The organism is Prochlorococcus sp. MIT 1307 (assembly GCF_034092395.1).
In the GTDB taxonomy this organism is placed as follows: domain Bacteria; phylum Cyanobacteriota; class Cyanobacteriia; order PCC-6307; family Cyanobiaceae; genus AG-363-K07.
This window is the reverse complement of the sequence record NZ_CP139301.1, coordinates 1,206,739-1,264,409: the sequence shown is the minus strand read 5'-3', so window position 1 is coordinate 1,264,409 and position 57,671 is coordinate 1,206,739. Positions and strand designations below refer to the sequence as shown.

Annotated in this window: 50 protein-coding genes and 1 tRNA gene (2 of these 51 only partly in view); 24 read left to right on the top strand and 27 right to left on the bottom strand. The window is 37.1% G+C overall.

The genetic code is table 11. The features are described from left to right. Positions 1-1,435, bottom strand: partial view of a biosynthetic arginine decarboxylase gene (gene speA, locus SOI82_RS06525; RefSeq protein WP_320666649.1) — the 5' portion only. 512 nt of this gene lie to the left of the window's left edge; the window shows 1,435 of its 1,947 coding nt (coding positions 1-1,435); its start codon is at positions 1,433-1,435; its stop codon lies off the left edge, out of view. Between the two features lie 147 nt (positions 1,436-1,582). Here speA and ndk point away from each other — a divergent pair, with 147 nt between their 5' ends. Beyond that, the gene (gene ndk, locus SOI82_RS06520; RefSeq protein WP_320668366.1) at positions 1,583-2,041 is read left to right on the top strand and encodes a nucleoside-diphosphate kinase; all 459 of its coding nucleotides are present in this window, start codon (positions 1,583-1,585) and stop codon (positions 2,039-2,041) included. A 63-nt stretch (positions 2,042-2,104) separates the two neighbouring features. On the opposite strand, the gene thiO is transcribed toward ndk, so the two are convergent. Continuing rightward, on the bottom strand, positions 2,105-3,217 hold the full coding sequence (gene thiO / locus SOI82_RS06515) for a glycine oxidase ThiO (protein WP_320666648.1): 1,113 nt from the start codon (positions 3,215-3,217) through the stop codon (positions 2,105-2,107). 90 nt (positions 3,218-3,307) lie between these two features. On the opposite strand from thiO, the gene gatB reads away from it, so the two are divergent. Further along, positions 3,308-4,783 (top strand): Asp-tRNA(Asn)/Glu-tRNA(Gln) amidotransferase subunit GatB, encoded by a 1,476-nt coding sequence (gatB, locus tag SOI82_RS06510; RefSeq protein WP_320666647.1) that lies wholly within the window; start codon positions 3,308-3,310, stop codon positions 4,781-4,783. A 6-nt stretch (positions 4,784-4,789) separates the two neighbouring features. Here gatB and coaE read toward each other — a convergent pair whose 3' ends face one another. After that, positions 4,790-5,476: a dephospho-CoA kinase gene (gene coaE, locus SOI82_RS06505; protein ID WP_320666646.1), complete on the bottom strand. Its 687-nt coding sequence runs from the start codon at positions 5,474-5,476 to the stop codon at positions 4,790-4,792. Here coaE and argJ point away from each other — a divergent pair. From argJ to SOI82_RS06490, 3 genes are all read left to right on the top strand, one after another. Further along, positions 5,447-6,709 carry a bifunctional glutamate N-acetyltransferase/amino-acid acetyltransferase ArgJ gene (gene argJ / locus SOI82_RS06500; RefSeq protein WP_414153527.1) on the top strand — a complete coding sequence of 421 codons (1,263 nt, stop codon included), beginning with the start codon at positions 5,447-5,449 and terminating at the stop codon, positions 6,707-6,709. The genes coaE and argJ overlap by 30 nt on opposite strands. A 140-nt stretch (positions 6,710-6,849) precedes the next feature. Then, positions 6,850-7,242, top strand: a complete 393-nt coding sequence (locus SOI82_RS06495) for a hypothetical protein (protein ID WP_320666644.1) — start codon at positions 6,850-6,852, stop codon at positions 7,240-7,242. A 546-nt stretch (positions 7,243-7,788) separates the two neighbouring features. Next, positions 7,789-8,061 (top strand): hypothetical protein, encoded by a 273-nt coding sequence (locus tag SOI82_RS06490; protein ID WP_320666643.1) that lies wholly within the window; start codon positions 7,789-7,791, stop codon positions 8,059-8,061. 293 nt (positions 8,062-8,354) lie between these two features. Here the strand turns inward: SOI82_RS06490 and SOI82_RS06485 are convergent, their stop codons facing one another. Then, positions 8,355-9,056, bottom strand: a complete 702-nt coding sequence (locus tag SOI82_RS06485; protein ID WP_320666642.1) for an outer membrane beta-barrel protein — start codon at positions 9,054-9,056, stop codon at positions 8,355-8,357. Between the two features lie 678 nt (positions 9,057-9,734). On the opposite strand from SOI82_RS06485, the gene SOI82_RS06480 reads away from it, so the two are divergent. Continuing rightward, positions 9,735-10,409, top strand: coding sequence for an outer membrane beta-barrel protein (locus tag SOI82_RS06480; protein WP_320666641.1), 675 nt, complete (start codon positions 9,735-9,737; stop codon positions 10,407-10,409). Between the two features lie 330 nt (positions 10,410-10,739). Continuing rightward, the gene (locus SOI82_RS06475) at positions 10,740-10,991 is read left to right on the top strand and encodes a hypothetical protein (RefSeq protein ID WP_320666640.1); all 252 of its coding nucleotides are present in this window, start codon (positions 10,740-10,742) and stop codon (positions 10,989-10,991) included. 127 nt (positions 10,992-11,118) lie between these two features. Here SOI82_RS06475 and SOI82_RS06470 read toward each other — a convergent pair whose 3' ends face one another. The 3 genes from SOI82_RS06470 to SOI82_RS06460 all read right to left on the bottom strand — a co-directional run bounded on the left by SOI82_RS06470 (position 11,119) and on the right by SOI82_RS06460 (position 15,038). Further along, the gene (locus tag SOI82_RS06470) at positions 11,119-11,982 is read right to left on the bottom strand and encodes a hypothetical protein (protein WP_320666639.1); all 864 of its coding nucleotides are present in this window, start codon (positions 11,980-11,982) and stop codon (positions 11,119-11,121) included. A 68-nt stretch (positions 11,983-12,050) separates the two neighbouring features. Further along, entirely contained in the window at positions 12,051-12,914 is an 864-nt protein-coding gene (locus SOI82_RS06465) for a methyltransferase domain-containing protein (RefSeq protein WP_320666638.1), read from the bottom strand. 1,866 nt (positions 12,915-14,780) lie between these two features. Next, complete coding sequence (locus SOI82_RS06460; RefSeq protein ID WP_320666637.1) at positions 14,781-15,038, bottom strand: hypothetical protein; 258 nt, start codon at positions 15,036-15,038, stop codon at positions 14,781-14,783. A 227-nt stretch (positions 15,039-15,265) separates the two neighbouring features. Between SOI82_RS06460 and SOI82_RS06455 the strand changes: the two genes are divergently transcribed. Beyond that, entirely contained in the window at positions 15,266-15,592 is a 327-nt protein-coding gene (locus SOI82_RS06455) for a hypothetical protein (RefSeq protein WP_320666636.1), read from the top strand. 135 nt (positions 15,593-15,727) lie between these two features. After that, positions 15,728-16,093, top strand: a complete 366-nt coding sequence (locus SOI82_RS06450) for a 2Fe-2S iron-sulfur cluster-binding protein (RefSeq protein WP_320666635.1) — start codon at positions 15,728-15,730, stop codon at positions 16,091-16,093. 100 nt (positions 16,094-16,193) lie between these two features. Here SOI82_RS06450 and acsF read toward each other — a convergent pair whose 3' ends face one another. Beyond that, the gene (gene acsF, locus SOI82_RS06445) at positions 16,194-17,249 is read right to left on the bottom strand and encodes a magnesium-protoporphyrin IX monomethyl ester (oxidative) cyclase (RefSeq protein WP_320666634.1); all 1,056 of its coding nucleotides are present in this window, start codon (positions 17,247-17,249) and stop codon (positions 16,194-16,196) included. A 796-nt stretch (positions 17,250-18,045) separates the two neighbouring features. Next, the gene (locus tag SOI82_RS06440) at positions 18,046-19,818 is read right to left on the bottom strand and encodes an ABC transporter ATP-binding protein (RefSeq protein WP_320666633.1); all 1,773 of its coding nucleotides are present in this window, start codon (positions 19,816-19,818) and stop codon (positions 18,046-18,048) included. A 414-nt stretch (positions 19,819-20,232) separates the two neighbouring features. Here SOI82_RS06440 and SOI82_RS06435 point away from each other — a divergent pair, with 414 nt between their 5' ends. Beyond that, positions 20,233-21,339, top strand: a complete 1,107-nt coding sequence (locus tag SOI82_RS06435; protein ID WP_320666632.1) for a glycosyl transferase family 90 — start codon at positions 20,233-20,235, stop codon at positions 21,337-21,339. A gap of 17 nt (positions 21,340-21,356) precedes the next feature. On the opposite strand, the gene SOI82_RS06430 is transcribed toward SOI82_RS06435, so the two are convergent. Further along, on the bottom strand, positions 21,357-22,046 hold the full coding sequence (locus tag SOI82_RS06430) for an acylneuraminate cytidylyltransferase family protein (RefSeq protein ID WP_320666631.1): 690 nt from the start codon (positions 22,044-22,046) through the stop codon (positions 21,357-21,359). A gap of 240 nt (positions 22,047-22,286) precedes the next feature. Next, on the bottom strand, positions 22,287-24,623 hold the full coding sequence (locus SOI82_RS06425; RefSeq protein ID WP_320666630.1) for an N-acetylneuraminate synthase family protein: 2,337 nt from the start codon (positions 24,621-24,623) through the stop codon (positions 22,287-22,289). A gap of 470 nt (positions 24,624-25,093) precedes the next feature. On the opposite strand from SOI82_RS06425, the gene SOI82_RS06420 reads away from it, so the two are divergent. Next, complete coding sequence (locus tag SOI82_RS06420; RefSeq protein WP_320666629.1) at positions 25,094-26,524, top strand: hypothetical protein; 1,431 nt, start codon at positions 25,094-25,096, stop codon at positions 26,522-26,524. Between the two features lie 158 nt (positions 26,525-26,682). On the opposite strand, the gene SOI82_RS06415 is transcribed toward SOI82_RS06420, so the two are convergent. Further along, on the bottom strand, positions 26,683-28,107 hold the full coding sequence (locus SOI82_RS06415) for a DUF2079 domain-containing protein (protein ID WP_320666628.1): 1,425 nt from the start codon (positions 28,105-28,107) through the stop codon (positions 26,683-26,685). A gap of 410 nt (positions 28,108-28,517) precedes the next feature. Between SOI82_RS06415 and SOI82_RS06410 the strand changes: the two genes are divergently transcribed. Further along, positions 28,518-29,882, top strand: a complete 1,365-nt coding sequence (locus SOI82_RS06410; RefSeq protein ID WP_320666627.1) for a hypothetical protein — start codon at positions 28,518-28,520, stop codon at positions 29,880-29,882. Between the two features lie 163 nt (positions 29,883-30,045). Further along, positions 30,046-31,026, top strand: a complete 981-nt coding sequence (locus SOI82_RS06405) for a glycosyltransferase family 2 protein (protein WP_320666626.1) — start codon at positions 30,046-30,048, stop codon at positions 31,024-31,026. A 9-nt stretch (positions 31,027-31,035) separates the two neighbouring features. Here the strand turns inward: SOI82_RS06405 and SOI82_RS06400 are convergent, their stop codons facing one another. Further along, positions 31,036-32,310: a ChbG/HpnK family deacetylase gene (locus SOI82_RS06400; protein ID WP_320666625.1), complete on the bottom strand. Its 1,275-nt coding sequence runs from the start codon at positions 32,308-32,310 to the stop codon at positions 31,036-31,038. Between the two features lie 213 nt (positions 32,311-32,523). On the opposite strand from SOI82_RS06400, the gene SOI82_RS06395 reads away from it, so the two are divergent. Further along, complete coding sequence (locus tag SOI82_RS06395; protein ID WP_320666624.1) at positions 32,524-34,050, top strand: hypothetical protein; 1,527 nt, start codon at positions 32,524-32,526, stop codon at positions 34,048-34,050. 482 nt (positions 34,051-34,532) lie between these two features. Further along, positions 34,533-35,657, top strand: coding sequence for a THUMP domain-containing class I SAM-dependent RNA methyltransferase (locus tag SOI82_RS06390; RefSeq protein WP_320666623.1), 1,125 nt, complete (start codon positions 34,533-34,535; stop codon positions 35,655-35,657). Positions 35,658-35,659: 2 nt separating this feature from the next. On the opposite strand, the gene SOI82_RS06385 is transcribed toward SOI82_RS06390, so the two are convergent. Together SOI82_RS06385 and SOI82_RS06380 are read right to left on the bottom strand one after the other, a co-directional pair. Continuing rightward, positions 35,660-36,046, bottom strand: a complete 387-nt coding sequence (locus SOI82_RS06385) for a phage holin family protein (protein WP_320666622.1) — start codon at positions 36,044-36,046, stop codon at positions 35,660-35,662. Then, positions 36,046-36,510 carry a glycine zipper domain-containing protein gene (locus SOI82_RS06380; protein ID WP_320666621.1) on the bottom strand — a complete coding sequence of 155 codons (465 nt, stop codon included), beginning with the start codon at positions 36,508-36,510 and terminating at the stop codon, positions 36,046-36,048. Before SOI82_RS06380 ends, SOI82_RS06385 begins: the two co-directional genes overlap by 1 nt. A gap of 483 nt (positions 36,511-36,993) precedes the next feature. Between SOI82_RS06380 and SOI82_RS06375 the strand changes: the two genes are divergently transcribed. From SOI82_RS06375 to SOI82_RS06365, 3 genes are all read left to right on the top strand, one after another. Beyond that, positions 36,994-37,380, top strand: coding sequence for a hypothetical protein (locus SOI82_RS06375; protein ID WP_320666620.1), 387 nt, complete (start codon positions 36,994-36,996; stop codon positions 37,378-37,380). 65 nt (positions 37,381-37,445) lie between these two features. Continuing rightward, entirely contained in the window at positions 37,446-41,054 is a 3,609-nt protein-coding gene (gene smc, locus SOI82_RS06370) for a chromosome segregation protein SMC (protein ID WP_320666619.1), read from the top strand. A 44-nt stretch (positions 41,055-41,098) separates the two neighbouring features. Next, positions 41,099-42,169, top strand: coding sequence for a PRC-barrel domain-containing protein (locus SOI82_RS06365; protein WP_414153493.1), 1,071 nt, complete (start codon positions 41,099-41,101; stop codon positions 42,167-42,169). 12 nt (positions 42,170-42,181) lie between these two features. On the opposite strand, the gene msrB is transcribed toward SOI82_RS06365, so the two are convergent. The 3 genes from msrB to SOI82_RS06350 all read right to left on the bottom strand — a co-directional run bounded on the left by msrB (position 42,182) and on the right by SOI82_RS06350 (position 44,064). Continuing rightward, a complete protein-coding gene (gene msrB / locus SOI82_RS06360; RefSeq protein WP_320666618.1) occupies positions 42,182-42,622 on the bottom strand; it encodes a peptide-methionine (R)-S-oxide reductase MsrB in 441 nt (146 codons plus the stop codon). Between the two features lie 45 nt (positions 42,623-42,667). After that, positions 42,668-43,945 (bottom strand): glycosyl transferase, encoded by a 1,278-nt coding sequence (locus SOI82_RS06355; RefSeq protein WP_320666617.1) that lies wholly within the window; start codon positions 43,943-43,945, stop codon positions 42,668-42,670. 37 nt (positions 43,946-43,982) lie between these two features. Continuing rightward, positions 43,983-44,064, bottom strand: a tRNA-Leu gene (locus tag SOI82_RS06350). Positions 44,065-44,187: 123 nt separating this feature from the next. On the opposite strand from SOI82_RS06350, the gene accC reads away from it, so the two are divergent. Further along, positions 44,188-45,534, top strand: a complete 1,347-nt coding sequence (gene accC, locus SOI82_RS06345; protein ID WP_320666616.1) for an acetyl-CoA carboxylase biotin carboxylase subunit — start codon at positions 44,188-44,190, stop codon at positions 45,532-45,534. Positions 45,535-45,562: 28 nt separating this feature from the next. Here accC and SOI82_RS06340 read toward each other — a convergent pair whose 3' ends face one another. After that, positions 45,563-45,883: a YggT family protein gene (locus tag SOI82_RS06340; RefSeq protein WP_320666615.1), complete on the bottom strand. Its 321-nt coding sequence runs from the start codon at positions 45,881-45,883 to the stop codon at positions 45,563-45,565. Between the two features lie 87 nt (positions 45,884-45,970). Here SOI82_RS06340 and psbX point away from each other — a divergent pair, with 87 nt between their 5' ends. The 4 genes from psbX (at position 45,971) to SOI82_RS06320 (ending at position 48,193) form a co-directional block, all read left to right on the top strand. After that, complete coding sequence (gene psbX / locus SOI82_RS06335; protein WP_320666614.1) at positions 45,971-46,093, top strand: photosystem II reaction center X protein; 123 nt, start codon at positions 45,971-45,973, stop codon at positions 46,091-46,093. Between the two features lie 82 nt (positions 46,094-46,175). Beyond that, the gene (locus SOI82_RS06330; RefSeq protein WP_320666613.1) at positions 46,176-47,144 is read left to right on the top strand and encodes a Ycf66 family protein; all 969 of its coding nucleotides are present in this window, start codon (positions 46,176-46,178) and stop codon (positions 47,142-47,144) included. 18 nt (positions 47,145-47,162) lie between these two features. Continuing rightward, positions 47,163-47,690 (top strand): hypothetical protein, encoded by a 528-nt coding sequence (locus tag SOI82_RS06325; protein ID WP_414153492.1) that lies wholly within the window; start codon positions 47,163-47,165, stop codon positions 47,688-47,690. Beyond that, a complete protein-coding gene (locus SOI82_RS06320) occupies positions 47,687-48,193 on the top strand; it encodes a hypothetical protein (protein ID WP_414153491.1) in 507 nt (168 codons plus the stop codon). The genes SOI82_RS06325 and SOI82_RS06320 overlap by 4 nt, the downstream gene beginning before the upstream one ends. A gap of 14 nt (positions 48,194-48,207) precedes the next feature. Here SOI82_RS06320 and SOI82_RS06315 read toward each other — a convergent pair whose 3' ends face one another. From SOI82_RS06315 to def, 5 genes are all read right to left on the bottom strand, one after another. Beyond that, positions 48,208-48,456 (bottom strand): chlorophyll a/b-binding protein, encoded by a 249-nt coding sequence (locus tag SOI82_RS06315; protein WP_320666612.1) that lies wholly within the window; start codon positions 48,454-48,456, stop codon positions 48,208-48,210. Between the two features lie 9 nt (positions 48,457-48,465). Beyond that, the gene (locus SOI82_RS06310; RefSeq protein WP_320666611.1) at positions 48,466-50,454 is read right to left on the bottom strand and encodes an ABC transporter ATP-binding protein/permease; all 1,989 of its coding nucleotides are present in this window, start codon (positions 50,452-50,454) and stop codon (positions 48,466-48,468) included. Positions 50,455-50,824: 370 nt separating this feature from the next. After that, a complete protein-coding gene (locus SOI82_RS06305; RefSeq protein ID WP_320666610.1) occupies positions 50,825-51,133 on the bottom strand; it encodes a hypothetical protein in 309 nt (102 codons plus the stop codon). Between the two features lie 144 nt (positions 51,134-51,277). After that, the gene (locus tag SOI82_RS06300; protein WP_320666609.1) at positions 51,278-51,619 is read right to left on the bottom strand and encodes a histidine triad nucleotide-binding protein; all 342 of its coding nucleotides are present in this window, start codon (positions 51,617-51,619) and stop codon (positions 51,278-51,280) included. 281 nt (positions 51,620-51,900) lie between these two features. Beyond that, on the bottom strand, positions 51,901-52,503 hold the full coding sequence (def, locus tag SOI82_RS06295) for a peptide deformylase (RefSeq protein ID WP_320666608.1): 603 nt from the start codon (positions 52,501-52,503) through the stop codon (positions 51,901-51,903). Between the two features lie 65 nt (positions 52,504-52,568). On the opposite strand from def, the gene SOI82_RS06290 reads away from it, so the two are divergent. Beyond that, a complete protein-coding gene (locus SOI82_RS06290; protein ID WP_320666607.1) occupies positions 52,569-54,530 on the top strand; it encodes a S9 family peptidase in 1,962 nt (653 codons plus the stop codon). On the opposite strand, the gene SOI82_RS06285 is transcribed toward SOI82_RS06290, so the two are convergent. The 3 genes in view from SOI82_RS06285 to sufC are tightly spaced (at most 2 nt apart) and all read right to left on the bottom strand, a layout consistent with a single transcriptional unit that may run on beyond the window. Continuing rightward, positions 54,527-55,783, bottom strand: a complete 1,257-nt coding sequence (locus tag SOI82_RS06285; RefSeq protein ID WP_320666606.1) for a SufS family cysteine desulfurase — start codon at positions 55,781-55,783, stop codon at positions 54,527-54,529. The genes SOI82_RS06290 and SOI82_RS06285 overlap by 4 nt on opposite strands. Then, a complete protein-coding gene (sufD, locus tag SOI82_RS06280) occupies positions 55,783-57,015 on the bottom strand; it encodes a Fe-S cluster assembly protein SufD (protein WP_320666605.1) in 1,233 nt (410 codons plus the stop codon). Before sufD ends, SOI82_RS06285 begins: the two co-directional genes overlap by 1 nt. Positions 57,016-57,017: 2 nt before the next feature. Further along, positions 57,018-57,671: the 3' portion of a Fe-S cluster assembly ATPase SufC gene (gene sufC, locus SOI82_RS06275; protein WP_320666604.1), read on the bottom strand. The gene runs 141 nt beyond the window's last position; the window shows 654 of its 795 coding nt (coding positions 142-795); the start codon falls outside the window, past its right edge — the gene reads right to left on this strand; its stop codon occupies positions 57,018-57,020.

The window sequence follows — 57,671 nt, the reverse complement described above, 5'->3', positions numbered from 1 at the left end:
ATATTGATAGATTTGCGTAGTAGGTTGCTGATAGTGCATAGCGAAGCGTTTTGAGCTCTTCGGGAATCAAATCACATTGAGGTAGGCGTTCAACTAGGGCTTTTGCACAAGCCCAGGTAAGTTGTTCAGCAATCGCTCTTTCAGGTAGTCCTAGATACCCGAGTCGAAAAGCAGTTAGTGCATCATCTTTGAATTTAATTGCGTCATTCCATGCTTCTTGAAGCTTTGAACTATCTACGTCAGAAGTTTTGGGTATTTTTTGAATATATTTTAATGTGCCACGCAAGTTCTGAACTATTAATGCTTCGTCATGCTTCGGGGGAGGATCCTCTGCGGGAACTGAGCCTGTACCCAGCACGTTGAAGAGCAAAACTGAAAAGTGACTTGCGATAGCACGCCCACTTTCACTTATTAATGTGGGCATTGGGGTGTTCTTACCTTCACAGCATTCTTTGATTGTTGCTACTACATCATTTGCATAGTTTTGAAGAGAATAATTAGTAGAGGCTTCAGTAGCTGTTTGACTTCCATCGTAGTCGATTCCTAATCCACCACCAACATCAAGGTATCCCATGGGAGCACCAAGACGGTTTAATTCGATGTAAATTTGCCCAGCTTCTTGTAAAGCATCTTTTAGCACTGCAATATCGTTTATCTGACTTCCTACATGGAAGTGGAGTAGTCGGACCTCATGAAGGAGGTTGGAGCTGCGTAATTGTTTGATTGATGTAAGTATTTCTGGAACTGATAGACCAAATTTGGCTTTTTCTCCAATGGAACTACCCCAGTGCCCGCTACTACGACTGGAAAGTTTTGCTCTGATGCCAATAAGTGGTGCTGCGCCAAGTTTTTGGCTGGCTGCAATGATTCGCTCAACCTCATCTGCTTGTTCAATAACTACTATTGGTTGACGACCTAGTTGACGTGCAAGAATAGTTGTCTCTATATATCGCTTGTCTTTATAACCGTTGCAAATTAGTAATGCTTCTGGATCGCTAAGAAGTGAAAGGGCGATTAGCAGCTCTGCTTTACTGCCCGTTTCCAATCCAAAATGCCATCGGCGTCCACATGCTATTAATTCTTCAACTACGTACCTTTGTTGATTGCATTTGACGGGAAAAACCCCTTGGTATCGCCCTTTGTAATGGTATTGAGCAATAGCTTTCTCAAAGGCTCCATGCAATCGAGTCAGTCTATCTTCAAGAATATCGTCAAATCTGATGAGTAGAGGTAGTTTCAAATTTCGGCTTTCTAGTTCTTTGACTAGCTCCATGAGGTCCAGTGCCCTACTTTGCTGACCGTTTGGATTTACTGTTATATGGCCAAGTTCGTTGATGGAAAAATAATTATTTCCCCAACGATCAAGTCCATAGAGGCCAGAGCTGTCTGTGACAGTCCAATTGTTTTGATTGTTCGCGAGGTTGTCTGTCGTCAAGACCTAGAGCGGAGGGTAAGTATTGAAAATTTGTTGGACTTTAGGCGAAATAGATAAAAGCCAAGGATTTTGACAAGTCAAACTTTTGATGACTTGCCAAGTGGGCCACTTCCAGATGACGATGGCTTTATTATTATGTTTTATTTGATGGCTGCCGAACGCACTTTCATCGCGATCAAGCCCGACGGGGTACAACGAGGCTTGATAGGTGAGATTTTGGGAAGATTTGAGCGTAAAGGATTCAAGTTAATTGCTTTGAAACAATTGATTCCAAGTCGTGAATTAGCAGAAAGGCATTATGGAGTGCATCGAGAACGTCCTTTCTTTTCAGGTTTAGTGGATTTCATTACTAGTGGGCCTGTGGTGGCAATGGTATGGGAAGGTGATGGAGTGATTGCGAGTGCAAGGAATCTAATTGGAGCAACAAAACCTTTAGAAGCCAATCCAGGAACTATTCGTGGGGATTTGGCTGTAAATATTGGTCGCAATGTTATTCATGGATCAGATGGCTTGGAAACGGCGGCTTTTGAGATAGGTCTTTGGTTCGATTCTTCAGAACTTCATGATTGGGTTCCTTCTGATCAAAGCTGGCGTGTTGAGAGTTAACTCTGCTGACTGTTCTTTATAGGTTGCGGTTGGCTTGGTATGTATTGACTATGGTTTTGGTTTTTATTTTTGTTCAAATCTATTCCATCTAAATTGAGTAATTAGCTCGTTTTCCTTGCGGCTGAGTTTGATTTTGCAGATACTTTTTGCAAGCAGTTCAGCTGTTATACCAGCAAGAAGTACACCATTGCGGTGATGGCCTGTTGCAAGCCATAAGCCTTTTAAAACAGATGATCCTAATAATGGACCTTCATCTGGACTGCAGGGTCGGAATCCCCACCACCGTTCCATTTGAGGCCATTGATTTGCAGCAGGTAGTAGAGCTGTGATGCCTTGATGGAGCTGCAGCTGTCCGGAAGGCGTTAGGCCTTCTTGAAAACCCGCCTTTTTTTCACTTGTAGCTCCAATTACGATTAATCCGTCTTCTCTTGGCACTAAGTAGGTGCCTGGTCCAAACAGAATTCGTTTCAGAGCATTTTTGGGCCCTTGTAGGGATAACATTTGGCCTTTTACAGGGACAATTGGTATTGCCTTAAAGATTTGCTTACTCCATGCTCCGCTGCAGAGAACGGCTTCTTTCGCTGGTAGTAATTGCAATTTACCTTCTGCGTTTCGGACCTTTACCCCTTTAAATTCTTTTTCGTTCTGCAACACATCAAGAACTTCAACACCTTCTTGAAAATGCACTCCTAGCCCAACGCATGCTTTCTCTAGAGCTCGCATTAGTCGACGACGATTGTCGATTTGTCCATCTTGATTGAAGAGCAGACCTGTTTGCCATTGAGGTGCAATGCCAGGAACTTCAATTTCTAACTCTTGCCGATTCAAATTGTTCCCAAAAGTGGCAGTGGGATGTGCATCTCTTGCCTCTGGGGTGCAAAAAGGTACAACTATTCCACAATGCTTGAGGCCGCAATTAATTCCACTATCTTGTTCTATGTTTATAACCCATTGTGGTATTCGATCGAGACTCAACTGTCCTAGCTTGAGTAAATTTCCTGTAAGGCCTTCAGCATGCGGAGCGAGCATCCCTGCTGCAACGAATCCGGCAGCTTCACTTCTCCTGCGGCTAAGGATTTCGACACAACGTCCTCTTTTGGCTAATTCATAAGCAACTGCTAGCCCAATGAGTCCCCCACCAATTATTAGTAATGGCTCTTTGGCCCTGGAAGCCATCTTTTTGGTTCTTATAATGCCTTTTAGTCCAGCTTATCGATTGTGGCTGGCAAGTTATTCCATAGGATTCATTAATCTATTTGTATTGTGATGTCAGGATCTAAGAAAGCTTGGGAACCTGTAATTGGACTGGAGACCCACGTACAACTTGGTACTGATAGCAAGATTTTCACATCAGCTTCTACCATCTTCGGTGATGACCCCAACACCCATATTGACCCTATCGTTTGTGGGCTTCCCGGTACTCTTCCAGTACTAAACGCAAAGGTACTGGAATTTGCGGTTAAGGCTGCTATGGCATTGAATTTGCACATTGCAGAACACAGCAAATTTGATAGAAAGCAATATTTTTACCCTGATTTACCAAAGAATTATCAAATTTCACAATTTGATGAACCTATTGCAGAAGATGGGTGGATTGAAGTAGAGGTTGCAGAAAAGGGTAAGGAGACCTATTTAAAGCGTATAGGCATTGAGCGTTTGCATATGGAAGAAGATGCAGGAAAATTGGTTCATGCAGGAAGTGATCGTCTTGCAGGTTCTACTTATTCGTTAGTTGATTACAATCGAGCTGGCGTTGCATTGGCTGAGATTGTTAGCAAACCTGATTTGCGATCAGGTAGGGAAGCTGCGGAGTACGCTTCAGAAGTACGTCGAATTATGCGTTATTTAGGAGTATCCGATGGCAACATGCAGGAGGGTTCCCTTCGTTGTGATGTCAACATTTCAGTTAGACCAGGTCCTAATGCACCCTTTGGGACAAAAGTAGAGATTAAGAATATGAATTCATTCTCTGCGATACAGAAGGCTTGTGAGTATGAAATACAACGTCAAATCAAGGCCTATGAGGCTGGTGAATCTATTAAGCAGGAAACTCGCCTTTGGGATGAAAGTAAGCAACTTACTAAGAGTATGCGTTCAAAAGAAGGCAGTAGCGATTATAGATATTTTCCAGATCCCGATTTAGGACCTATTGAAGTGAGCAAGGAACTGCGTGACAGTTGGTATGCAGAATTGCCAGAGCTGCCAGCGGCGAAACGACATCGTTATGCAAATGAGCTAGGCCTGTCGCCTTATGATGCTCGAGTGTTGACGGATGAACTGTCAATGGCAACTTATTTTGAGAGTGTTGTAGCAAAAGGTGTGGAGGCTAAAGCAGCATCTAATTGGATTACAGGAGATATAGCCGCTCATGTAAATGCAAACCGATTGAGTTATTCACAGTTGCCGTTCCAACCAGAACAGCTAGCTGAAATGCTGCAGATGATTCAGGATGGAAAAATTAGTGGAAAGATAGCGAAGGAGATTTTGCCGCAATTGCTTAAACAAGGGGGTTCACCAAATGCAATTGTTGATGAACTAGGATTGGGAATGATTAGTGATATTGAAACTCTAAGTGGGATAGTCGATAAGGTGCTTTCTGCTCACCCTGATGAAGTACTAGCTTTTCGTGGTGGGAAGAAAAAACTCCAGGGCTTTTTTGTTGGTCAATTGATGAAAGAAACAGGAGGAAAGGCAGACCCTAAATTGGCAAATCAAATCCTTAGTAAGAAGCTTCAGGCTTAATCATTGCTAACAGAGTTGGTTTACCTTTGCTATCCATTTTTGGAAATCTCCTTGGTTGTCAATGACCACATCAGCTAGGCCTATCTTTTCTTGTAAAGGCCATTGACTTTGAACTCTTTTTAGGGCTTCATCACTACTAATTCCCTCTCGTTTCTGCAGCCTTAAGCATTGTTGATCGGTTGTGCAATTGATGACCCAAACTTCACTGCAAAGATTATTAAATCCTGCTTCAAATAATAGTGGAACTATTAAGACAATAACAGGAGAGTTTTTCATTCTTTCTAGTTCTTTAGTAAAGTGCATATGTACTATTGGATGTATTAGCTCTTCAATCCAAAGACGTTCATTTGGATCGCTAAAAATAATTTTGCTTAACGCTGAACGATTAATGCTTGGTTGATGGTTTTGTATTTGACCTGCTACTGCATTGCCATACCGCTCTAAGATCACCCTGGTCGGGGTTTTCCCAGGGGCTAGGGCATTGTGTGCATATAAATCTGCATCAAGAATTGGAAAGCCTTTTATTTCTTTGAGATATTTTCCAACACTGCTTTTTCCGCTTGCGATACCTCCTGTGATTCCGATGCGCCGCTGTGGCCCATTCCATCGATGTAGAGATTTTTGATTGTGAATTTCGCCGATCATGGCGCAGGATAAGGAAGGATTCAGTTGCTTTTGGAAAATTTGAGCCATTCCACCACTTCTTTATGGTCTCCCATCTCCGGTGGAATAACTACTCCCAGTGGTTTTAAAGCGTCTGGTATTAAAGCAGGCTTGAAAACTTCAGGCAAACCAGATTTGGCTTTATTGCTTGCTCCTGAGGGTGCTGTTTGTGCAGGAACTTTTACCAAGTCTTTTGTGCGAGCTGCTTGCATTGATCTATGTATTGATCGTTTGAAGGCAAATCTTGGACATGCACGAGCCGTTTTAATTAATTCAGGGCAAGCAAATGCTTGTACTGGCAAACGTGGCTTGATAGATAGTGTGCGTGCAACCGATGCTCTTGCTGAGCTGCTTGGGGTGACGTCAGAAGAGGTTTTGATTTGCTCGACTGGTGTCATAGGTGAATCAATACCTCTTGAGACCTTACTTTTAGGCCTAGAGAGGCTTGTGCAAGAGCTGAGTGATCTTGGGGGCTCTGCCGCTGCTAATGCCATATTGACTACTGATTTAGTAGAGAAGCAAATTGCTTATGAAGCCTATTTAGATGGTCGATGTGTACGAATTGGGGGTATGGCTAAAGGATCTGGCATGATTCATCCCAATATGGCGACAATGCTCGGTTACCTTAGTTGTGATGTAGGGATCTCTTCAGATTTGTGGTCGGCAATGATAGAAAGAGTGGTCGACCGGTCCTTTAATTCGATAACTGTTGATGGAGACACTAGTACTAATGATGCTTTCCTTGCTTTTGCGGCTGGCTCTCCATTGCCTCGTGAGCATTTAGAGACTTTGGAAGTTGGATTAACATTAACATCACAATATTTAGCTAGGGCAATTGCGAGAGATGGTGAAGGAGCTAATTGTTTATTAGAGGTCAAAATCCTTGGTACTGAGACTGATTCTGAGGCTCGCATAATTGCTCGTACTATTTGTAGCTCTGCTTTAGTTAAGACAGCTATTCATGGTAGTGATCCAAATTGGGGCCGGATAGTTGCAGCAGCAGGTAGAGCGGGAGTCTATTTTCCTCAAAAGGCACTTTCTTTGTGGATTGGTTCCTATCAGTTAATTCAAGATGGAGAGCCTTTGGCATTTGATCGAACTGCAGCATCTGCTTATATGAAAGAACGTAAGGAGGGAGCGTATTTGAGGGATGATTCAATATCAATTTGTTTAAAAGTAGGAAATGGCCTTGGAGTTGCGACGGTGTGGGGGTGTGATTTATCAGAGGAATATGTACACATCAATGCCGATTATACAACGTAACCCCAGATCCCCTGTGCTGAAAGGGTTTTGAAGGATTAATGTTTTCAATATACCACTTTTATACCGATTTTGTTGCTTGTGCTTTTTTAGGTAGATTTCTTTATTGGACGCATTAAAATAAAAAAATAGCGAGTGAGAATTTGACTGATCAAAAACAAAACCCTGTCATGACAGTTTGTTGGACGTTGTTTGTCATCGCTTTATTATGGCGCTTGTTTCCATCAGAAAAGTCTTACCAACCCTCGCCTCGAGTACAAGTAACTCCTAAAGTTGTCCTACCATCTCCAGGTCCAGGGTTTAAGAGTTTCCAAGAAGTACTCAATATGGAAATAAATAATATAAGAAATAGTCCTACTGCAATAAATGCTATGTGCTATAGAGCAAAACAATCTAATCAAACTTTAGGTAGAAGTTATATGGATTATTTGAATCAAAAAATTCAAGAGAATCTAAATAATAAAAATATAGACATGGTTGTTCGGTATACAGCAGATAAGCAACTTTTCCCTACTTACTGCCCAGGTACATATTAAAGATTGATCAAATATCAACAAAGGTCTCGAATTCTCTTTATGGTAATTTGTTCTTGTTTCTATTTTGATTGCTTCAAATAATTGTGTTTCTTTATTGATGTTTATCTAAGAGAAATATCCTTTCTTAATTGTTATCTACATGAGTTGCTCATATACCACTTTTATACCGGTAGTTCTTCTATGACTGGGTTTTCAGCGACTGAGAAGACGATATACCACCAATATACCGGTAATTCACTTCCTGAGATCCATTGCTGTCACTGGGTTTTAGTGTCTATATCAACATCAATGCCGACTACACTACTTAAAGTGTGATTGTCTAAGTTCCTTTTATATGCAGTGGTTTTGGAGGGTGTGTAATACGCATCTAGAAAGAGTGCGACCATTTTGTGATTTTTCTTCTTTCCAGAGCGTGATTTATATATTTCTATAGGGGTGAATACATATTCACCCCTATAGAAATTTTTGATTAATTGGAATTCTATTCCTCATTGGAATCACCAATTGATACCTAGAACTATAAGAAGGTGTAATTAAGTTAATTCCATGACTCCCTTTAAATTATTTTTTGCATCAAGCATTTCTATTGTTGGAATTATGGGCATAATTCCTTCTGCTTATGCAGGGTATACATGTTCTCATAATGACTTTCTAGGAACAACATCTTGTTCTGGATCAATCAATGGACAGAGCGTAAATACAACTACTACTCATAATGAGTTTCTTGGCACGACTACAACAACAGGTACTGTTGGTGGAAGTTCTTATTCTGAGACATGTTCTCACAATGAATTTCTAGGAACAACATCTTGTTATTAATTCTTTTGTGAAAACGAAGCATCTCAAAAAGTTTATGTGATTATTTTTTGACTCAGTGTGATTATTATGTGATTATTTCCTATTGTCTCTACTCGAGTAGTGGCAAGGGGTTTAAAGGATGTTGTATATCAAAAAAGCGAATGTTGTATATAAATGCCGATTACACAACCTAATAGTGTGACAACCCAAATCCACTGGCAGGACTAAATAGTTGTTTATTTTTTATACGCACCTTTAGTAAATGTGACAACTATGTGATATTAATGCTCACCTTTTTATAACCCAGAATGCTTTTAAAAACGATATCTTATGCCTAAATTAACTCCGATATCTGTCAAAGGATCGTAAGAATTTGAGGCATACTTGAATTCATCTGTTCGTGTAATTACACCCTCAAGAAAAATATCAGTTTTTTCGTTTGCGAGATAAGAAGCACCAATTTTGCCGTGATAAGCAAAAACATCAACATCATCATCAGCAGTAGTGAGTGTTCCGCTAGATGTTGTTTCAGTAATGTCTCTGATCACAAGATTACCAAACCCCAAACCGCCGCCAAAATAAGGTTTAATACGAGAGGAGGTTTTGAGGTCGTAATAAGCACTGAGCAGATATAAATGAGCATCAACAGAACCACTTGCTGATGTTGTGCTTCCGAGGTTGCCTAGATAAGCGCTTTTTAATTCATTGTCGATTAATTTGTAAGTTAGTTCTGTTCTAATGTTTCCAAAATCATAACCAAGACCAGTTTCTATTCCATAACCTCCATCAAACTGATCGATTATTGTTTCACCCTCAGTTACTGAACTATCCGGACCTGCTTTTGCTTTTTCGTTCTGAAGATGATGATAACCGACACCGACAGTTAAATAAAAACCTTTATCATCATCTTTGTTAGCACTTCCATTAGACGGCAGGACATCTGCGAGTGTTGGACTTGCAGTTGTGGTTAGAAATATTCCTGTGCACAAAGAGACAACTTTGCTTGTAATTGACATCTCTAAAATTTACTAACAATCGATTGTCTCCTAGATGCTTTAGATATTCTAGTGGTCAATGATTGAACTGGTTTTCTAATGCAATGTATGGTTCGTCTCATTCCGCAAGTGTGACAACACTGAATGCCCACTGTGACAACTGTGTGATAAATATCCCTTGTTTTCTGTGCTCCCAATGACTTGGTATGACTGACTTCTAAAAAAGGTTTGTATTACACATCCAAAAGATCTGTATAAATGCCGACTATACAACTTGATTGAAATCCCTTGTCCTGCAAGGGGTTTGAGGCTTATTTATTTATAATATACCGCGCTCACACAACTGGATTCGAACATATTATTTTCTCAATAATATTTGATCATCTTAACACAAATTGATCTAGCTGCTTTTAATATTTCGACTCTGGAAAGTGTCGCCCATGATTCTGTAATGCTTTTAGGCCTTCTAAAAATAAACTTTAACTTTTGAGTTTAATTTTATATATGAGCAGTTCTCTAATTTCACGAAATAAATTAGTTGCATAAGCTTGAAGCTTAATTAAATGGATAATTAGTAGGCTCTTTAAAGCTAAAATTTTTTAATATTAATCCGAAGGGACGCTGAGATTAGTGGCCTTCGAATTCTTTCCATTCCTTAAGCCTTGTGTAAATTGATACTTGAAATTGTTGAAATTGTAAGTGAAAAATCAGGCTAGTCGTTTCATTTGCGCTGGTATTATCTCTTGTACTTGCATTGTGAATCCTGCATTAGCTGAGGAGAGTAATACCAGAAAAGGTTTTTACTTGTCTTCTGGTATAGGCAAGGCTCATTATCAATCAAGTGAAATCAATTTTGATTCTTCTGATGTCTTTGGTAATTGGGAATATGAAAGCAATGATTGGCAGTTTAAATTTGGAGTTGGTTATGACTTTGGAAATATAAGAACCGAATTTGAATATGGGAAAGACACTTTTGAATATGAAGACTATAGTCAAAACGGAGCAGATTCAACGGCTACTGGAGATTTAGACTTAACTACAAAGTCAATTCGTGCTTTTTACGACTTTAATTCCAACTCTAAACTTTCACCTTATGTTGGATATGGCTATGGAAAATCTACATATAAAAATAAAGGAGGTACAGCTGCTGGGGATACAACAAAAATCCACACAACCGATATGGATAGTCAACAGTTAATAATTGGAGCAACATATGAATTAAATCAGAGATCTGAAATTTATACTGAATTAAGCTATGAAGTTACTGATAACTTTAGAATAGGACAGAACGTACATACAGCTAACCACAATAGTTATAAACAGGATGGCTTTGAAAAAATTGCAATGTTTACAGGCCTTAGATATCGCTTTTAGTTTTATTCTTAATCGTTTTATACCGCTTTTATACCGCGGTATTGCAATAACTGGGTTTTGAGCTCCCAGAAAATATTTATACCGCGAAATACCGCCTGTCAATCAATTGATAACCCAGTAATAGCCTTGATTTTGCTCTTATGTACACATAAATGCCGACTATACAACTTGATGGAAATCCCTTGTTCTGCAAGGGGTTTGAGGCTTATTTATTTGTAATAAACCGCTTTTATACTACTTGTTTTAACATATTCATGTATTTCTTTTCCTGAGTAAGGTTAACGAGGAGATGTATGAGAAACTTATAGTCATTATTTAATAGACTTTCAGATGAATCCTTTGATTCGAATACTTTTAGGAATAGGGGCAATTGGATGTGGAGTATTTAGTGGAACGAATTTTTATGAAGCATCCAAAAGTGATGTCTCTAATCGTTGTTGGTATGACAATAAAGATGGAGAGATAAGGAAACCTGCTTGTTCTTTACCGATGCAACAAGGAACAGTAGGAACAGTGGCTTGTCTGGTTCTTCTTTGTGGATCAACGTGGGATCTTAATAAAGAAAAGTCAGAGAATAACTAAGGTCTATAAATAAGCAGTTTCGCATTTAGTTGTATTGATTACATAATAAATTTATTTTTTGATTATTAGCTATTGAATATTTTTAGATTATTTATGTCATATGAACTTCTTTACATAAAAAGAATCTTTATTTTGAAGCTTCTATATAGAGACTAAAACATGGAAGCTTCGCATCAAATAATGGTATATCTCTCATCGCAGGACTTTTGGACTGTCCGAACCTACTTTTGTAGACTGTTGAGAAGCCAGCGTTGCTTAAATAATCATATAGCTTGGTATAGTTAAGCCAATTCATATTACTTGTTGAACTTTTGACTTGAGAACTAATTAAATCAATCAAAAAATCAAAAAATCTTTCCTTATTCATTTCTTTATACGCTTTCCTAATTGTGCTTCCTGTCTTCGAATCAATCTTTAAATTATTGGGTTTATTTCCTGAAATAAATGAAGTAATCATTATTTCAAAAAAATATTCATTCTTTTCGAATGAATATTTTCTAGGTGAGATAATTTCAAAGAAATCTATTCTCTTTTCCTTATATGCTTCATAGGCAAGATCTGCATCTGGTACAACTACCCTAAAAATTCCTTGGCTGGATAATGCCTCATAAATATGACCTAAAAGTGACTCTAATAATGCATGAGGAATTAATTGAAGAAAATGAGAAGAATATGCCAATTTATAGGTATTTGGAAATTCTTGTATGTTTGAGAAATTATATTCTAAATAACTAGATAGAAATTTATGCCTCTTATCAGAATAAGGCACTAGACAGTCCCATTTGGGATGATAAAAATTATTATCTGGAGCTATATTTATATAATGATCCTTACTTTTATAGAGTTTATACCTATCAGACTCATTTCTATAAATCCAGCGATCTATAGAAAATTTGCGCAAACGCTTGTATGGCATTATCTTATCAAAGAAAAAATTAGCTAGTATCTTTGCTTTTCTTTTAATTAATTCTCTGCTTAGAATATTTAACATTTTGGCTTTATTTTTATTAATTTTAACATGTTACTTGATTGATCTGTTAGGTGAAATTCAACTTTAGTTTATTTTACTGCCTCTATATAAAGAGTCATACATGGTATAAACTCATCGAACAAAGGAACATCTCTCATTGCTGGACTTTTAGATTGGCCATATGCACTTCTATAAACTTTAGAAAAACCTTTATCTATAAGTAATTTCTCCAGCTTAGTATAATTAAACCAGTTGACATGGTCTTGCCCATCCTCAACATTACTATTTATTCCTGAAATCAACAAATCAAGAAACTCACTTTTGCTCAAGATTTTGTGAGCTTTACGAATGCTTTTAGCAAGAGCAGGAGTGAACTCCCATGTTTTAGATGTAGCAAAACAATGTAAGAGAAGAAATTCAAAATAATATTCTTTATCAACATTAATACCACTTTTAGCAATCTTATTTTCCCAAATTTGTAGAACATCATATCTTCCTTCAGAGTAAGCTTCGTAGCCTAAGTCAGCATCTGGTAGAGTCATTCTCAAGATACCTCCTGGCTGCATTGAATTAAATATATTATCTATAAACTTTTCACTTGACTGTTTGGGTATATGTTCAAATACATGAGAACAATATACAAGCTTATATAAACCTGGAAGAGGTTTTTCAAGTGTAAAGTCCCATGGAATATAATTCGGGAAGATTTTGTTCATTCCATTTTTATAGAAATCTAAGCAAGTCCATCTTGGATGATAGAAAGTTGAACCAGCTCCTAAATTTATAAACTTATCTTTAGAAGAGTAATTGCGATATCTTAGTTTGTCATCATTGTAAAATGCGTTATCGATAGATGATTTCTTATATGTCTTCCATGGATAATATATATTGGAAAAGTAATAATTGACCTTTACTTTAGTTTCTAAAGCTAATCTTAGTAAACTATTGAGCATATTTATAAACTCTTTAAAATGAAATTATACCATCTCTTTGATTCTTCATTAATTAGCGCGCTTAAAATATGATTGATGAGTTTCAAATATTAATTAAACTTCCTATGCCAGTTGCTTTTTTTAAATATGAGACTATCATGTTAGTGATTTTTCTCTTTCTTAATGTAGACATTGTGATACTAAGTTGTGTATAGCAAGGTTAATAATATTTTGCAAGCCCATATCTTTTATTTACTTATAGACAAAAATTTTAATTTCTTAGATTTATAATTACTGTTGATACAGCCCTTGAACATTGCTAATTTTATATCTTAATGTTTTTATTGATCTACTCATCCCGCTAATGTGTTATATTGCTATTATATTTTAATCCATAGCTTTACAATTTTATTAATTTCTTAGATGTTATTTTCGTTCCGATTGCGTATTAATCATATTTAAAAAGATGAATAATCCATTAAAAGATCCGCAAAAGAATCCATTGAAAAAATTCTACGAGAATTTCTGGGTCCCTGTATTTGGTCGTATATTATTTTTCTTCTCATCTTTTATTGAAGGAGAATTACCACAGGAGAAACAGACCTTTGATTTACGTGATAAGCCAAGGAAGTAATTTTTTCTTGCCTTTACCAAGATTAAAGACATTCGCTGATCAATTGATATTGCTAAACTTTACTAATTAGTTCATTAGAGAATTGTCTTTGATAAGCATTTTCTTTTGCTTATGCCTCTTTGAGCTCGAATTTTTCTGGTAATGAAGCACTTTTATTTTTAGTTTGTATCTTTTAATAGTTGCCTCGAAAAATAATTTTGCCACTACACCTTGCTTTATATGTAAATTGCGTAAAAATTAAGGAATCTAGACCATGTTTAATCATGGAGTTAAATAAACTTTTGGACAGTCTTCAATTTTTGGAGGGACTCTTAGATCCTATATCAGTAAAATTCAAACAGGAATTTGTCCGTTTTGGAAAATCTAATTCTTGGCCATATCTTTTTCTTGCTTTTTTGATCCTCTCAACAAATTCAGCTTATGCTCAGATTAAGCCATCAGAAAATAATTCCATTAAGACTACAGCTAGACAAACATTTTCAGTCGAATTAAGGGAATTTAATAAGCAATTAAGTCTCCTTGAGAAGACTATTTTGAAAAATAAAAGTTAGCATATAGCTAAGCATCACCATAATTATTGTGCACTCAAATTTAATGGGATTTATATTCTCTTGTTCTTGTTTAAAACAATAAAATATCCGAGCAGGATTAAAGCAAATAGTGGGAGGAGAAAAATTGTTGCCATGATACCCATCATTGTAAGCCAGAGTGCAAAAATAATAGTTACCCCTAAACCTATAAGTTTTAACAAATTCAAGATCTGCTTAGACCAATACTTTCCAGTTAATTTATCTAATTTTATTTGGAGAGTCCTTCTTTCTTGGTATAGGTGCAATATCTTTTCTCTATGCCACGAGGCTGAATTTTGAATATTTGACCAGTAAGCTTTCTTTTGCAATTGATCAATCCAATTGTTATTTCTAGATAGAGCGATTTTGATGCCTATTGTTTGAGCGCGTATAAGTTCAGATGTTGCGTTTGATAGTGATGCATCTACTTTTTCTATTTCTATTTTAAGCTTATTTATTAGCTCCTCTTTATTAGTAAAAGTCTCTAGCTTTTGTAAAGAGTAGACATTTGAATTTTTTTTGAGAAACCAGTTCTTCATAAAAGATAGTATTAATAGACATTTAAATCAGATTTTATAGAGGTAATCAGCACATTTGGTTCAAGACTTTTATCTACCGTGGGAGTCCGTATAGGAGAAATTGAAGATTAACAATATAGGTTAATTTGTTAAGGCTCCATTGATTTTATTTTGCTTTAGTAGCAGTTGGATCTGGCAGGATGAAGGGTGGACAATCATTCAAAGATGATTTTCCGTAAACTGCATATTCTTTATAACCACCCATTTTGCCATTGGTTTTCATTAGGGCACTCGTAAATACCATAATTAAAAATACTGTTGGTGCACCAATAATTAACGCTCCACCAAAGAGGTACCCAATTAAAAATTCTGCGAAACTATGATTTCCAAGAAATTCATGAGTTCCAAGAAGAAAGTTAATCATGTTCAGTTCGCATCCTTTTCTTAATCATAGTTCATGGTCCCTGATGCATCGCTCGGCAGAAGACGGCGCTTTCATCTTCGGCAATATAGATCCTTTCTTTAGATGGTGTCTAAAGCCTTTTGATGGGTCTAATGAAGGTGAGTAAACCAGACAATTTTGTGCTGAAGTATATAGTTGGAGTCTTTTCACCTTGGCGAACTAAGATTCAAACATATTAAAATTTTTTTATGTCAGAGGCCAAAGCTCTTCATGTCCTCATAGCCCCTGTTGGTCAGTTGAGTGCCAATGGTCAATTACGTGAAACAGTTAAGGAACGGCGGAAAAAACGTGGGCCTAATGTTCCTTTTTGGTACCTTTCTCCAGAACTCGTAAAAAAATTTGACTTACCTGGCACTGGAGTTGAAGCAGTCGTCGCAGAAGATCTGACGGCTATTAATTGGCTGAAGTTAAGATTTGGTGGTGAGAGTTCTATAGTACAAATTGATTTAGATTTGTTGCGCGAATATGCAACAGACTTACCCCCATTACCAACCCATAGAGATATAAGTGAGTAAATAGATACTGCTTGACTGACTAGTACCCAGTCAAAAGAATGATTTGCTTATAAAGAAGGTAATTTTTGATATTAATGTCTTTATCCAGGTAGATTTGCTTGAAAAGCACATTTAAATCAAGTAAATCCCTTTCTCATGAAGTCTCTACATAAAGTCACTATCCACTATAAAAAAGCTGGTCGAACTATTATTTTTGATGTTCCAGAGGGAGAATATATTCTACGCAGCTTCGAATCGCATGGAGAGCAATTGCCCTTTTCTTGTAGAAATGGCTGTTGTACAACATGTGCAGTAAGAGTTTTATCAGGAGAAATTGATCAAACTGATGGAATTGGCCTTTCAACAGAAATGATTTCTAAAGGCTATGCGCTCCTTTGCATTGCAAAAGCTATTGGACCTGTTGAGGTTGAGACTCAAGATGAAGATGAGGTTTATCAACTACAATTCGGTAAGCATGTGGGAAATCTAGATAGTCACATAGGTAGCCCATTTGATATATAGTTTAATTTCCAAACAGGATTAATCTCAATAAATTATTGTAATTGAAATTTTGAAGCAGTAAGAATATAAAACTTTATTCATTAGGTTCTTACTCTAGTTATTATCCATACCTAACTGCATTTGTTTTTTCCATAGGTAATGCAAACTGACGAATAATTAATGAAACAAATTTGGAGAGAGCTACTGGCTTTGCTAGTCCAGAGCTATTTCTCCAATTGCGGAATGCATTTAAAATTTGAACACGCATCTTGAGGAACTTTCCATCCTCAAACTTATATACCCAAGGAAATGCGTTACGCGTAGTGTTGTTGGTTTGGATTATGACCTCTTCATCAAAGAGAACAGGATCAATGCCTAAAAGCTCGTAGAAATCTCCTCGTTCGCAAACAGTGAGAGTGTGAGTTAGAAAAACACTCCACAGGAAAAAACGGCTTAATAATTTGCCTCGAAACCCTTTGGTCATACCTGGCCAGCAGCGCATCATTAGATTGATGCAGTCACCATGTCGGTTTTCGTCTTGGCACCAAGGCTCAAAGAAGTCAAACAAAGGAGCACAAGCTTTATCTGGATTAGCCTCGAGGTGCCTGTTGATCAAGATGTAGCGCCAATATCCAATTTTTTCTGACAGATATAAGGAGTAGAGCACCCAGCTGAGTGGGAAAAATGTAGCAGCTCGCTTATTTCCTAAGTTTGGGAGGTCTACATTGATTCCTTCTGCTTTTAGGGCTCGGCCAAGAAAACCAGCATGTCGTGCTTCATCTCTAGATAAAAATTGAAAAAACTCACCTAACTCTTTTCTCCCTGCCTTTTTAAATCGATTTGATATCTCTTTAAAAAGCAAGAAACCAGAGAATTCAGATACTACAGAACGGACCAAGTAGCTCTCATATACAGCCTTATCAGAGGGTGACAGTTCATTCAAGCGATCGAGTGATGCCTTGCGATCGAAATGCTTGAGGTTATAGTCGGCCTCCATTTCTTTGAACATTGCTTCAAAATCTTCTCTGGCAATGTCCAGATCTGTTTTGGCTGCCTTTTCGAATTCGGTTGTATAAAAACGTGGTGTTAGGAGATTCTCATTGAGATGAGGGGGAAGATCATTTTTCCCAGGAGTAGTATTGTTAGTAGCTGGGGCAGCAGAAGCAGTTGCTGTCATTGCCTTTATCTAAACCAGTAGCTGATTCTACGCTTGACCTAGTGGAATTTGATGGTTTTGCTAAGGAGAATGAAGTTTTGAAAGCATTTTTTACTTAATTCATTCAAAATTTGGAATATATGGATTAGTAGATATCTTGTTTGCCAGAAAATGCCTATATTGCGTGGAATGTGCTTTTATTTATACTCAAGAGAGCTAAAGTAAATTTTTTTCTTGGAATAAATTAAATTTATTGATCACTATGATATAAATTTGTGTATGCACGTCATACTTGCACGCCTGCTTGATGTTCCTTCCTTTAATTTCGAAATCTTAGATTGGCTTTAAAGTGCTATAAACCTATATAAAAAGGCTTTTATGAAGATAATAGATAATTAGTTTGGGCTTATGTGGCTCGTCTTTTTAGAGAATAAGTTAGACTAAAGGCATATTTAATTAACAATCAATCCTAGCATTGATACTGCATAGAAAGAGAAGAGTTTATGTGTTTAAACTTTAAATGTAAAAAAATATTTTTTTGATCTGCGGCTCACTATTGCTATAAATCAATTCATTATTGGCTAAAATTATTTGCTTAAAGCCTAACCTTGTTGAAAGAATTTTTATGAATTGTGCCCTGGCTGGCATCTCTTGGCAGTAAAATATATAAAAAAATATAATAATTATTGCATTAGTAGGTGCTTGGGCTTTAGCGTAAGCATACGATTGAGTCTGCTATGTAACTGCTAGAAAGTCAACTTATAGGATTTGAATTTAATCAAGAAAGTATGGCTTGCCTCATAGGAAAATGTAGTGGTCAACTTTCAAGGAAGTGTTCAATATCGTCTTCTCTTAATTTTGTTTTAGCGATATTTATCATTTCTTTGAAACTTTGGGATTTTTCTAAAAGTTCCTGATAATTACCAGCTGCTTTGACAGTTCCATGATCAAACTCATAAATATAATCTGATCGCATAATGGTGGATAATCTATGTGCAATTACTACAATCGTGCAACGCCTTCCGATTAGTTCAATTGCATCCATTACTTCTGCTTCAGTTTGGTTATCTAATGCACTTGTAGCTTCATCAAGTATTAATAACTTTGATTTTCTATAAAATGCTCTTGCTAAAGCAAGTCTTTGACGCTGACCTCCTGAGAGCCGTATTCCATTGTCGCCTATTTCAGTATAAAGGCCCATAGGTAACTCTGAAACAAGGTCAGCAATTTGTGCTGCTTCTAATGACTCCCAAACTCTATCAAGTTCAATATCATCAGCCTCTAGCCCGTAGGCAACATTTTCTACAACATTACTATTTAAAAGGTTGATGGATTGTGGAACATATGCACAATTTGATTGCCATGCTGAAACTTCTGATTCACTAACATTTATTCCATCAACTTGTAATGATCCAGAGGTTGGCTGCAAGAGACAAAGTAGCTGATTTGCAGTTGTTGTCTTTCCACTACCTGTTTTACCTACAAAAGCAACTCGTGATCCTACTGGTATAGTTATATTAATATCATCTAGTACTAGCTTATTGCTAGTTGGATATTTATATTTAACATGATTTAACTTAATATAATTACGTGGCTCAATACCTTTTGACGAGACGGTCTTTTCATTATCTAATAATTTTCGCTTGTGATATGGAAGCTCAATTAATTTCAATGCTACTTCTAAGTCTGGTATGCCAGCTCTTAATCTAGTAAAAGCGCCGAAGGCTTGTTGAAGTGGAGCTGTTAATTTTAAGGCTGAAACAGCAATTGTCGCTAAAAAAGGTACTATTTCGATCAGGTTTCTTGGTTGATTCCCAGACAGATAAGGTAGCAACCCTATAGTAAAAATTAAAGTAATCCCAAAAGGTTCTATTAAAGCTCTTGGCAGATCTGGCAGTACCCTACTTTTCCAAAAAAAAGGAAAGGACTCAGAGCTAATATCGGAATATTTTTTAGCAAAATATGATTCAGAATTTGTTAAGTGAACATCTATAATTGTTCTAACTGATTCTTGAAGTATATTTGATTTTTCTCGCTCAAGTAAAATTCTTTGACGGTTTGCAAATCTGATATATGGAGTAATAATAAAGGTAATTAAAGAATAGAAAGTTAATAATGATATAATTAAATAAGGTCCACTAGATTTTGAGATACTTAGTATCGTAATTGTAAGAAATGATACTACAAATAAACTACTAGTTAAATGCATAATTGGTAGTACTATTGCAGAAGAAACTCTTTCAATATTTATTAGTACGCTTGTAGAAAAATCATTATACTTTTTGTTTAGAAAGTATTCATAAGGTTGCGATATTATATTTTTCTGTGCGCGTTTAGATAAATCAAACCAGACCAAAACCCTAATTCTTTCTTGACAAATCTTCTGGAATATCTTTATAAAAGAAGAGGACCAATTCATTCCTATATATAGTATTATTATACTTATAACTTTGAGTTTAGGATCATCTGGCAAAAACTCATTGAATGGTATCGGAGCACTATTTGGTTGCCCGGCAACAAGTGTAAAGAGGGTCGAAATCAATGCAACTACAGCTACTTCAGCCAATCCGCCAATTGCGGCTAATGGCAAAAGAAATGCAAGGGACCACTTGCGTTTCCTTGGTAATGTCTTTACTAGACGCACCAAGAGATCTAATGTTTTGCTCGCACGCTTCATCAACTTAAATTACCTAGCAAGGGGCAAGACTTGTCTTTGCAATAGCCAGTTCGTTGGCTGTAAGACCATCTGCTTTATCCAGTTTTTTGATTGGTAGTTTTCTAATCAATAAGATGTTGTTAAGCAATCTCTTAAGAAGCCTTGAAAAGATTAGTTAAATTACACTAAATATCTAGAGATTTAGTTTCTCAGATTGCTTGTGAATGAATTAGAAAGAGTAAAAAAAAGATCTTGTTCCTCTTCCACTGCTTGTCAAGTGATTTAATTGGTTGGGACTGCTTACTCAAACCAAGTTATGCTTAAAGATTAATCTAATTAGGCATATATTTGGCCTCTATTGCCGATAATGTAGTGTTTAACCTATTATATCAATTATTGTCTTTTATAAATGTACCAATAGCAATGCATACATATCTACCTTTTCAATCCAGATTCATTACTCATTCTCATCCAAGAACTTTTCGCTTGCTGGGCAAAATAGCTAAAAGGCATCATATAACTCTATCTTCCCTTCATGCTGATCCTTCTTTGATTGATTTGACAACAAGAATATATGTAAGAATAAATGCCAATAAGGAAAAAGCTATTCATATTGACATTCCCAGTACTTTAAATGATAAACATAATAATACAAAGAGAATATACAATTGTTACTCCTTTTGGATTCCATATTGCATAGAAATATCTAATCAGCTGAATTATTCTTATTCATTAGCTTTAAATGCTAGTGATTGGGGAACTAGTAATTTTCTCTCTATGACTAGTGAAGACAAGGAGAATGTTATACCAGATGAATACTCAATGCTTGAAAGTAAAAAGTTGACTAAATTAGAATCATGGAATAGCTTTGAATCATTTAAAAAGAGTTGGCTTGCCAGAAAGTCAATTATGTTTTGGAGAGGAAGCACAACTGGGCCTCCAATTAAATCGACTTTTAACTTACAGCAATTAGAAAGAGTACAAATATGTTTATCTCATGTGGGAAAAGAAGGCTTTGATATGAAAATTACAAATATAGTCCAAAATGAGATCCCGAAGCAATTGATCCGACAATGGTTAATTAACAACAATTTAATTGGAAGGAAAATTAACGAAGACTTTTTCAAGCAATATAAATATTATCCTGACATTCCAGGAAATAATCAATTATGTGGTTCATGGGGTGCTATCCGAAAATGCCTAAGAGGAAATCTGATGTTCAAGCCAAATCATAAAAGTCATATGTATTATGATCGCTATATGGAACCCTGGAAAAATTATATCCCTGTTGAATCAAATTTTTTAGATTTAGAAGAAAAATTCCTATGGGCAGAAGCAAATATTGATCAAGCATCTAATATTGCTTGGCAAGGATACTGCGTAGCTTCCAATTATTTATTAGCAATTAAAAATCATTTTATTAAGGCCTCATTAAAAAAAATAATTCGCTTATAAAGATGGTACATTTGTAATTACTTTTCTTTAGCTATTAAATTAGCAATTTTTAGATCTTCTAATGAATCAATCTCTATATATGAATTCTTAGAAGAAACTTCAACAGGAAGGGGACGTGTACCAAATCTACATTTTGATTTGAGTAAAGCTTCTCTAAAGACAACATACACAGAGCCAAGTTCGAGATATTGCTTTATCTTTAAGTCTTGCCTTCTTTGTCGAGGTAAATCACTTTTATGATTAATACCACTGGCCCGTTTTTTGCTATGGTCATATTGCCATATAAATGAATGACATTCGGATACTGCAAACGCGGCATCATGGTACTCAAAATTTTCTTCTAAAGTATTTACGACTAAATCTATTTCATTTGAAGTGCTAAATGGTGAGGTGCATTGAAGTAAAATTAATAATTCAATCTTGCCACTATGATTTTCAATATTACTTAGTTCATTTAAAATTACTTCTTCAGTACTTGTAGTATCTAATGATAATTGATCAGATCTTTGAATGGCAATTGCTCCACACTTAGATGCTAGTTCTAATATTTCTTTTGAATCAGAAGAAACAAAAACTAAATCAATACTTTTAGAATCCTTTGCAGCTTGAATTGTTCTGCTTAAAAGACTTTTTCCATTGACCATTTGGAGATTCTTCTTTGGGATTCCTTTAGAGCCTCCTCTTGCAGGGATCAGGGCAACATTCATTTAATTGGTTTTTTATTACTATAGTAAGCTTTACTGCTTAAGACCTCATATTTTGAGCGAGTGATATGAATTCATTTATTTGAAATTATTTCACCTCTTTCTGAGCAGTATTGATCTTTGATAGGAATTATTATACAAATTAATTAGAATGATGTCAGCTTTTAAGTTAACTTAACCAAACACTATTTTTTTGATTCTAATTTAGGAGAACTATCCACTTATTTTGCAACTTATTGACTGTTAAGATACTTGCTCTGATATATATCTAGACATTCTTTCTAATGCTATTTGAAAACCTTCACCATTATTGTGATGTCCTTGCCAAACCTCCGGGATTAAAGAAATTGTCCTTTTTGAAAAATCTTTATTCAGAATGATGTTAAAAACATTTTCAAAATCGATACTTCCTTCATCTATATTCAATCCCTCATTGGATGAGGAATTACTATCTGAAATATGTAGATGTGATGTTATTGGCATTAAACTTTCTAATGCTTGATAAAAGTCGCATTTGGTATATAAGCAATCCATGTATGTATGTGAAAAATCAAGGCATATGTTTAGCCCAGTTTGTTGATTGAGGCTTATGAGAGACTCTGTTGACCGGAGCAGGTTGTGGTAAGAACGTCCTCCTTGATGCCATGGAAAAGGAGGCATAGATTGAGGTAATATTTCAAATTCAGAGAGTTTATTCTTAGCTAAGATTAAATTATCAATTAGCAACACTTCTCTTTGTTGAACTTCCTCTTTATTTAAAAAATTAGTTCTACTAAATCCTCCGCAATTCATTACAATCTTAATTTTCTGTTTAGGTTGGAAAAGAGTATTGATCTTCTTAGCATGTTCATTTAATTCATTGATGCGAAGAAAACTTTCGTCTATAATATCTTGACGATTAGAGGCAAGATCTAGAATAAAACCATCATGATATTGTTCTATTGCATGTAATATAATCGATTTATTTTTCATATATTTATGGTTCAGGTTCTCTAAGGGGAAGCCTAGGTCTTTGGAGCTTAAATGAATTTCAATTAATGGTGGCTTAAATAAGCTGATCATCTCTTCCATATCACGGTATCTTACTGGTACTCCCCATTCGAACTGTGACAGAGACTTCCTTTGATCATCTTGAAGCTCTTTTCTAATGTTAGTAGAAAGATTTACTAGATTTTCAAAGTCTGTAAAATCAACTTTATCTAGATAATTTACATCCTTAGTTAACTTCTTATTTATAAACTCATTTAATCTGGTTGATGTTATGCCATCACCAGGGGATCTAAGAATGAAATCTTTCTCAGTATTTATTATCGTACCTTTCTTAAGGTTTCTTTTGTAGCATAGACTTTTACCTAGAGATACTTTGTTGATTAACTCTCCCTGTGTAGGTACTCGAGGATTACTACTTCCTAGTGCTTTTGCTATCAACCTGGCTGACTTCACAAAGCTTTTTAGTTCGTCTATGACTAAAGAAGCAGCATGGTCAGTTCCTTTAGCCTTTTTATCTTTTGTTATGTGCAATTCTATTATTTTTGCACCAGCACCGATTGCTGCAAGAGGTATATACTTGTTCCCATCATGTGATGAGTAACCTGAAATAGCATTAGTTATATAAGCGAGGCGACCTATATATTTTAAACGTGCATCCTCTACTGGAGAAGGGTAGGTTGAATTACAATGTAGAAACGCGTGATCAACTTCCAGTTCTGTAAGATATTGTTTTGTTTGAATAATTTCTGTCTCATTGGACATGCCTGTACTTATTATTAAAGGAAGATTTTTATTGGCACAGTTTTTGAGAAGTGAATGGTTAGTTAAATCACAAGATGCAATTTTTATCGCATCAGGTTGATAGCTATATAAACGCTCCAAAGCATCATCATCAAAAGGAGTACCAATAAAGTCTATTTGCTTAGAACGTATATATCTACATAGTTTCTTTTCTTCCTCACTATTTAATGATGTCCTTTTAAGCTCTTCTAGAATATATTCTGTTCCAAGATCAATATTACCTGTCTCTTTGACATTGGAGTAGGTAGAATTAGATCTAAATTGTAATTTCACAGCATCAAAATTAGCTTCCACAGCAGCATCGACTAATTCATAGGCTTCTTTGAGATTGCCATTATGATTAACACCTATTTCAGCTATTAGGTAGATCAAATTATTCTGATATGTTATATCTTTCTGGTTAATATTTAAGCTTATATCTGTAAGATATGCTATTGATATTACTTTTCTATTCTTAGTTATAATTGGAACAAGACGAGTTTTTTCTGTAGAAAGCTCATGCTTTACGACACTAATATCATCTGTATCAAATGCGTAATGTGGACTTCTATTTAAAGCCTTCGATATGGGATCAGTTATTTTTGATTTTGGATCACTAAGAAATTTTCTTATATCTCCATTGCTCAAGGACCCTATCAATTCGTAACTTGCGTTTATTACTATTAGAGGTAGCCCCTTGCTAGCAAAAAATGCCTGAATTGCATCTGCAACAGTTTTATTTTTTTCGATGCAGAAATTCATTATAGACTTGTCTACTTTTAATATTTTCTTGTAGGAAATATCTTCCATACTTGGTTCAGATTTTTTTGATTATAGCTTAATTATACTTCCATTTTAATCTTTAAGCCCTCCTCTTGCTTTTCTTTGATTGTTCTGATCAATTCACCCTATAAATCTATATGCATTAACTAAGGTAACACTACTGTTAATTAATGATGTTCAGATTTCAGTCTAAGAAATTTGGATTACATTCAATAGTTAAAATTGGAGAGAAAAGCCCTCGAATTAATAAATTTGCAATAGCACCTTGAAACTTTCAACTTCTCTCAATTCTTGTTAGAAAATACCAGATAAAATTCATCTCGATTTGGCCGATATATATTTACTATGCTATAGTATAATATTAATCATGATAGGTTTATAAATTTTTGGAATTCACCAGAAGCACTATAGATACTTTAGCAGATAAAAAAATACTTGTTGTAAGTTTCTGTGGGACCACCCCACACTTAGAAGCAAGTCTAGAGATATGTCGAAGATTGTCGGCATCTAATGAGATATCTTATGCTCATCTAGGGAAGTATGTAACGCGTGCTACATTTTATTCAAAAAATATTCTTAAGAAGAAACTTCAATTACCTATTCGTGTCAATAGGGCAAAAAATTATCTAGAAAAATATAATAATGAAAAGAATATAATCCACTGGATCAATACAAGGCCTATAGCAAAAAAAATGTTGGAAATATATAGTAAAAATCGTATTAGAAGACATAAATGGCAATTCAGAAGTTTAAAAGAATTACAGAATCTCTCTTATGATCAATATAATATAGGTATTGGAGTCGCAAGTACACTTATTACTGAGTTAGGGACACCAGAACCTTTCCCTTTGTCTTCAGCAGCTCAAAAAGAATGCTTTCAGCTGATTCATACATCTATTAAATCTCAAATATTTGCAAAGTTATTACTAACAGAAAGTGATTTTGACACACTTGTTCTTTTTAATGGGCGAATGGCTTCTGAACATGCCTTTAAGCAAGTTGCATCTTCATTAAAAATAAAGATGTATTTTCATGAGAGATCTAATAAGGGAAACACAAGATATTTCTTCGAGGGCTATATGCCCCATGATTTCGCAAAGAGAAAGCATGAAATGCAACAGATGAAGGATGAGTTATCAGAACAGATGATCAAAAGGCTAGGGCATAACTTTTTCTATAGAAAAGTAAGGGGTCAAGGTGTTCTGGAGCAATCATATACAAAAGGACAATTAGAAGAATTTTCTTACTCTTTAGGATCAATAATACGTCAGAAACAAAAAAGTAATATCCCAATAATATCTTATTTTAGTTCCTCAGATGACGAATATCAGTCAATTGATGGAGCACCTGAAAGATACCCATATTTTACAGATCAAAAATTAGCCATAAAAAAAATAAGCGAAATTGTAAAATCTTTAGGATATTATTTTATTGTTCGAGTTCATCCAAATTTAAAGAATAAAGATCTCTACGAACAGAAAAGGTGGAATAATCTTTCCATAGATATCAGGGATATGGGTTTTTATTGGATAGATCAAAATGATCCCGAATCAACTTATAAACTCATTCAGAATTCTTCATTGGTACTTTCTGCTGGTTCTACTGTTGGAATAGAAGCCATTTACTTAAGAAGGCCATCTTTAGTTATTGCCAATAGTTTTTATGATTCAATTATTCCTTCAGTTAGACTTTGTCAAAATGAGGAGGATCTTTTGGAGTATTTTTCAAACCCTTCCTGGAAACTACCACCTGACCCAGCTGAATCATATATTTATGGGGCTTGGATTACTTGTTATGGGCCAGAATATAAATACTATGTCCCTACAGATGAAATGAGTGTTTTACATGGAATTATGAAAGACGGAACAAGAATAGCTTCTCCAGGAATTTCTCAAAGAATAATTGAACACTTCAAACAAAATAAATAAGCTTAAGCTTGATTAGTCTTTCATATTAGTTTCGATGATGCTAGATAATTCCATATAAAATACTCACTAGTAGTGATGATATTGCATCCAATTTGAGAAAATTATAAGCACTACTTGCTACAATTTTAATTTCATTATCTATAACTTATTTTCTCTGATCATTGTGAAGCACTTAAGTTGTCATATAGACGAACAGAACCTTTATTATATTTAGTAGACCAGTTGCTACTAAGATTAAGTTGCTTTGAAATATTTTTGAGTTGTTTAGTTGTTGAATTCCATCCTGGATATTTTAAATCTAATAGTACTTGATCAAATCTTTCAAAGTTTTTTATATCTTGACCTGTAGAAACTATAACTCTACGGGCTGATAAATGTGGGACTAAGTCGTTAGTTGTTAGTACGCTTGCCTCTTTATTTATTAAATTCAAGGCTTCTCTTCTATTATGAGCAGTATCTAGCCTTTCTTGGAATGGACCCACATAAAATGTTAAACGTGAGAAAATTATAAATGTCAGCACTGACCATCCGAGGATAATCTTTGAAGTTTTTCGACTCATCCAATTAGGGTAAGCATATATTCCCTCATCACTTTCGGACAGGCTACTTACTACTTGTACAGCTATAAAAGGTACAATAAAAAGTGAATAATGATGAACAAGATCTTTCATCGTTGGAGCCGTAGCACATAAATTAAGTATTAATAAAGGTACGAATGGTGTCATACTTGCTAATAATCTAATTCTATGTTTATGTAAAAGTAAATATATGACTGGTAGTACTAACAAGCATATGTATATTAAATTCTGCATAGATAGGGTTTGTTTAAGCAATTGAATTATTATTGAGGGTATTTGTTCGATATTAAATATAGAGTTACGATCAAGTCCAAACTTTCCAGCTTGACGTGCAATATTTGCATTATCTCCACCAAACGAAGGAATTAAAAGCCCGCCAATTAGCAAAAACCAAATACAGCTAAGAAAGGATAATATCAAACCTAATTTTTTTCGTCTTTTAATTAAAAGCCAACCTCCAATTCCTAAGACAAGAAAGGATATATTGATTTTGCATGTTAGAGAAAGTAGCATATAAATTATTATCTTGAAATTATGTTTTGACTTTCGACTTTGTATTAATACTAAGGACTCTAAAATTAACGGAAAAGCTAGGACCTCAGGATGAAAGTCAAATATTGCAGTATTAAATACCACTGGGTATAGCATCAGAGCAGATAAGCTAGCAATCAGTGATGATTCAGATAATCTCTTTAGCTTTGCTAATTTAGCCAATGGAAACACAGAACTTGCAAGGACTGAACCTTGCACTACGAAGAGTAAAAATACCGACGGGAAAAGTGAATAAAGCCATCCCAAGGGATATAAAACTAGAGCACCGTGGTCGCCTAATATATGGAACCCAAGTAAAGAGCTTTCTGGTGTTAACCCTTTTGAAATCAGATAAATTGCCTGATCAAATATTCCTAAATCCCAAGCACTAGTTTGAAACCAATAATGCCTCAGGCTGACTGCCCCACTATAAACAAAAGTACCAATAAAAAAAAATAGCCAAGGAATACTCACAGATTCAACCTTTAATACCTATTAGAAACCTTAATAAAAAATAGTTATTTTGCAACAAAACATCGCCATAAATAGTCCAGTGCAATATTTGGCTTATAAATCAGCTGTCTTCCTATAGTCCATAAGCTTTTTTAAGATTAAATTTAGAAGGGACTTGAAGCCTATTGTTTGACAATAAGCTTTCTAGTATTAGGATCTTTAGATAAATCAGAATTAGTATATTAATTCAATCATATGCATATTTCTAATACTCTTTACAACATCGAAAGATAAGATACAAAAGACAAAAGCATATCTGATACTGGCTTGAGTAACCTTTCAAACTTTTACAAAAGAAAATTCTCTTTTATATATGATTTTTCAATAAAATATTATTATCAAATATAATTGAGAGAACAAGGCTTTCTTCAGTGAAAAAAAAAGCAATCAGCTTCCTATTAAATGGAACTTCTTTATTTCCACTACTAACTTTGTTTTTAATAATTATACCTCTTGCTGTTTTTATTAACCCTGGAATTGTTCCACGATACTTAGGTAATTCACCTATAACAACCGAATTTGGTTATTTAGATCTAGAGCACTATATATCAATTGCAAATAATGGGTATCAAACTAAATGGCTCACAGCATTTTACCCTCTATGGCCATTTTGCATTAGGCTTGCCAATAGCTTCTTTCAAGCGGACATATATAGGATTGCAATCTTGCTATCAACTTTTTTAGGATTAATGTCTATTTATTTCAGTAAGAATGTTTTTTCTAGAATAGCATTGCAACAATCATATGCATCAATTTCCACATGGATTTATACATTAAGTCCAATGACTATATTCTTTTTTGTTGGATATAGTGAGGCATTATTTTCATTAGAAAGTTGGATATTAATTGGTTTTATGATTGACATACTTCATACCAATAACAAAGAGAAAAGCTCCATAAAGATTAAATATTTTCAAATCTTTGTGACTTGTATACTTATAGGCCTTACAAGATCGACAATTGCACAAACAATTTTTTCTTGTGTTGGATCTTTCTTAATAATATTAATTATTGATAAACAAATCAATATAAATGTTGTTAATAAATACCTTCTATTATCAATAGTAATCATGCTAGGCACTTGCTTTGGCTATATCATTTATGGCTTCTTATGCTTAAGTGAAGGACATAGTTTTTTGGAGCCATTTTTAGCTCAAAAAGGTTGGGGTAAGGAATTTGGTATACGACCGATCTATTTTTTTACTTCTAGATCACCCCTGATTGACTATTGGGCACTTTACTATCCTTTTTTATTGATATTTAATAACTTAGCTGAATATTCAATTTTTCATAATAGATTTGAACTTTTAAAGAAGTGTTTTTCAAAGAATCTTCCATTAACACTTGTATATCCACCAATAGGAATTTTGTACGCTCTATTTTCTCAAAAGAATAATCGAAGAATTAACTTTTTACCAAGCCAGAAAAATATAAAGAGTCATCAAAATGAAATTATTAATTCACAACAATTAGACTATTTATTTTGGTACACGTCATTTTTTGCTTTAAGCCATTCTTTAATTGTCTTTTTTACACAGCCATACTATTTGAATGGCTTGGCAAGATATGTTTTCGGTCAGCCTTATTTTTATGTGGCTCTTTCATTGTTTATAAGTAAATCCCAAAGGAATATTTTGTATAATCCTAAAATTTTCTATGGAATAACAGTTTTAATATCATCAATATTTTTAATCAAGCATTTCATAGATTTCGGTAATGCAAAGCTTCTAACTTAATCTAAATTCGTTTATTACAATAATACTCAAGCTTTAAGTTTCAATCACTTTACGCCTCATATTTGATATGATTTGTAAAATCCAATCATTTGTTATTCTCAATCATTGAGCAGACTTACTTCCTTTTTCTCTGTACTCTTTATATGTGATTCTGAAAAATGAAATGAAGAAAACATCAAACATGCTTACTGTTACTATAATACTTCCTTGTCATAATGAACAAGGTTCTATTCCACAAATAATAAGAGAACTAGACAAAAATCTAGAAGGGCTAACTTCTACAGTTAATATACTTTATCTATTTGTAGATGATGGTTCGCAAGATAGAACTTGGTGTAATATCAAATCTTCTTCCGATTTTTCTAAAAAAGTACATGGCTTAAAACTTTCCAATAATTTTGGACACCAGATTGCACTGCTTGCAGGAATTGAGCATGCAATACCATTTTCTGATTATATTTTAACTATGGATGCAGATTTGCAACATCCCCCTGAAATAGTCAGATTAATGATTGAAAAGGTTATTGAACATCCAAGATCAATTATAAATGCTCAACAATATGCAGAATCGTCAGGAAATGTAGGATGGTTTAAGCGTATTTCCTCAGTTACATTTTATAAGCTATTAAATACTTTTGGAGTCAAAATTCAATCACGAGTAGGGGACTTTCGCCTAATGTCCTCTAAAGCAGCATCAGCACTTATTTCACATAATGATTTCGAATTCTTTGCCAGAGGGTTAGTAGCTAATTTAGGCTTTAATCAAGAGACGATTAAATATAGGGTAGGGAGGAGAATAGCTGGCACTAGTAAATATAGCCTGCGAAGGATGTTTAGATTAGCATTGCAAGGTATTACTAGTACTTCAATAATACCTCTTCGAATAACTTTCCTCTTATCGATATTTCTTTTGATGGTTTGTTTCTTTATGATTATAAATATTTTATCAACCTGGCTTAATGGACAAGCAATTCCTGGATGGACGACTATTGTCGTTTCGATATATTTATTGTTCGGAATTAATTTTCTTATTCTTGGGATTCTTGGTGAGTATTTAGGGAAGACATATCGTCAGGTCTTAGGCAGGCCACGATATATTGTAGAAAAAAGTACATTAGATCTTCTAAACTTATTAGATAAATAATCTTGAATATTATTTTTCGTATAGAGATTTGAGTTCATTGAATTCTTTTTTTCTCCAATATGATGTCACAAATTTTGTTGACAATGGAAAATCCAATAATTCAACAAGTGATGTTTCCTCACTTGCATTAGTTGAAGGATGTGCAAGCAATATAGGCTTATTATATATTGTACTGCTTGCACAACTTTCAAGCTCATCTATAGATTTTAATAGTGAATAACCAACCATTCTTCCTGTAAATAAAACTCCTGCAAATTTATGATTTGTCTTTAATGCAGCATTCCTAATAGCAGACTGGCTGACTAGACTTAATATTTGAAGTATTAGCCATTTCAACCAACGATTTTGATTAAAAATCACTTTCCATTGGCGTAATTTTAAGCCTATTGGGATTGCCTCTTTAGTTGTTCTTATCCAATTTATATTACTCTCTTTAGCGACCTTTATAATCACTTGTAGTACGATTGGAACCAAATGTATATGCTGATGTCCATCTAATGAAACTTGATCAAGCTTGGTTAAATCTTTGAATAGTTTAACCTGTGCCTTTATTTCACAATAAAGATCTTGCTCTAGCCTTTTTCGATAATTGTTGCTTTTAGGTAGGAAGGAAGAAAGAAATAATTTAAAAAATGTTTGCTTCAGAAGACCATCTTTATTGATCAATGTTTTTACCTTTTCTTTAGGTGAAATAGCACGTCCTTCACTTAAGCAGAGATGAAGGCATAGTGGAAAATGTGAATTTTTCTCCCATTGCTTGATTGCATCTAGAACACATTTACCATTTACGATGAGGCTAGCACTATCTAGTTTCCCTATGCTATACAGTTCAAAAATTGCGTTGTTAATACCAGTAGTTAACCCAAGATCATCAGCATGAATTATTGGAAATGATTTTTTATTTATGACTCTCTTATGACTAAATGTTGCGGCACGAGACCATATTAAAAGATTTAGGACTGAAGGAGTAAATATTAAAATTAATCGTGTGAGTAAACCTTCTCCTATTGGTTTGAGTAAAAAAGGTAGAACGGCGCAAATTATTAAATTGGTTATGAACTGTATGAGCAGCCATCTTCGAGCAAATATTGATCCAGCTGTTTCATCACGAAATGTGTAAAGTGCGTGTCCGAAATAGCTAATTATTGACCCAGCCAAAAATCCGCATACGTTGCTAATCCATAGTGGAAAAATTAATCCGAGTAGTAATTGAACCGATGCAAAGACAATTGCTGAGGAAAACCCAACAGCAGTGTATCGCCAACCTTTTATCATTATCTTCATAGATTTAATCATAGACTAATTTAAGCCTATTTGATTTGATTGCTCCGTTGCCTCTTTATTTCTATTAAATAGCTGTTTGAGGCCCTACCCACCACTATGCCCTTCATAATTAAAATGATTTAAAGATAAAACTGATTATAAATAAATTATCTAAAGGCATCTAGAAAAAAAGCACGCAATTATATAATATTTGCATTGTCTAAATATACTAGAATGAAAATACTGAACTTAAATCCAAGAAATAACATAATATTATTAACATTTTTCTTAAGTTCGGCCTTTATATGTGTATCTCTTATTTGCATATTCAGTGGCTACTCCTACTGGGGAGATGAAATTTTTTCAATAAGTGCATCGAGTGATAATTGGGTGAATTTATTTATTAATTGGATCCTTCCAGATACACACCCTCCATTATATCAAATTTTATTGAAAATTTGGATTGATCAATTTGGAAACTTCGAAAGCAGCACTAGAACTCTTAGCCTTATTTTTTCATCATGCACATTAGGTATCTTTATTCATGAAGCTTTAAGAACTAGATCATTACGTAGGTTTTTTAACTTCCTATTAGTTTTAACAGCACCTAGCTTTATTTATTATTCCCAAGAATCTCGTAATTATAGCCTACTTCTTCTTTTGGCTTCAACAACAACAATTTTTTTCTTAAGGCTTAGAGAAAATGTATTTTCACATAAACTAGAACATAACAAAGCAGCATTAAATAGGTTAAATGCTTTTTATTATCTATCAACAATTTTATTATCTCTTACGCATTATTTTGGTTTGATATATGCATACCTTATGGCTATTCTAAATTATTTTGATAACAAGGTTGAGCCAAAACGTTGGAAGATCATATGTTTAATATGCTTGATTTCTATTTGGCCTGTCTTGCATAACGTTGGCAATAGTAATTTAAATAGGATAGGTTGGATTACTATTTTGCCTATTGTGGGGACAATAAATGAATATTTAATTGGATGCATACCACTGCTCGCTTACCGTGACCAAACATCGATATTTATATGGATTGTTTCTTGTAGCATTGTAGCCTTTAGTATTATTTTATACTTTAAGCGTAAGCATGTAAAAGTTATTCCAAACTCTAAGGTTAGAATTCAAAAGTATGAATCAATTTTTATATTGACACTAATTCTTCTTTTTTTGGCTGCTCTTGCAGTGATTGATTTACGTGTTTCACTATCTACTCCCAGAAATTATATAGTATTACTTCCTGCTACGACAATTTTAATTTCGAATTTCTTTGCTTATATATTAAGTGTTAGTGAAAATAGATCTTTTTTTAAACGCTTGCTGACTCTCATCTTTAGCTTAATGTTAATTGGAAACATTGCTATATCTTATGCAAAAGTAAAAAATAAGACTATGCCTTTGATTAATTTTAAGAGCTTTGCAGAATATCTTCGCGAATCAAATATTTGTAATAAAGGCTGTTTAGCTATTGATTTGCCTGAATATTACTTTGGTGATTTAGATAATTTAACCCCTGTAGCTAGAAACAAGGTTGTTGATGAATTAAAGAATAATTCAGAACTTAACAATAAAATAATTTTGTACTATGGTAATCCCTCAGATCATACAAGTCAAACAGTTAGAAAAAGAGAAGAGGCTCTATGCCTTCAGCCTAGGCAATCGATATCAAATTCTTTGTTCATATCTATTCATAATGATGACCAAACAGCAATTGATAATGAAATGATTGATTGTTTGAATTGACTTTTCTGTATTCTTAATTAGAAATTTTTCAATTATAGCTATTTATTTAATATTTTATTCATCTAGGTTCAGGTCTTCAAAGAATTCTCAGGGCTGGTCATCAGAACTGAAGTCTATTTTTGCAATCAAAGAGGGGGCCTTCCAGCCCCCATGGATCAATTGGGTGATAAGGCTGACCTCACCCCATCTCCTTTAAAAGGTCAAGCAGCGACAGGGGCTGTCTGACGGGAGAAACTAACGATGTTGTTAGCGTTTATGGGTTTGCTCTAACCGAGCAGGTTTCAGTTACCCTCCTCATACCCCGTCGAAACCATTGCAGCCCCACAAAGTTAATGGAGCTGAGCGGAATCGAACCGCTGTCCGAGACACTGGTGTGGATCACCTAGTCCAAAAAAGATGGACATATTTATTCTTGCAGGTTTTTTGATTTGTTTTCAATATCTAAATTGAACAGAATTTTTACAAGCTAATTTGAGCGATCAATGCAAGGTATTGCTGTCCTTCCTGAAGGGTTAGAAGAAGAGGGGGTTCGAGAGTTGATCTCGCTAGGAGCGAAGTCTGTAAAAGCTCATAGGAGGAGTGTTTCTTTTGAAGGAGATATGTCCTGTTTTTATCGGTTGCATTTGCAAGCGCGATTGCCTTTTCGTCTTTTGCGCGAGATGGCTCGATTTCCTTGTGATAGCCCTAACACTCTTTATTCTGCCGTTCAAAACTGTTTGGATTGGGAACGGTGGCTACCCACATCAATGTCTTTTAGAGTTGATGTTTCAGGCAGATCTGATGGCTTAAGGCATAGTCATTACTCGGCGTTGCAAGTAAAGAATGCAGTGGTTGACTGGCAAAGAAGTTGTTTTGGAAAACGCTCTGATATAGCTCTTGACAAACCAGATATTTGTTTGCATTTGCATTTAAATCAATTTGGTGGAATTTTGAGCTTGGATGGATCAGCAGGAAGTCTTCATAAGCGAGGTTATAGGGCTGCAATGGGAGTTGCGCCGTTAAAAGAAAATCTTGCTGCAGGCCTTATGCGTTTAAGTGCTTGGGATGGAAGTGTTCCATTAGTAGATCCATTATGCGGATCTGGAACCTTACTTATAGAAGCAGTTAGCCTTGCTTTGGGGTTATCTCCAGGGTTACACCGTTCTTATCTTTTGGAAGGCTGGGCTGATTTTGATCCAAGTCTTTGGCAAAAGGAAAAAAATCAAATCAGGCGATTGGAAGTTCTAGACAGAAAACTGCCATTGATTCTTGGTTGTGAGAAAGATGCTCAGGTAGCTAAGCAAGCGAAGGACAATGTTGAAGCAGCAGGGCTTGATAAATTTATCCGGATACAAAATATTCCTTTCGCAAAACTTTCTTTACCTAAGCAACATGGGTTCATTGTATGTAATCCGCCTTATGGGAAGAGACTTGGAGCTGATGAAGATTTGAAATTGCTTTATGAAGCACTTGGGATTTTTCTTAAAAAAAATGCATCGGGTTGGCAATTTTGGTTGCTAAATGGGAATCCAGAATTAAGCAGTTCGATACGAATGAAATCTAGTCGTCGTTTTTCTGTGAATAATGGAGGAATTGATTGTCGGTGGTTGAAATATTTAATTCACTAAATTTAGGATTTTCCTAAGACTGCTTTAGTTGTTCGGGAAAGGCCTTCCAGAGTTTCTGGTAAATATGGACCTTTAGCAAGATATCCTCCGATTCTCAAACTGAGACCAGCTAGTGCTAAATCAATTAGCCCTAAACCAAGCAAAATCCATTCAAGTTGCCAATTCAATGTGTTTTTCATCCAAATAACCAGCATTATTTCCAATGCCAACAATGCAAAGAGCATGAAAATGGCTCCCATTGCGAGAAAAATGCCGCCACTAATCAAACGGCGTTTCTCTCTATCCATTTCTTGCAAGGCGATACGCACATGAAGGTCCATCACTGAACTTGCCAAAGCAGTCACACGTGCAGCCGCTCCTAGTCCACGAGGGCGTTGCGATTCGCTCATTAGGATCTTCTGCCTCCAGACATTAGGACTCCTAGCACTATTCCTATTCCTGCTGCTATGCCAATGGCCAGTAAGGGACGTTCTCTGACTGGACTTTCTATTCTTGGCCTGAGGGTGCTGTTTAATTCATCAAGAAGTTCTTCTAGTTGTTTTTCTAAAGGTTCCAAGCTTTCTGCAATATCTTTTGTTTTATCAGTTGCAGAATGGAATAAATCTTCTAATTGCTCCTGGACGCCTTGGGTGTTTTTCCCTGAGTGTTGCGAAATCACCCGAACTACTTCATCAAGACTGCCACGAGTTGCCTCTAGAGTTTGTTTGGCCAAGTCTGGCCAATGCTCTTGAATTCTAGGTAGCAAGCTTTCAAAACGATCACTGAACCATTGATCTGAGAGATTTTGATCATTATTTGGAGCAGTCTCAACCACGTTTTGCGGCTCGCAGGATGCGGAATTCTTGGATTCCATAAAACCCTGACAATTGTGCAAAGCCTAGAGAAGCTTTTGCTTTAGGGAAACCCTTCTTGGCATCGGTTTTTCATTTTCAAACAAGGCAGCAACACCGGTGTCACGTTTTTGCGCTGCTTTGGAGCGTGAAAATGAAAGAAAATCTTCGCGTCGTCTTTGCTTACATTTATTGCCTAATAATTGGTTCTAGTGCTAAAGATCTTTTGATGCTTATTATTGGTCATGTACGTGGGCCTGTCCGGAATGCTTTTTGCTTCGAGTACTCTTCCTACTTCTCTCGGAATGATTGCCGCAGCCATAGCAGGTGCTGGAAGCCTGCTTTTGATTGCCTTGAGATTTGTTCCTCAAGACTAAGAGAAAGTCCAAATTTAATGTTGGACTAGCTTGAGCCTGATTCTTTGAGGTAATGGCTTCTATCTCTCAAGACGAGGTTTTGTTCAGCCAACTTCGTCACGAGAGCAATAGACTTGCCTGAGTTTTTTTATGGATAAGCAAAACCATTGGGTCTTGCTTGAGCACACTTGCGCTCCAGATGATCCTTTAGGAGTTCATTTTGATTTGTTGTTAGAAGATAAAGGTTTTTGTAGAAGTTGGCGTCTATTAACTTTTCCAGCTTTAGGTCTCCCTGCACAGAAAGTTGTTGCTCTTCCTCCTCATCGGCTTGCCTGGTTAGAAATTCAAGAAGCTGACCTGACTAAAGGGAGAGGAAAGGTTCGAAGATTAATAGGCGGTATTTATTTGGGCGAATTACCAGATGATGATATTCATCCGATCCGAATACGACTCCATAGCAATGAGATCGTGGGCACTTTGGAAATCAAGAATTCTCTTTGCCAACTGTTCTCCTTATCAGAATCTGACTTCGATTAGGTAAAGATCTACTTGAGCTTCTCGAATGTTTCGCTAACGTCAGTTCGCTTTTGACCTGATTCCTGTTGGTTCATATCAATCAGGTCGAGCTAGCGCATTTCAAGTCCTTCGGTGGGGCGATGACAATCCCACTTGAGGAGGGATTCACAGTAGTTACTGGGCCTAATGGTTCAGGAAAAAGTAATATCTTGGATGGTGTTTTGTTTTGCCTAGGGTTGGCAACTAGTCGAGGAATGCGGGCAGATCGCTTGCCAGACCTTGTCAATAGTGGCGTTTTACGAGCAGGTAAATCTGCAGAAACTGAAGTTAGTGTGAGGTTTGACCTGAGTGATTGGCATCCAGATTCAGCTGAGGAAGGCTTAGAGCCGCCTGAAGATGGCCCTTGGATCAAATCAGATCAAAAGGAGTGGACAGTTACTCGACGCCTCAGGATTATGCCTGGCGGTTCTTATAGCTCCAGTTATGCGGCAGATGGCGAGCCATGCAACCTTCAACAACTTCAAACTCAATTACGACGTCTCAGAATTGATCCAGAAGGTAGCAATGTCGTAATGCAAGGGGATGTCACTCGAATTGTTTCCATGAGTAATCGGGATCGTCGAGGATTGATAGATGAACTTGCAGGTGTTGCACTTTTTGACCATCGAATTCAGCAATCTCGTACCAAGCTTGATGATGTTCAAGAGAGACAAGAGCGTTGTCGGATTGTTGAACAGGAGCTGATTTCTTCCAAAAACCGCTTAGAGAGAGATTGTGCCAAAGCTCGTACCTATAAAGAGTTGCGTGAGCAATTGCAATTGGGGAGGAAACAGGAATTAGTTTTGGGTTATGAGGAGGCAAAAAAAGCTTTAAGTGATTTAAAAGCTCGACAGAAGAAATTAGAAGAAAAAGAAACTAGAGATCAGGCTTCACTTATAGAAGCAGATAAAAAACTTTTGCAATCTGCCGAAGAATTAAAATTACTTCAACAAAATGTGAAGGCTTTAGGCGAAGATAAATTGCTGGCTGTTCAAGCAGAAATTGCCGGTTTAGATACTCAAACTCGTGAACTAGAACGCCAAGCTACAACTCACAAGCAAGAAGGAGAAAGGTTGCAGGTAGAACGTCAAGCTCTGATTAGTCAACGTCAAGCAATACAAGTGAAAACAAAAAGCAAGATTGATGATTCAAAAAATCAACTTCTTGAAGCCGCTGAACAAGTTTGTAAAAATGCTGAAGCTGCTGTTGAGGTGTCCCGAAGAAGACTTGGTGAAGTTGCAGGGCGGTCTGGTGTTTTAATTGAAGACCAGAGAGAGAGAAGTGCTCTACGTCAAAAACTTCAAATTAAAGTTAAACCTCTGCAAAATGAGCAACAAACTTTGGAGGAAAGGTTGCTGCAAATTGATACCAGAGACAAGGAATTTACATTAGATGCAGAGAGAGATTCAGCTCAGAATAAACAAGTGATTAAGCAACTAGAGCAACTTGAAGCGGAAGGGGATTCTCTGTTGAAGTCTATTTCTCATCAAAAAAATCAGATAAAGGAATTAGTTGAATCCTTAGCTGTTAAGCAAAGAACCCGTAGTCGACTTGAGCAAGAACAAGGAAGACTAGAAAAGGAAATTGCACGTTTGGAGAGTCGCAAAGAAGCTTTGCAGGAAAGTAGGGGAACAGGAGCGCTAAGGCTTCTTCTTCAATCGGGCATAGATGGCATACATGGTCCAGTGGCGCAATTAGGAGAAGTCGATGATTGCTATCGCCTTGCACTAGAGGTTGCCGCAGGTGTACGACTAGGGCAGATTGTTGTTGATGATGACCGAATAGCCGCTAAAGCGATTGATTTACTGAAGAGACGAAAGGCGGGGCGCTTGACATTCCTTCCTCTGAACAAAATGCAGTCACAAGGCCTTTCTAATAATAATGTGCTGAAAAGAGGCAGGCCTTTACAAAACAGAAAACATAGTGAAGGCCTAATTGGTAGAGCAATTGATCTTATCAATTTTGACCCTATCTATAGGGATGTCTTTGCATATGTTTTTGGAGAAACTTTGGTCTTTAGTGATCTCAGCGCGGCTCGCAGTCAACTTGGCCGAAATAGGGCAGTGACTATAGATGGTGAGTTGATTGAAAAAAGTGGAGCAATGACAGGAGGTAGTTTTTCGAATAGAGGTATTGGACTTAGTTTTGGGAGAAGTAATGAAAGTGATGAGTTTGAACCAATCCGATTAAGGCTATTAGAGCTTGGAGAAACTCTTGCTCAATGTCGTGAAGAGGAAGTTCTTGAACGCAAATCTTTAGAGCAGGCTTCATCTGAATTGACAACACTTGAGCAACGTAAAGTTGCCTTGGAGGCAGCAAGTATGGCTGCTAAAAGTTCTAATAAACCTCTTTTGCTGCGTTGTAAAGAACGAATTGATCGTATCAATTCATTAAAAGAGACTAAAGCAGAATATCAAGCGCGATTAGAGATCATTGATAAAGAAATTAAGCCTTTACTTTTGAAGTTGGATGACTTAGAAGATACTGAAAAACTTTTAAATGGTCAGGGAGAGGATCAGAGTTGGAAGCAATTAGAAGCTGATTTAGAATCTGCTGATCTAGCTTTGAGAACTGCCAGAGGAGATAGAGATTCTTTGCTTAATCAGCAGCGGGAAAGACAGTTAGAATTAGAAAGACTTGAAGACCAGAAGAAGGGACTTATTGCTGAAGAAAAAAGATTGCAACAAGCAGTGCAATCTTTGGCTTTGTCTCATCAAGAGTGGAGGAATAAGCAAAAAGAATTGCAAGAATCTCGTAATATTTTAGAAGATAAACAAAAAGAATTACAAAATAATTTTGGGAAGCAGAGACTTGCAAGAGATGCGGCTGAAACGGCTCTGACTAATCAGAGGCAACTTTTTCAAGAGGGAAAGTGGAAGCTTGAACGTCTTAGAGAAGAGATAAACGGATTAGAAGAAGAGAAACGCAGTTCGATAGTTCGTCTTCAAGAGTTGGCACAATCTCTTCCAGAACCGCTTCCTGTGATTTCTGATGAGCTAAGGATTGGTGGCTTGGAGAAACTGCAAGCTGACTTGCAATCGATACAAAATCGTATGGAAGCTTTGGAACCAGTCAATATGCTTGCACTTGAGGAATTAGAAGAATTAAATAAGCGTTTAAGTGATTTGGCAGAGAGACTTGGCACTCTGAGTGAAGAGAGGTCAGAGCTTTTGCTGCGAATTGAGACAGTAGCTACGTTGCGACAGGAAGCCTTCATGGAAGCTTTCGAAGCAGTGGATTCTCATTTTCGAGAAATTTTTGCGAGTCTTTCAGAAGGTGATGGTCATCTCCAATTAGATAATAAAGAGGATCCTTTAGAAGGTGGGTTGACTTTAGTTGCCCACCCCAAGGGAAAAGCAGTAAGAAGGCTGGCTGCAATGTCTGGAGGAGAAAAGTCGTTAACTGCATTGAGTTTTCTCTTCGCTTTACAAAGGTTTCGTCCTTCGCCTTTTTATGCGTTAGATGAGGTTGATAGCTTTTTAGATGGTGTCAATGTTGAAAGATTATCCGCATTGATTGCTAGACAGGCTGAACAAGCTCAGTTTTTGGTTGTGAGTCATCGAAGACCGATGATAGGTGCATCTAATCGCACCATTGGAGTGACACAGGCAAGAGGTGCACATACTCAGGTTGTTGGCTTGCCCGATGCAGCTTGAGATGTTCCTGGTCTTGCATTGCGTCAAAATGAGTCAATTAGTTCATGTCTGAAGGTTTTCGTTTGACCAATAGTCAATCCCAAAATGATCCACTAGATGGTATCCCCAGTGATCGCCTTTGGTTGCGTTCTGAATTAATGGGCACCCAAGTTATCACTCGTGATACTGGACGCAGACTTGGTGTTGTTGGTGAAGTTGTTGTGGATATAGATCGCCGAGAAGTTGTAGCTCTTGGATTACGGGATAATCCTCTGACTAGGTTCCTTCCTGGACTTCCGCGTTGGATGCCACTGGATCGGATCCGACAGGTTGGAGATGTAATTCTTGTTGACTCTGTTGATTCCTTGAGTGAAGGCTTTACCCCAGATAGATACAGTCGAGTTATCAATTGTCAGGTTATTACTGAATCAGGCGATCAGTTAGGAAGAGTTCTTGGCTTTTCATTTGATATTGAGACTGGTGAACTTACGACTTTAGTTATGGGTGCATTGGGGGTTCCAATTCTTGGTGAGGGAGTATTAAGTACTTGGGAGATACCTGTAGAAGAAATAGTTAGTAGCGGTGCAGATAGAATCATTGTTTATGAAGGAGCTGAGGAAAAACTCAAGCAGTTAAATAGTGGCTTCCTAGAAAAACTTGGTGTAGGAGGCTCTAGTTGGGAAGACCAAGAAAGGGACCGTTATAGAGTTAATCTTGTACCAGTTGAGAATCAATTGATTTCTGGAGATAGCATTGAAGAACCTCAAAGGTCACTACAGGCGTCAACTCAGGAAATTTTCCAAGAAGAAGAAGAATTAGAATATGTTGAAATAGATCAAGAAAGAGAGGAAATAAAACAAAAGCGTCGCTATTTAGATGAACCATCAATATCCACTTTTTCTGACTCAGGTAAGTCTATTGAAGATCAACCTGCCTTTAGGGATAATGAAGAATATGAAAAAAGCCAGGCATTTAATAAGGGTGTAATCCCTTCAAGATCTACTTCCCGTAGACCTAATCAAAAGCCTGAGGATCCTTTAGATGTTGAACCATTAGATACTTCTCCTAATAAAGAGAGGAAGTTTAATGATCAACTTTCTCCATATGATGATAATGAGCTAGAGGATCCATGGTAAAAAGATGAAGTATTAAGTTGATTTTTCAGCATCAAAACTAAAACTTAGTGATGCACTGTTTACGCAATATCGATTGCCAGTTGGATTAGGGCCGTCATTGAATAAATGCCCTAAATGAGCGTTACACGCTGAACACTTAATTTCATTCCGTATCATTCCATGACTAGTGTCGACATGTGTTGATATTGCAGTTTTAGAGGTCGAATCCCAGAAACTAGGCCAGCCACTTCCTGAATCAAATTTATTTTTTGAGGAAAAAAGTGAAGCTCCACAACAGATACATTTATACTTTCCTGACTCTTTATGGTTCCAATATTCGCCTGTAAATGCCCTCTCAGTTTCCCCTTTACGTGTTATTTTATATTGATTACTTGTTAGCCTTTGCTCCCATTCTTCAGAAGTAACTTCTTTCCAATCTATTGATTCATCATGTAATGAATTTGTTTTTTGCATGGCTGAATCCTGAATTCTTCTCAGAAGGTTTTAATGCTTCATATCCTACAATTTTATCAAAGATTTTGGCAGTAATTTGATGACTTCTTGAGACATGGCTTCAACTGCACCAGGCTTTCCTCGCAGATTTTGTAAGTCTTCTTTTTGCCCTTTTAGTCTTTCAGGAGATTGAAGCCATTGCGCAGCTTCTGTGGCAATTTCTTTAGGAGTGATTATGCCAACTCTTTCTGGAACAATTGTACGTCCTGCAGATATATTTGGCCATGCAAGGAAGCCTTTTTTTCGCATTCTCCAAATACTAATTAAAAGACCTATGCATCTTCTTAAACCTGGGATTCTGCCGATTAAACCTAAAACACCATCCCATGCTTGCATAACGTATAAATGTTGGGTTGGTACGATCACTATCATAGGTACCGCAAGTGCACCTAGTTCAGCTGTATTTGCTCCTACAGTTGTCAGAGCTAGATGACATTGACTTAATGGATTGTGTGCTGGTGGATCTTCATGTAAATATATTTCTGTGCCTTGCTTGGTAATTAATTTCCGCAAATTATTGCTTTTATCTTGTGGGGCAATTGTTTTAATACTTGTATTGTACTGGGAGGCAATTGGGTTGTTAGAACTGACAAACTTTTGAATTTCGATGATATTTGTTGTTGGCGCAATAGGAAGTAAAAAATTACACTCAGGAATTATTGTTGAAAGAATGTCTGCTACTTCAAGAAAAAAAGGGACTCCAACGGAGAGCTTTGCTTTCTTAGACCCTGGCATAAGAGCTACCCAGGTACCCTTTGAGAGTGGCTGTTCTTCTTTTGCATGATTATTTAGATCTGCCATGAGATCACCAACAACTGTGCATCGGCTTCTATACCTCTTAGGCAAACGTTTCATTACTTTGGTTGACATTGCAGCAATTTTGTCGTTCCACTGCGGCCATCTCGCTACCCACTCTGCATAAGTCAAATGGCGGTAGCCAAGTCTTGCTGATAGCAATACACTCCAAAATTGATCTCCACCAAGAAAGACCACAAGACCTTTATTAGGCCAAATTCCATATTTTTGTGGGCAGAGTAATAGTTTCCAGAAGTTAGTAGGAGGGGTGATTTGTTCAAAATCTCCCCATTTCCTTGCAGCTTTAGTTTCATTGCCAGTGGCATTTGGACAGGGAACCAAGACAAGTCTCAGGCTTACAGGTGAGTACTTAGCCTTTGGTTGCATTAAAAGTTTTGTGTGTAATTTTTCTGCAAGTGGTTTTACCCACGTTGCAAGTTCTCCTGGTCCATTGGATATAAAAACCACCACTAACGAAGCTTCCTTCATTGCTTTTGGTGGGATTGAAGTCAAGTTTTAAAATGCATGCGGATGGCGAGACTTGAACTCGCAAGGCCGAAGCCACACGCCCCTCAAACGTGCGTGTCTACCAATTCCACCACATCCGCTTAGGAAACGCAGCCACTCTGACTGAGTCGAAATTGATCATAACGGTCAACCTTACGTATCTTCTAAAACGATTAAGGGTATGAGCGCTGATACGATCCGGCTAAATATCTTGATAAGGCTCAATGCCTATAGGCAAAGTCCTAATTGCTAATCGTGGTGAGATTGCTCTCCGTATTCTCCGCAGTTGCAGAGAATTGGGAATAGCAACAGTTGCTGTATATAGCACTGTTGATCGCAATGCATTGCATGTTCAGCTTGCAGATGAGGCAGTTTGTGTCGGAGATGCGCCAAGCAGTAAAAGTTATTTGAATGTTCCAAATATTCTTGCTGCTGCTACTTCCAGGGGGGTTGATGCTATTCACCCTGGATATGGTTTCTTGGCGGAAAACGACAGATTTGCTGAAATCTGTCGAGACCATGGAATTGTTTTTGTTGGCCCTTCACCCGATGCTATTCGTTCGATGGGCGACAAGTCGACTGCAAAGTCAACAATGGTTCAGGTTGGTGTGCCCACAGTTCCAGGAAGCGAGGGGTTGCTTAGTGGTCCTGAGGAAGCGGCTGAATTGGCTCAAGGTATGGGATATCCAGTAATGATAAAAGCCACTGCTGGCGGAGGTGGTAGAGGAATGAGATTGGTAAATACCGCAGATCAATTAGAAAATTTATTTAAAGCAGCACAGGGGGAAGCTGAGGCAGCATTTGGCAATCCAGGACTGTATATGGAGAAATTTATTGATCGACCACGTCATGTAGAGGTTCAGGTCTTAGCCGATAGGCATGGGAATGTGGTGCATCTTGGAGAAAGGGATTGTTCAATTCAACGACGACATCAAAAGTTGTTAGAAGAATCTCCTAGTCCAGCATTGGACCCTGCTTTGAGAATTCGGATGGGCGAGGCTGCGATCGCAGCTGCTAAAAGCATTAATTATGAAGGTGCTGGAACCGTTGAATTTCTTCTTGATCGCACGGGGAATTTCTATTTCATGGAAATGAATACTCGTATTCAGGTTGAACATCCAGTTACTGAAATGGTTACTGGTATTGATTTAATTGCAGAGCAATTGCGAATTGCCGGAGGAGAAGCGATCAGCGTTCAACAAGAAGAAATTAGTCTTCGAGGTCATGCAATTGAATGTCGAATCAATGCTGAAGACTCCACACATAATTTCCGCCCTGCTCCTGGAAGAATTACTGGGTGGCTTCCACCTGGGGGGCCTGGTGTACGCGTAGATAGTCATGTTTACACTGGATATGACATCCCGCCTTTTTATGATTCTCTTATTGGGAAGTTGATTGTTTGGGGCCATGATCGTAATGCCGCCTTAAAAAGGATGGAACGAGCTCTAAATGAATGTGCTGTAACTGGAATACCAACAACGATTGACTTTCATCTGCACTTACTGAACCGTGATGAATTTTTAAGAGGAGATGTGCATACGAAATTTGTTGAGCAGGAAATGCTTGGTTGATGCCCTTAGAAGCATTGAATGTCTAGATCTAAGTTAATGCTTGGGTTTTTAGTAATATTTGCGATAGCACTCCTTGCTGGCCAACAAGGAGTTCACGTATAAGGCTGATAAATCCAACCCAAATCACTGGAGTAACATCAACACCTCCAATTGGCGAGACAACTTTTCTGGTAACTGACAATATTGGTTCTGTCACAAAGACTAATACAATCCACAAACCTTTCTTGAGATTTACCTGTGGATACCAGGTGAGGATTATTCGTATTAAAAATGCCAAGGTCAGGCTTGAGAGCAATAAACCCAGTAATAGATGAAAAGTTGGCAAGTATCGAATTAATGCGGACGTCACAAACCTCAAAGCATCTATAGAGACATCGTATAAAGCCGCTGTTAATCCGTAAGATTATTATTGTTTTGCCCTCAAAAAGTAGCTGCTATGACACCTTCTGCCGCAAATCTTCTCTATAGCATTGTCGGAGCTGCTCTGCTGGTTGTGATTCCAGCAGCATCTTTCTTGCTTTGGGTTAGCCAAAAAGATGCTTTAGAACGCAGTCGCTAGTCAAGAGAGGCGTACTTCGTAGACTGAGACCATAGAGGTTGATTTCTAATCTCACTTTCGGTCATTTTCAGGGGGCGCAACTTTGGTCAATGCCAGTCTTAATTGGGCCAGCATTGTGGGAATTGTCCTCGCCGTATGCGGTGCAGGTCTCTATTTCTTACGGTCTTTTAAACCAGCCCTTGCACGAGACTACGACGTCTTTTTTGCAGCTATAGGCCTGCTTTGTGGAGGGATTCTTTTTTTCCAGGGTTGGCGTCTTGATCCGATACTTCAATTCGGTCAGTTTCTGCTAGCGGGAACTACAGTCTTCTTTGCTTATGAAAGTGTCAGATTGCGAGGTGTCGCCACTGATCAGGCACGTCGTTCATCATATTTCGATGAAGAACCTGACCCTGCACAAATGCCTGGAGGAGGTAGAGGCTTGCGAGATGGTTGGGATGAATCGTATGAACAATTTGAGGAATCGCCTCGATTCACCAGGAGATTTTCAGGAAGAGATGAACAAGATCTAGATGTTTCTCAGCAGGATTTTTATCGACCTAGACGGACATCAAGAGCTGCAATACCTGAGCAAGCAGCAAGTAGGAATGTTCGAAATAGAGCAACTACTTCAGAGTCCTGGAAGGAGGGATCAGATACGGATAGGCGTATGGAGAGGTTTGGTAGCAAGGATGCTGATGATGATAGGAATCCCTCTTTTGGCAAGAGGAGAAACATGCGGCAGGAACAACGACGTGGTTCTCGACCTTTGCCAAATCAAGAGACTGCAAGTCGAAGAAGGAATGTTGATGATCAAATAAGGCGTTCAACAAGTAGAGGGAGTTACTCGTCTACAGGACGATCTGGTGTGCCTCAAGGGACACCTATTAGAGAAAAAGCTGAGGATGCGGCTTTCTCTCCATCCAGGCAAGCGGCCTCTAGGTCTAAAGGTATTGAAAGAACATCAAAAGAAGGGACTTCTAGCTCTAGATACTCCTCGAAATCTCAATCTGGTCGCTCTACTTCCCCAAATCAAAGAAGGCGTGACAATAGCTCCCGTTTTGATGACTAAATTTTGGGTATAAACAATTTGAAAAAAGTTGCACTTCTCATTGGCTGCATATTTCTTTGTAGTTGCACTGGAAGAGTTCAACGTATTCAGGGTCAATTTGAACAGCGAAATCAGCAGGACCCAGCTTTAAGTGGCAATGGTGAAAAGTTAGCTTTTATAGTTGATTACAACGGAAGACCTTCAGTCCAGTTAAGGGATCTGCGCAATGGCAATATTCTTCCATTGCGTCATCTTTCACGTAATCAGCCTCATAGTTCTCCTTCTTTAAGCTGGAATGCAAGATATGTCGCAGTAATAGGGCAACGCGGCAATAAACGATTGGCGATTATTGAAGATCGTTTGACTGGACGCAGTCATCAATTACCAATTCCAGGCGAAAAAATTCCAATAAGATTAAGTTTGGCCCCTGATGGAAGCCAATTAGCTCTTCAAGTTGCAGAGAAAGGACAATGGCGTGTTGAGTTATTTGATTTGAGTCAAAAAATTGAACCTGATCAACCAAACGGCAGAAACTTACCAATTAGTTCAGTAGGAATAAGCCCATGAAATTAAATTCTTTTTTCCATAAACAATTATGGTTATATTTGTTATTTGTACCCCTTGGGTTAGGTGGTTGTCTGAGGACTGATATTCGACCTATGTATGGGTTAAATGATGCTTTGTTTAAACCCTCTAATAGTTATAGAGAGCCTTCCCTTGCAAGGCAATGGTTAGTTTCTCTGGTCAGTTATCAGGGTAAAGAAAAGATAGAGATGATTGATGTTAGGAGTCGCAGAAGAGTTGCTCTGCCAGGACTAAATAGGGCTGATTCACAACCTATTAGTGTCAGCGTCAGTGCTAACGGGTCTCGATTAGCACTTGTAAGACAGAGAGAAGATAAAACTGAGTTATTGATTTATCGTAGAAGCTTAGGAACATTGCAGAGGATTGAATTGACTCCTAAAGGGATTCCTCGCAGAGTTAGCTTGGATAATACTGGCAGAGTATTAGCTGTTCAAGTAAGTAGAGAAGGTAAATGGGATATTGAAGTTATTCGCTTAAAGAGTTGATCAGCCAAGAAAAATCATTGTATTAGGCCTGCCCAATGAAGGAAGCTGTCATTACTGAGGGCCTCTACTAACAAAATTGCTATGAACCCCACCATGGCAAAACGTCCATTTACTCGTTCTGCATAGGCACTCCAGCCAAAAGAAGGTTCGTCTTGAGTTGTTGCGCTGGTTAGGGGAGATGCACTCTCAGGAGAGCTTGAAGAATCTGTAGAAGATTCCAGTCCTTCTTTTTGCTCGGGACTTGCTTGGTTATTTGAGGTCATTGAACGCACTCAAGCTTTATTAAAGTCATAGCTAGTTGTAGGAACAAGTTGCCAGCCTCCATCTCCAAATAGTTCGAGAACAGTTGAGTGGAATTCTATAAGGGTTGGTCGATGTCCAACACTAATAACTGCTAGATCACGTTTTTTGAGAAGTTCATATAAATGTTCTTCGGTTTTGACATCTAAAGCACTTGTAGCTTCATCAAGTACTGCAAATCTTGGAGCATTTAAGAGTAATCGGCCAAAAGCAAGTCTTTGTTGCTCCCCAAGAGATAAAATTCTTGGCCAATCTTGTTTAACATCAAGATCAGGATAACGATTTAAAAGTTGTTGAAGCTTCACCTCACGAAGTACAGATTGTAGTTGTTCATCACTAAATTTATCTTCTTCTGTAGGATAAGTGAGTTGCTCCCTTAGAGAGCCAAGTAACATATAAGGCTTCTGTGGTATAAATAATAATTCACCATTTTCTGGTCTTTGAATAACTCCATTGGATGGTTTCCATAACCCACTAATCATTCTTAAAAGTGATGTTTTTCCACATCCCGAGGGGCCAACTACAAGAACCTTATCTGTTTCATTAATACTGATATTTAAATCAGATATGATAGGTTTTTTAGATCCTGGCGGGTATAGATTAGCCTTATTTATGATTATAGATTTAGTCGATGTATGAACAATAGATTTATTATCTGGTAATTCTTTGCTTACATTCTCTACTTTAGACTGAAATCCCTCTAGACGATTAATCCCAGCGGTAAATTTTGCGAGCTCTTCAATTTGGTTAACAATAAAGAATAATGATCCTTCAACCATATTAAATGCAAAAGCAGCCTGAACAAAGCTTCCATAGTCCATATCTCCAGAGAAATAAGGTGCCGCTAAAACTAAATATGGAAAGAAATTTCCTGCATATCCTATAGATCGTCTCATTACATCAATAATTACTTGCCAGATAATCAGTAAATTGAAATTACGAACCACTTCACCCAATCGTCTTTGACTCTCTACTTTTTCAGGTTTTTCACCAGCATAGAAGGCTATTGATTCTGCATTATCTCGAATATGAACTAAACCATATCGAAAGTCTGCTTCAAAACGTAATTGATCGAAATTAATTCGTATAAGCTTTTTTAAAGCTATAAGTAAAATCGCAGTAGCAAATGTGGCATATCCAAAAAGTGAAAAAGTAAGCCTAGTACTAATACTCCATAAAATTAATATATTCAATGAGAAAGTTAAAAGGGCATCAAATACACCAACCGTGAAATTCAAACTTTGAATTGTGAATGCTTTTGTGTCATCAGTAATACGTTGGTCTGGGTTGTCTACATCTGTGGCTTGCTCATCATTTGGATTTAGCACATAATAAGCTTTATTTTTCATGTAATCGGCAATAAGACTTTTAGAAAGCCATTCTCGCCAAATAATTCCTAACTTTAATGTAAAAAATATTTGAGAGACTCGAATTGGTAGTGCAACAACAAAACAACAAGCATAGATAATAAGGATTTTGTAGAAGTTGCTTTCTTCTTTAGCTACAAGAGCATTTGTTAAATCTCTTGCAATAAATCCTATTCCTGCATTTATACCATTTACTGCTAGAAGCATTAGCACAATTACGCCTAGCAAAAGCCAAGGAATCCAACGCTTGCCTCTTAATTGTTGGCGTAAACTAAAGAAGCTTACTGAACCAAGAAGAAATAGTCCGGAAAAGAGCCAACCCCACCAACTATTCCATATAGATTCAGTTGTATTTACAACTCCTCCAAAATACTTTTCTACAAGGATTGGTTGTAAATTTTCTAGTATTTGTAGAAGGCCAGTCAGCGATATCAGAACCAGTCCACCAACACAGAAAATCAATGAAATGAGAAGCCATATGAATTGCCACCCATTGCCTGTATCCAGCGGCAAAAAGAAAGGTTGGGCTAAGCGCCTAAGCTTTTCTAGTTGACTCTTGAGTCCATTGCTGGATTGAGTGCTCGCATTTCTCATAGGTAGATCATATCCATTGAAATAAAAGATGTATTCTTTTATTTGTTCCTATTAATTAAGTTAGAAAATTGCTCAGGGAAATTGCCTACAAAAATATCGACACACCCAGCTTTATATATGTCTGAATCTCTTGCAGTACTCCAGAATAGTCTTCTCCAAAGCGACTTTGTTGCAGATTGAGTTTTTATTTCAGGATGAATTGTGAGCTTATGCTGATTGTAGAAATTTACTTTATCAGCTTGTGTCATGTAATTTTTTAGCCTTGCACCATGATCCTAGAATGTAATAGGTAATAATTGCTTGATTGATTTCAATAGCCAATTTTTCGAACTAGCTTAATCAAATTATCCTTGTCTTCTTAATGCATTCTTTAATTGCAAGTGATTTCATTATTGATGGCCTTTGCCATCGCTTCTTTTTCAAGTGGTGCAATGGGTAAACATAACAACTCATCGATAAGATCAATTCGCCATAGCATTTGACTATTTGCTTGACTTGGTCGTTCTTTTTTGTAGTGCACTCCTTCAGAAAAAAGATTTGATTGTGCATCCAGTTCAGATTTGGAAATACCTAAATATTCAAGGAGCTCACTAGTTGAGAACCAGGATGTCAAATTAGCTTCAATCGAATTTTTGCCATTTGACTGCTGTACATGTTGCATCTTCATATTTCTGATCATTGCCTAAAGCATCCCTCTTGAAATTCAATAAGCAAGTGTTTAGCAAAAAATCAATTATTTTATGGTTAAATCTGGCTCTATATAGACTTTTGCATTATATAAAATTTTTCCAGGGTGATTCTCAGCAGTGCAAGATTGCATGATTCACCCAGGGGGCCAACTTAGAGATCGTCCCCCGATTATATGCACATGCAAATGAAACACAGTTTGGCCTGCACTGGCTCCTGTATTGATAACTGTCCGCCAGCTGTCTAGTCCTTCTTTATTGGCAATGGTGGACGCTACAAGTAGCAAATGTCCTAGAAGTTTTTTGTCTTTTGTTTCGGCTTCGCGAAGACTAGGAATACTTTTTTGCGGAATTACGAGGATGTGGACGGGTGCTTGAGGTTGGACATCGCGAAATGCTAGGCATTCGTTATCTCTGTAAACCTCTTCACAAGGAATATCTCCTTTGAGGATCTTGCTAAAAACTGTTTCTTCCGCCATAAAAACTTGTGGTTGGTTTAAATATTATTTTGCCTTAATTTTATCAAGTTTGAGATGTAGGAAGATTTCTTTTGTCAAAAGTATTGATCGTTTCAATTTAATTTAAATTGACTTTTCTAAACATATTGAAAGCTAATGTATTAGTTGCTTGCTGAAACTTTTCATACTGAGCTCTAAAAGATCAGACTTTTTTATTATCTATTTGCTCATATCTGGATGAAGAATCTATTCAGAAACTCAAAAGACGAATTTTTAATCTATTAATAAGATAATTCGAAATCTTAAATAGATCTGACGTCTTCACTTTTAAAGCCATGTTCTTTTAATTCAAGATCTAGTTCTTCATGGTTCGAGACTCTGTCCACAAAAAGAACACCATTAAGGTGATCAATTTCATGTTGTATACATCTTCCCATCAAACCATCAGCATTCATTTTTTTCGGTCTTCCCATTTCATCTCGGAAACTCACTTTGATAGATGCAGGCCTAATAACATCCATATAAACCTCAGGGATACTTAAGCATCCTTCTTCGTATGTTTCTAGCGTTCCACTAGATGAAATGATTTCTGGATTAATCAGTATTAGTGGTGGATTTGTGGGGTCCTCGAGATCGAGATCAATAACCAATAGTTGTTTGTCAATGCCTACCTGTGGAGCAGCGAGTCCAATCCCTTTGGCGGAGTACATGCTTCTTAACATATCTTTTATTAATTCCCTGATGGATTCATCTACTTTGCTAATACGACGTGCTGGCTTCCGTAAAACTCTATTTCCAAGCGTATGGATTGTTAGCGGAGGTGTTGCAAGTGGCTCCTTAGAAACGGCTATTGAAGCCTTTTTGTTTTCGGCATTTCTTGCCAATCCAGCAAAGCTTCGAGCCAAGGAGTTTTCTCATTTATTAGCACTATGAGTCTAAGCATGTGTGCTAGCAGTTTCGTATTTGATCGATGAAAAAGAACGCAAATAAGCTTCAGCACTTCTCAGAAGCATTTACACCTCTCAGTGCAGAACAAGTTCTTAGCCAAATATCAACGCTTAGGGAGCCTCGTGTAATTGGTGACTGGGTGCTTTGGTTAGAGCAAAGACCTAATGAGGGAGGACGTACAACGGCTTTGATTAGGCCTTGGGGCGCTTCAGATTCATCGGGACAGGAGTTAACTCCTGTCCCGATGAATCTGCGAAGCAGAGTTCATAGTTATGGAGGAGGTGCTTTGGCCTCTTTTTGCGAAGGTAATAAGTTGTTGCTGGCTTGGATAAATGATACGGATTGCTCTCTTTATGTTCAGACTTGGAAAGTTCTTGCCCAATCAAAACAAAAGCAAGGGGTTTGGTGGGGTTCATTGCATTCGCCCTTAAGTCTTACTTGTCATCAGGATTATTTTCTTGCAGATGGCTTGATTGATTCTTTGAGAAGAAGGTGGATAGGTGTAATGGAAAAAAATGGTAGAGATTTTTTAGTTAGCTTTGCGTTAGATAAAGAACATCAACAACCCCAGGTTATTTATCGCCCTAAAGATTTTGTAGGTTATGCAGTATTGAGCCCTGATGGAGATCAGTTGGCGTGGATTGAATGGCAAGCACCTTCAATGCCTTGGGATGTTAGTCAGCTGTGGGTGGGTCGTTTCAATGATGCAGGTGAAATTATTGAACGACAATTGCTAGCTGGAAGTACTTCAGAGAATTTAAAGTCAAAATCAGTTTTTCAACCTATATGGTTGCCATCTGGTGAGCTTGTAGTTGCAGAAGATAGCAGTGGGTGGTGGAACTTGATGATGCTTGACCTAAAGAAGGACTCTGGAGTTGCCCCTTCATGGGAACGTTGTTGGAGCATGGAATCTGAAAGTGCTATGCCTCAATGGGTGTATGGAATGTCAACTGCAGCAGCAGCTGGAAAAAATATTGTTAGTGCTAGTTGTGTTAATGGGAGTTGGCAAATTTATGTGTTGAGCCGTGATGGCCTAATCAGGACGTGTGAGCAACCTTTTGATGATATATCTGGGATACATGCTGAGGAAGAAAGATTAGTCGCTATTGCTAGTAATTCCAAAAAAGAATCGGGTCTACTGGAAGTTCATTTAAGTGTTGGCAGTTGGCTGCATACAACCGTAAGAGATCCGGTTTTGGAAGAATCTCAAATTAGTATTCCAGAGCCTTTTTGTTTTGAGGGTTTTCAGGGCCATTTAACGCATGCTTGGTATTACCCTCCCCTTAATTCGGATAGGTTGTTACCGCCACTTTTAGTGAAAATTCATAGTGGCCCGACTGGGATGGCAGGCAAAGGTTTAAACCTTGGAATTCAATTCTGGACTTCAAGAGGTTGGGGAGTGGTTGATGTCAATTACGGTGGTTCTACTGGTTTTGGAAGGGCATATCGTGAACGATTAAAGGGAGGTTGGGGGAAAGTGGATGTCTTTGACTGTGCAGCAGCAGCAAGGGCTTTGGTATCTGCAGGGAAGGCAGATAGTCAATTGTTAGCAATTGAAGGAGGGAGTGCAGGTGGCTACACGACGCTGGCATGTTTATGTTTTACAGATGTTTTCAGAGTGGCTGCGTGTCGTTATGCAGTAAGTGATCTCATATCTATGAATCAAGAAACGCATCGTTTTGAGGCAGGCTATCTTGACTATCTTTTAGGACAATGGCCCGATGAACGTGCAACTTATTTAGATCGATCACCTTTGCAGCATGCGGAGAAAATCAATTGTCCTGTTATTTTCTTTCAGGGCATGAAAGATCAAGTGGTGCTTCCTGATCAGACGGTAAGGATTGTAGATGTCCTCAGAAATAGAAACATACCCGTTGAAATGCATACTTTCGCTGAAGAAGGTCATGGTTTTCGAGATAGTAGGGTTAAGATCCATGTACTTGAAGCTACTGAGAAGTTCTTTAGGAAACATTTAGGGATTTAACTATTGTTTTTAAGAAAATTAATAGCAGAGGTAAGTTCTTCTATAAAGAAATCAATTTCATTAATTGTTGATGTAAAACTAATACTTGCTCGAGCAGTAGCATTTATCTTGTAATAACGGTGAAGAGGTTGACAACAATGATGACCACTTCGTATGCATATACCATTTGCATCTAACAGTTCAGCTATATCATTGGCATGGATACCTTCTACACTAAACGTGGCAAGAGAACCTCGCTTGGGTTGTCTCTCTGGCTTAGGTCCAAAGATCCGCACTCCGTTAATAGAATTTAGGTTTTCAAAGAGGTATTCAGTAATATTTTTTTCCCATGAATGAATATTTTCTAGGCCAATTTTTTTTAAATATTTTAGTGCTTCACCCATTCCAATCGCTTCTCCAACTGCTGGTGTACCAGCTTCAAATTTATGTGGTAATTCAGCCCAAGTACTTTTATCAAGAAATACTTCTTGAATCATTTCACCTCCTCCTAGAAATGGAGGCATATTTTCTAGAATTTCTTCGCGAGCCCATAGGAATCCTGCACCAGTAGGACCACACAATTTATGAGAAGAACCAGCCAGAAAATCAATATTTAGTGCTTGCACATTAATTGGTGTATGAGCAAGGCTTTGGCATGCATCGATTAATATCATTGCTCCATAAGAATGAACCATTTCTGTGATTTCGGATATTGGATTACAACATCCCAGTGTATTACTGATATGAACAAGACTTACTAAGCGGGTTCGAGGGCTTAGCTTCCTCTGGAGATCTGCAAGGTCTAATTCTCCAGACTGGGTAATACCAACATGACGGAGTATGCAACCTGTCCTCTGAGATAACTGTTGCCAAGGTACAAGGTTGCTGTGATGCTCCATCAATGAAAGTAAGATTTCATCCCCTTCTTGAAGTTCTTTATCTCCCCAAGATCGAGCAACAATATTGATTGCTTCTGTTGCGTTGCGAGTAAATAAGATCTCTTTGGGTAATGATGCACCTATAAAGCTGGCTGTGATTTCTCTAGCTTCTTCAAATGCTTCTGTAGCTCTTGCACTTAATTGGTGTGCACCTCTATGAACATTTGCATTGTTATAGCTGTAGTAATTTTTTAAGGCTTCAATTACTTGAGAAGGTTTTTGACTGGTTGCAGCATGATCTAAATAGATAAGCTTTTTTTGATTATTAGAGCCATTGCGAAAAAGTGGAAAATCCCTGCGGGTTATTTCTGCAAGTGTTTGTTGTTTGTTCGCCATTAATTTATACTTTCTAAAATCTTTTTTAGGATGTTCCAGCGATTAGCATTCATTGGAAGGGCATCAACAATTTCTTGGCAATAGCCTTTTAGAAGTAACGAAGTGGCTTGCCTGGAATCAATTCCTCTACTCTGAAGGTAAAACAGTTCATCTTCTTGAAGTTGACTGATAGTTGCACCATGAGAACATTTAACATCATCAGCTACGATTTCTAATTCAGGCTTTGTATCGATTCGAGCATGCTTGGACAACAATAGATTGCGACTTAATTGAGAGGCATTTGTTTGTTGGGCAATTTGTGGGACCTTAATTGCACCATTAAAAATCGAATGTGAGTTTTGACTTGCAGCAGCCTTATGTAATTGAGAAAGGTATCCGTTAGGCCCCTCAAAACGAACTAAAGAGTGAGTAGCTATTTGTTGCTCACCAGTTGATACTTGTAGACCTTGTAATTTTGTTTTTCCTTGACCTTTTAATTGGATTATTTCTGGCTCTAATCTACTTAAGAACCATCCCTGCTGGATTGAAGTTAATGAATATTTGCTGCCAGCCTCTTGCTTTACTGAAAGATGTGCTAAACAACTTGCATCGCCACCTCCTAGAGCAAGAAAACCGTGATTCAGTTCTGCATTTTTAGCCAGATGAATTTCTAGAATATGGCTATGAGCTGAGTTTTCTGAACCAAGAGCAACTTGCAGTAATTGCAGACTTGCTGACTCTTCCATGATGATTATCACTCTGGTAGGCGTAAATGTATTTTTTTCCGATGGCATTACTAACTCAAGAGAGATAGGGTTTTCGCTGCCCACTTTTATTGCTAGTACTTGATTTGTAGTGGCCTGGTTAATGTCTATTAGCCAGTTTTGGTTCCTAGAATTTTTGTTCAGGGTACTTACTAGATGTTCTTCAATTTCTTTACTAGTTAAACTTCTTACTCCAAGCGGGAGTTTTATTGACTCATAGCTTTGTTGTGGGCCTAAAACTATGCGAATACTTCCATTGGTTTGTTCAGGCCATGAGTCAGATTTGGTGGTTGATTTGAATTGTTTCTCTGGCGAAAGTGGAAGAGTTAGAAGGTTTTCTAGACGTTTTAGATCGGTTAATCGCCAGGCTTCAAGATCTCTTGTAGGTAGATTTTTTTTGAAGAGCGATTCTCTCCCACATCTTTGTATATTTTTGAGGATACCCTTTGGAGAGGGAAGTCCATTGACCCATTGATTAGTTAACACCATTATTAATTGCTCTCCATACTCTGTTCGGTTATAGGACTATCTATCCAGTCATAACCGGCTTGTTCCAATTCAATGGCTAGTTCTCTTCCACCAGTTTTCAGAATCTTTCCTGCTGACATCACATGAACAAAGTCAGGGGTTATTTCATTGAGTAGTCGTTGATAGTGGGTAATAAGGAGTGTAGATGTATCAGGAGTTGCAAGTTGATTTACTCCTGAAGCAACTATTCGTAGAGCATCGATGTCCAGACCTGAATCGGTTTCATCGAGAATGGCCATTGTTGGCTCTAGCAAGGCCATTTGAAGGATTTCATTGCGTTTTTTTTCTCCTCCAGAAAACCCTTCATTTACACAACGCTCTAAAAAAACTTCATCCATTTGGACTACTTTGAGCCGCTCTTTAACAAGATCTTCGAACTCAAAAGTGTCGAGTTCTTCTTCGCCACGACTTTGTCGGCGAATATTAGTTGCTACTCGTAGGAACTCTAGATTGCTCACGCCTGGAATTTCGATTGGATATTGAAAACCAAGAAAAATGCCTATTCGAGCTCTTTCTTCAGGGTCCATTACGAGTAGGTTTTGCCCTTCAAACTTGATTAACCCTGAAGTCACTTCATAAGCAGGATGGCCAGCTATTACTTTTGAGAGAGTGCTTTT

Excerpts from the sequence above, each read along its gene's own strand:
- ndk (WP_320668366.1), top strand. The coding sequence starts at position 1,583 with ATGGCTGCCGAACGCACTTTCATCGCGATCAAGCCCGACGGGGTACAA.
- thiO (WP_320666648.1), bottom strand. The coding sequence starts at position 3,217 with ATGGCTTCCAGGGCCAAAGAGCCATTACTAATAATTGGTGGGGGACTC.
- gatB (WP_320666647.1), top strand. The coding sequence starts at position 3,308 with ATGTCAGGATCTAAGAAAGCTTGGGAACCTGTAATTGGACTGGAGACC.
- coaE (WP_320666646.1), bottom strand. The coding sequence starts at position 5,476 with ATGGCTCAAATTTTCCAAAAGCAACTGAATCCTTCCTTATCCTGCGCC.
- SOI82_RS06490 (WP_320666643.1), top strand. The coding sequence starts at position 7,789 with ATGACTCCCTTTAAATTATTTTTTGCATCAAGCATTTCTATTGTTGGA.
- SOI82_RS06485 (WP_320666642.1), bottom strand. The coding sequence starts at position 9,056 with ATGTCAATTACAAGCAAAGTTGTCTCTTTGTGCACAGGAATATTTCTA.
- SOI82_RS06475 (WP_320666640.1), top strand. The coding sequence starts at position 10,740 with ATGAATCCTTTGATTCGAATACTTTTAGGAATAGGGGCAATTGGATGT.
- SOI82_RS06470 (WP_320666639.1), bottom strand. The coding sequence starts at position 11,982 with ATGTTAAATATTCTAAGCAGAGAATTAATTAAAAGAAAAGCAAAGATA.
- SOI82_RS06465 (WP_320666638.1), bottom strand. The coding sequence starts at position 12,914 with ATGCTCAATAGTTTACTAAGATTAGCTTTAGAAACTAAAGTAAAGGTC.
- SOI82_RS06460 (WP_320666637.1), bottom strand. The coding sequence starts at position 15,038 with ATGATTAACTTTCTTCTTGGAACTCATGAATTTCTTGGAAATCATAGT.
- SOI82_RS06455 (WP_320666636.1), top strand. The coding sequence starts at position 15,266 with ATGTCAGAGGCCAAAGCTCTTCATGTCCTCATAGCCCCTGTTGGTCAG.
- SOI82_RS06450 (WP_320666635.1), top strand. The coding sequence starts at position 15,728 with ATGAAGTCTCTACATAAAGTCACTATCCACTATAAAAAAGCTGGTCGA.
- acsF (WP_320666634.1), bottom strand. The coding sequence starts at position 17,249 with ATGACAGCAACTGCTTCTGCTGCCCCAGCTACTAACAATACTACTCCT.
- SOI82_RS06430 (WP_320666631.1), bottom strand. The coding sequence starts at position 22,046 with ATGAATGTTGCCCTGATCCCTGCAAGAGGAGGCTCTAAAGGAATCCCA.
- SOI82_RS06425 (WP_320666630.1), bottom strand. The coding sequence starts at position 24,623 with ATGGAAGATATTTCCTACAAGAAAATATTAAAAGTAGACAAGTCTATA.
- SOI82_RS06405 (WP_320666626.1), top strand. The coding sequence starts at position 30,046 with ATGAAGAAAACATCAAACATGCTTACTGTTACTATAATACTTCCTTGT.
- SOI82_RS06400 (WP_320666625.1), bottom strand. The coding sequence starts at position 32,310 with ATGAAGATAATGATAAAAGGTTGGCGATACACTGCTGTTGGGTTTTCC.
- SOI82_RS06395 (WP_320666624.1), top strand. The coding sequence starts at position 32,524 with ATGAAAATACTGAACTTAAATCCAAGAAATAACATAATATTATTAACA.
- SOI82_RS06390 (WP_320666623.1), top strand. The coding sequence starts at position 34,533 with ATGCAAGGTATTGCTGTCCTTCCTGAAGGGTTAGAAGAAGAGGGGGTT.
- SOI82_RS06385 (WP_320666622.1), bottom strand. The coding sequence starts at position 36,046 with ATGAGCGAATCGCAACGCCCTCGTGGACTAGGAGCGGCTGCACGTGTG.
- SOI82_RS06380 (WP_320666621.1), bottom strand. The coding sequence starts at position 36,510 with ATGGAATCCAAGAATTCCGCATCCTGCGAGCCGCAAAACGTGGTTGAG.
- SOI82_RS06375 (WP_320666620.1), top strand. The coding sequence starts at position 36,994 with ATGGATAAGCAAAACCATTGGGTCTTGCTTGAGCACACTTGCGCTCCA.
- SOI82_RS06365 (WP_414153493.1), top strand. The coding sequence starts at position 41,099 with ATGTCTGAAGGTTTTCGTTTGACCAATAGTCAATCCCAAAATGATCCA.
- msrB (WP_320666618.1), bottom strand. The coding sequence starts at position 42,622 with ATGCAAAAAACAAATTCATTACATGATGAATCAATAGATTGGAAAGAA.
- SOI82_RS06355 (WP_320666617.1), bottom strand. The coding sequence starts at position 43,945 with ATGAAGGAAGCTTCGTTAGTGGTGGTTTTTATATCCAATGGACCAGGA.
- accC (WP_320666616.1), top strand. The coding sequence starts at position 44,188 with ATGCCTATAGGCAAAGTCCTAATTGCTAATCGTGGTGAGATTGCTCTC.
- psbX (WP_320666614.1), top strand. The coding sequence starts at position 45,971 with ATGACACCTTCTGCCGCAAATCTTCTCTATAGCATTGTCGGAGCTGCT.
- SOI82_RS06320 (WP_414153491.1), top strand. The coding sequence starts at position 47,687 with ATGAAATTAAATTCTTTTTTCCATAAACAATTATGGTTATATTTGTTA.
- SOI82_RS06315 (WP_320666612.1), bottom strand. The coding sequence starts at position 48,456 with ATGACCTCAAATAACCAAGCAAGTCCCGAGCAAAAAGAAGGACTGGAA.
- SOI82_RS06310 (WP_320666611.1), bottom strand. The coding sequence starts at position 50,454 with ATGAGAAATGCGAGCACTCAATCCAGCAATGGACTCAAGAGTCAACTA.
- SOI82_RS06305 (WP_320666610.1), bottom strand. The coding sequence starts at position 51,133 with ATGATCAGAAATATGAAGATGCAACATGTACAGCAGTCAAATGGCAAA.
- SOI82_RS06300 (WP_320666609.1), bottom strand. The coding sequence starts at position 51,619 with ATGGCGGAAGAAACAGTTTTTAGCAAGATCCTCAAAGGAGATATTCCT.
- SOI82_RS06290 (WP_320666607.1), top strand. The coding sequence starts at position 52,569 with ATGAAAAAGAACGCAAATAAGCTTCAGCACTTCTCAGAAGCATTTACA.
- SOI82_RS06285 (WP_320666606.1), bottom strand. The coding sequence starts at position 55,783 with ATGGCGAACAAACAACAAACACTTGCAGAAATAACCCGCAGGGATTTT.
- sufD (WP_320666605.1), bottom strand. The coding sequence starts at position 57,015 with ATGGTGTTAACTAATCAATGGGTCAATGGACTTCCCTCTCCAAAGGGT.